Origin of the sequence: Sphingomonas xinjiangensis, from assembly GCF_014199255.1 — a bacterium.
Classification (GTDB): Bacteria; Pseudomonadota; Alphaproteobacteria; order Sphingomonadales; family Sphingomonadaceae; genus Sphingomonas; species Sphingomonas xinjiangensis.
This window is the reverse complement of sequence record NZ_JACIJF010000002.1, coordinates 330,889-388,559: the sequence shown is the minus strand read 5'-3', so window position 1 is coordinate 388,559 and position 57,671 is coordinate 330,889. Positions and strand designations below refer to the sequence as shown.

The window sequence follows — 57,671 nt, the reverse complement described above, 5'->3', positions numbered from 1 at the left end:
GCTTTGCCTGCCATTCGCGCGCACGGCGGAATTGATCGCATCGGCGAGCACTTCGCGTTCGGCGAATTGCGCGGCTTCCAGCCGCTTGAGCGATGCGAGGTAAGCGGGCATCGCCTGCTTGATCCGGTCGGGATGATGTTGCGCCACCGCCACCAACCGGCGCGAGGCAAGTGCCATGTCGTGTGCGGCGCCGCCAGCCGCGACCGCCTGTCGCGCCGAGGCCGCGGGCTTTCGGTCGTCGGCGCTGAGTGCCGGGATCGCATCGATCTGGCGCGACAGCGCAGCCCATTGTGCAGGCGACACCGGCAGCCCCTGTTCGCGGCGGCGGGTGACCGCGCCTACGGCGAGCCGCAGCTTTTGCTGGGCGAGATCGCGGGCGCCCTCGCGCTGCAAGGCGCGGCTTAGCGCCTCGACGCGCGCATTTGCCAGGTGGATGCCGTTGCCGACATTCAGCCCCGCAAGAAGCAACAGGAAAGATACCCCCACCAGCGCCGCGCATGCGAGCGACACTCGGTTGGCAATCGACAGCCGCACCGCCACCTCCAGGCACGCGGCTTACGAGACAACATGTTACTGGGTTGTTACCGGAATGCCCGAGTCAGGCCACGCCGAACGGCACGACCCGGTTCTGCTCAACATGGCCGATCTGGGCGCGGCCGAGATAGGGCACGCGCATCTCCGCGCACCAGCGCAGGATCATCTGTTCGGGCGTTTCGGCGAACGCTGGCGTGTTGGGCACCACGTCGCTGATCGTGCCGAGGCGGACGCCGGCAATCCCTTTCAGCTGCGTCGCATGTGCCATTTGCGAAAGCATGCGGTCGATTCGGTATAGCGGCTCGCCCACTTCCTCGATCATCAGGATATGGTCGGTAAGATCGGGCAGCCAGGGCGTGCCGATCATCGCCGACAGGATCGCGAGATTGAAGGCGACCGCAGGGCGCCCATCGGCAAGGCTGGGTTCCAGCGCGCGGCGATCGCGCTCGATCATCCAGCCAAGCGCCCAGCCGGTCGATTCGCCGGCGTCGTTCATTCCCAGGCTGCTCGCCATCGGGCCATGGCACACATTGCCGATGCGGCGGGCGTAGAGCGCGCCGAGCAGGAAGCCCATGTCGGAAAAGCCCATATAGGTCTTGTGGTTCGCGGCGGGGCCGAGCCGCGGCATCACGCGCGTGAGGATGCGGTTCGAGCCATAGCCGCCGCGCGCGAACCAGATCGCGTCAAAGCCGGGATCGTTGGCGAATTCGAGAAAGGCGTTGGCGCGGACATCGTCCGAACCGGCGAAATGCCCCTCCTCAAGATAGCATTGCGGGTGGAAGACGATGTCGTGCGCGGGATAGGTCAGCGCCAACAGCGCGGCCATGCGGGCCGATCCCTCGTGCCGGATCGATCGTGCCGGTGCCACCACTCCGATGCGCATGCTTGCCCCTTTCCCACAGAGCCGATAGCGCGGAGCCATGCAGCACGGCAAACCATACTTCTTCGTCGGGATCGGCGGTTCGGGCATGATGCCGCTGGCGATGATCCTGGCCGGCCAGGGTGCGCGCGTCGCCGGATCCGACCGCAGCCTGGATTCAGGCCGTCTGCCGGCCAAGTTCGACGACCTGCGTGCCAAGGGCGTCGCGCTGTTCCCGCAGGATGGCAGCGGCATCACGTCGGCCGAGCAAGTGGTGGTGGCGTCGGCGGCGATCGAGGCGAGCGTGCCCGACATGGTGGCGGCGCAGCGGGTGGGGGCGCAGCGGATGACGCGGCCGCAGCTTTTGTCGACGCTGTTCAATGCCGCGCCTTTATCCATCGGGGTGGCGGGGACCAGCGGCAAATCGACCGTGACCGGGATGATCGGCTGGATCCTGCATGCGTGCGGGCGCGACCCCACGGTGATGAACGGTGCGGTGATGAAGAACTTCGCGTCAGCCGACGCGCCGTTCGCGAGCGCGCTGGTGGGCCGAGGCGACGCGTTCGTCAGCGAAGTGGATGAAAGCGACGGATCGATCGCGCTGTATTCGCCGCGGATCGCCGTGCTCAACAACGTCAGCCTGGACCATATGCCGATGGAGCAGCTGATCGCACTGTTCGGCGGGTTCATCGCCAAGGCGGGCACGGCGGTGATCAACCGGGACAATGCCGAGGGCGCGGCGCTGGCGATGACGCTGCCGGCGGGACGCGTGACCAGCTTCGCGATTGAAGGCGAGGCGGATTTGGTAGCGCGCGATCTGGCGCCGACGCCGTTCGGCATCGCCTTTGACTTAGTGGAACGCGGCGGGGCGCCGTTGCGGGTGACGTTGCAGGTGCCCGGGCGGCACAATGTGGCCAATGCGCTGGCGGCGATCGGCGCCGCGCGGGCGGCGGGGGTGTCGCTTGTCGAAGCGGGGCAGGCGATCGAGGGCTTTGCGGGGTTGAAGCGCCGCTTCGAACTGGTGGGCGAAGCCGGCGGCGTCGCCGTGATCGACGATTTCGGGCACAATCCCGATAAGATCGCCGCGACGCTGGACACGCTGCACGCGTTCCCCGGGCGGTTGCTGCTGCTGTTCCAGCCGCATGGCTATGGACCGCTCAAGGTGATGCGGAGCGAATTGGTGGCGATGTTCGCGGACAAATTGGGCGAGGACGACCTGCTGGTGCTGCCTGACCCGGTTTACCAGGGCGGCACGGTGTCGCGGGAGGTGACCAGCGCGGATATCGTCGCCGACGTGGCGGTGACCGGCAAGCGGGCGGTGCATGTGCCGGCGCGCGACGCGGCGGCGGCGCATCTGGTGGCGCAGGCGCGGCCGGGCGACCGCATCGTGGTGATGGGCGCGCGCGACGACACGCTGAGCCAGCTTGCGGCGAAGATGGTGGCGCAGCTGCGCGGGTGACACGAAAAAGGCCCGGGGATCGCGCCCCGGGCCCTGATGGCGCGTCCGGGTCAGTAGGTGCCGGAGAAGCTGCGGTTCAGATTGCCGCCGGTGCGCCAATCCGCCTTGTCGTCGCGCGTCTCGTCCCGGCTTTCGCCGAACAGCGCGCCCGATTGCTCCTCATCCTTCCAGTGCGCCTTTGCTTCGTCCGCGGTCTTGCGCAGCGTCACCTTGTCATCGACGGTCTGGACCCAGCGTGACGGGATCGAATGGTGGTGGCCGCCAGCGGCACTGTCGCTCTTGGTCAGGATGATGCGGTCGCCGCGCACCTTGTCGACGGTGCCGACGTGGGTGCCGTCGGAGCCGAGCACTTCCATATGCTCGGTCACGCGGGCGAGCGAATCGCGCTGGCCCTGGCGTTCGCTGCGCCAGTTCGAGAATTCGTTGTGGAAGCGCTGCGCATTCTCGGTGCGGTACTCGTCATAATCGCGGTCGAGCTCGGCGATGCGCTGGCGGCGCCATTGATGATAATGGTCGTCGCCCTTGCTGCGGTCGGCCCAGCGTTCGTCGCGGGCAATGTGGTCGTCGTAGCGCCCGTCGCGCTCGCGGCGGCGCTCGGCCTCTTCGTCGCCGAACCAGGAGCGGACTTCGTCGCCGGCACGCTCGAAAAAGCCGCGGTCGTCGCGGGCGTCGCGGTGCTGGCGGCGGCCCTGTTCGCGGTCATACTCCCGCGGGTGGCCGCGGGATTCGGCGCGGTCGCGGTGCACGGCGCCGGCGCCATAGCTGTCATTGCCATAGCTGGAATGTTCGCCGCCGCCCCAGTCGCGGGTCTGGCCGCCATAGCCCGAGCGTTCGTTCCAGCGGCCATCGTCGCGATAGCCGTCGCGGTGCTCGTCGCGGCCATAGCCGCCGCGCTCGCGCCCCGCACCGCCGCGCACGCCCGCCGCGGCATAATCGCGCGCGCTGGAATAGGTGTAGTCGCGGCCCGAGCCGTAATCCCGGCCATAGTCAGAGCCGCTGCGGCCATAACGATTGTTGCGATCGTCCATTTCGGTCTCTCCTGCTTTGGGGCAGGGCCCGGCACCGCGCAGAACGCAGCCCGGCGCGCCTTCCAAAAGGTTCAGCGATCAGGACGGAATGGGGTTCCGTCGAGGGGCCGAGTCCGCCGCGCGCCTGCTTCGGTCCGTCGAACCGCCCGGTTGCATTGGGTGGGGAGCAAAGCTAATGAAAGCGCCGCCCGCGCAGGCGGGACGGCGGCGGGGCTGTAGCTCAGATGGGAGAGCGCTGCAATCGCACTGCAGAGGTCAGGGGTTCGATTCCCCTCAGCTCCACCAGCCGCCAGTTTTCGAGTAGAAATAGCAGATGCCCTTCGCCCGGTATAAAATCGGGCTGGGCATTGCCGGATGGCGAGGATTGTCTGCGGACACAATCTTGATTTTTAGCCGCACCTTCGGTTTCGTCTGATGCCCCGCTTCGCTGAGATGTACACGCAGCAACGCTTGCTTCCCCTCTGCACTGACCCGGTTGCGAGCGCCGTCGCATTGAAAGGGTACTTGAATCAGGCAGCGGCCCGGCATTGGGATTTCCCTCTGCGCGATGCACTTCCAACCGGAAATCTGCTGATTCTGCACGCGCGGAAGTGTGCGAGTGTTGTTAGCGTTAGATGAAGGCGCTCGGATGTCGTTCTGAGGAGGGGCGCTTTACAGTCCCCGAGCGTTAGATCGTTCTGGACTTATGAGTTTTGGATCAGAAGTGCCGATCTTGCGCAACGGGGTCACGTACTTCGAAACGAAGCGACCGCCTGTCAGCTTTGTGCGGGGAGTTAGTCGCGCTTTCGCGCACGAACCGAGAGGGAGATCGGCCGAAGTTGGAAGACGCTTCAATGCGCGAGCGTGGCCGAGACTCGGTCATCGGCGATCTTGAAGAGCGCTCTGTGCCCCTTGTCGAACTGATCCAAGACGCTTTCCGGATCGCCCAGGAGCGGTTCAACGACAGCCATTGGGCGCGTTGCCGACCGGCAGGTTACAGCCAAGCAGCCTGACTGCGTGGGCAGTGAGTCCTCTGTCTGCTCTGAAATTGCGGCCGGCAAGAGCGACTATCACTCAAGGCATCCACTAGCTGCTTGGGGTAGCTTGTCTGCAAGCGAACCTCCGGCATAGCTCAGCCGCAATCGGCGCGAGCGAGCTAGAGGCTTTTGAACCGGCGGCGTGATTGACAGGAATGCCACGTGCCCATAGTCGGTAATGATAATCACTCGCAACCGGATTGTACTTACCCTGTCAAGTTCCAGCATCCGCGTCTGGTATATGGTTCATAAATGGACCAGCCTGATTTGCACGGTGTTCCTGCTGATGCTGTGCATCACCGGGCTGCCGCTGGTCTTCCATGACGAGATCGACCGGTTGAGCGGCGAGACCACGCAGCTCGGCCTGCCTGGTGTCGGATCGTCGGGCACTGCGCCGGGGTTGCTGCCGCTTGACGAGATGATGGCCCGGGCCCTGGCCGCGCGGCCGGGCGAAGTGCCGCTGTTCATGGCGTTTGACAACGATCAGCCTTCGATGACGATAACCACCGGCCCCCATCCCGACGCGCCGGGATCGCAGATGACGATCCAGCTGTTCGATCGGTCCACGGGCAAGGCGCTGGGCCAGGAAGCCGAAGGGGAGGGTGTGATGCACTTCCTGCTCCAGCTGCACACTGACATGTTCCTCGGGCTGCCGGGCATGCTGTTCCTCGGCGCGATGGGCGTGCTGTTCACCGTCGCGCTGATCTCGGGCGTGGTGCTCTATGCGCCTTTCATGCGCAAGCTGGGCTTCGGCACGCTGCGGACTTCGAGGAGCACCCGGCTCAAATGGCTCGATTACCATAATCTGCTAGGCATCGTCGCGCTTGCATGGATGACCGTGGTCGGCGTCACCGGCGTTATCAACACGCTTGAGGATCCGATCAACAAGCTGTGGCGCAGCCGCGAACTCGCCGCGATGACCCGCGAATATGCTGGCAAGGGCGCGTTGCCGCCGTCGCGCTACGGATCGCTCGACAAAGCGATGGCGCAGGCGTGTAAGGCGTTGCCCGGTAACAACCCGCAGTTCATCGGTTTCCCGGGCGGAAAGTTTAGCTCGAAGCATCATTATGCGGTGTTCTTCCAGGGCGACACGCCGCTTACCGAACGCCTGCTGACTCCGGCGCTGATCGATGCCGAGACCGGCGCCTTCACCGCCGCGCGCGCGATGCCGTGGTACAATAAGTCGCTCTCGCTTTCGCGGCCGCTGCATTTCGGCGATTATGGCGGGCTGCCACTCAAGATCCTCTGGGCTGTGCTCGATCTGTTCACGATCGTGATACTGGTGACCGGCGTTTACCTCTGGCTCGGCAAGCGCCGCGCCTCTCCCGCCGCGCATGTCCGTGAAGTCGAGAGCGGTGGCGTCGTGGTGCCGGCGGAATGAGCCGGCGCGTGCCGAAGCGGCAGGGCCTAGGCGGGATCTTCGCAATTCCACTGGGCATCGCCTTGCTGAGCAGCGTCGCTTTGATCCTCGCGCTGACCGGCGACGGGTGGCCCGACATCCTTTCATGGACCGGGCTCGCCGTGCCCGTCCTTGCCGTCGGCTGGGCCATGCAGGTCCGCCGCTCCTGAGCTTCCCGTTGCTTACCAAAGGAACACACACCGTGATCAAGACCCGCCTTCGCACCTCGATGCGCCTGTCGATCTGCGCCTCCGCGCTGGCGCTCGCGGTTCCGGCTTACGCGCAGGAAGCGCCTGTCGAGGAGAGTTCGGAGGAGATTCTAGTCACTGCCCAGCGCCAGAACCAGACGGGCGTGACGCATAGCGGGCGGGTCGGCATCCTCGGCAACAAGCCGGCGGAAGACGTGCCCTTCGCGGTCAAGAGCTACAACGCCGCGCTAATCCTCAACCAGCAGCCGCAGACACTTGGCCAGGTCCTCGACAACGATCCCTCGGTGCGGACCAGCTATGGCTTCGGCAACGCCGCCGAACAGTTCGTCATTCGAGGCTTCGCGCTGACCGGGGACGACGTCGGCTTCGATGGACTGTACGGGATCACCCCGCGCCAGCTCATCGCGCCCGAGCTCTACGACTCGGTCCAAGTGCTCAATGGCTCGAGCGCGTTCCTAAACGGCGCCGCCCCGGGCGGATCGGGCATCGGCGGCAGCGTCAATTTGTCACCCAAGCGCGCCGGCGAGCGGCCGCTGACCCGCGTGACCACCAACTATACCTCCAGCGCGCATTTCGGCGGCAGCGTCGACGTTTCGCGCCGCTTCGGCGCAAACGACGAATGGGGCGTCCGCATCAACGGCGCGGCCCGGCGTGGCGATGTCGGGATCGAGGACGAGTTCCGCAGCGCCTATCTGCTCGGTGGCGCGATCGACTATAACGCCGGTCCGCTGCGGCTGTCGCTCGATCTCGCCTATCAGAAGGTCCGCGTGAATCAGATCCGGCCCAAGCTGACGATCCCGGCCGCAATCACCGTCATCCCCGAAGTGCCCCGGGCCGACGTCAATTACGGCCAGCCCTTCAACTTCACCGAGCTGCGAGACATTTATGGCCAGCTCCGCGCCGAATACGATCTGTCGGACAATGCGATGGTCTATGCCGCGTTCGGCGCGCGCGATGGTGCGGAGGACGGTCTCTACGGTACCTTCTCGCTAGTCGACGCCGCGACCGGCGCGATTTCGATCTCGGGCTCGCGTATTCCGCGCACCGACAATAATGAAGCGGCGCAGGCCGGCATCCGCGTCAAGCTCGCGCAGGCCGGTATCAGCCACGAGTTCAACTTCGGCGGGTCGATGAACTGGCTGACCAACCGCAACGCCTTTGAATTCTACGCGGTCTCTCCGGTCCGCAGCAACATCTACAATCCCGTGATCATCCCGCAGCCGACCATCGTTACCGCGCGCGGCGGTAACATGGCCGAACCCTTCCCGATCTCGCGCATCCAGCTGGCGAGCGCGTTCGCCTCGGACACGCTTGGCATGTGGGGCGACCGTGTCCTGTTGACCGGCGGGCTGCGGCTCCAGCAGATCACTGCCAAGACCTATTCGAACGTCACCGGCGCGCAGACTGCCCAGTATCGCAAGGATGCGGTCACCCCAGTGGTCGGGCTGGTGATCAAGCCGTTCGAAGGTGTGTCGATCTATGCCAATCGCAGCGAGGCACTGGTTCAGGGCGCGGCCGCGCCCGCGGTCAGCGGCGGGTTCAACGTCGTCAATGTCGGCGAGATCCTGCCACCCTATCTAGCAACGCAATATGAAGTGGGTGGCAAGCTCACGCTGGACCACGTCACCGCCAGCCTGTCCTTCTTCACCACCGAGCGCGAGACCGCGATTTTGGTGCCGGTGCCCGGCCCGCCTGCCAACGATGCGCGCTTTGCGGCCTCGGGCCGTCAGCGCAACCGTGGCATAGAACTCAGCATCCTTGCCGAGCCGGTCCAGGGGCTGCGCGTCATCACCGGCGCCTCGGTGATCGACGCCAAGCTGCGCCGCCAGACGAATGGCCTCAACGAAGGTAACAAGGTCGCGGGGGTCCCGGACTATCTGGTCAACGGCAATGTCGAGTGGGATCTCCCGTTCATCCCGGCGCTTACGCTGACCGGCCGCATCGTCCACACTGGCGAGCAGTCCGCGAACAACGCCAACACGCTGGCGCTGCCGAACTGGACGCGCTTCGATCTCGGCGCACGCTATGTTGCGCTAGTCAGTGATAGGCCGGTCACGCTACGCGCAAGCTTGGATAATGTAGCCAACGAACGCTACTGGGCCTCGGCGTTCGACACCTCGCGCCCCGATCTGCTCCAGGGTGCTCCACGAACCTTCAAGCTCTCGGCTTCGATCGACCTCTAGCCCGCGACGCGCTTCCGTCGCGGCGCGCCACATGCGCTCGACTCGCGACCGCTCACATGACGAGGACGTCGGTCAAGGGTGATCGTGGTATCTACATTGATGGTCTCCTTGGTGTCGGATCCAGGCGTGGCCCGATGCATGACGCGGCTCGACAGTCCGAACCTTATCCAGCTCACATACGGTCGCCACTCGGGGTGGCCGCACCATTATCCCGCTTGCGGCGGTTACGGGCACAGGAAAGCGGGACCAGTCTTTCGGACGGCGCTGAACGCCAACAGTCGTTTCGGTTCGCTTACCTGGATCCACGGAGCTGATCGGGCTCCGGGAACGCGTAAGGGTTCGGATCAGGCAGCCTTCATCACGGCTCCCTCGATCACCACACCTGAGGTTGCATATTTCCACAGCGCGATAAGAAGTTTGCGGGCGAGCGCCACGATCGTCGGCTTCTTGAGACGGCCGCCGTTGTGCTGCACGCGTTCCTGGAACCAGCGGGCAAGCGCCGAGTCAGGCTGGTAACGGATCCAGAGCCAAGAGAGCTCGACCATGGTCGTTCGCAGGCGGCTATTGCCGGCCTTGGAGACACCCTGCTCCTGTCTGATCGATCCACTTTGCCAGGGTGTGGGGGCAAGGCCGGCATAGGCCGCCAGCTGGCGCCGGTTATCAAAATGGCGGAACAGCCCTTCTGCGTAGAGGATGGTGGCGAACTCTGGGCCGATGCCCTTGAGGTTGAGAAGCATTGCCGCTGGCGTGTTGGCGGCTTGCTCCGCGATGAGCGCGGCGCGCTCATCCTCGACGGCTTTGATCTGTTCAATAATCAGCTCGAGCCGGTCCATCTCTCGATCGATTTGCGATCTGACTTGAGCTGCGAGAACGCGTCCATCGCCGGTTCTGAGATCTTCGAACCGTTCCCGCCGGTCGCGACGTAGCGGCTCATATCCAGTGATGCCCTGTGCAAAGAGCAAACCTTTGATCCGGTTGATATGCTGGGTTCGCTCAATGATCAGCACCTGGCGCTCACGGCAAATGCGACGTCGATCTTCCTCTTCGACGCTGGGCGGCCTGACCATCGCGCAGACGCGTGGCTCGCCTCGCTTGTAGGCAAGCAGCGCACGAACCAGCGCTTCGCCATCGATCTTGTCGGTCTTTGCCCGGCGGCGTCGGCGCGACGTTGCGATCGACGCCGGGTCGACGACATAGCTCTCGATCCCTTCGCGCTCCAACACGCGGTGGATCCAGAACCCATCCAGGCCGGTCTCCTGGATAACGATGAAGCCGAACTCGTGCCCGGTCCGAACCCGTGCTTTCTCGCGAAGTTGCGCAAAACGCTCCATCAATCCGGCAACGTCACCAGCACGCACAACATGCTTCGACATCCGCTCGCCAGCACCGGGCGACAAAGACGTGACCAGCCACGTTGATTTACTCAGTTCCAACGAAACAAAGATCGCGCCAAGATCTATACGGATAGCGGCAGGCGCATGGGGTCGATCAGCTGCAAGCATGGTTGCCTCCACGGAGTTAGGGGTCAGCAACCGCACTCTGACAGAGTGTCAGCCGCTATCCACCTCGCCATGGGATCTTTCGGGTTCAACAGAATAGCCGGTGCATGACCGGAATTGGGCGAGTGGCTGCCATGCAAGCCTTGCTGAACGGACGTCCGAATTCGAGAAGCAAGGGTGGTTCGAACGTCCACTTCTGGGTCCTCTCGGCCTCCCGTAGATGCCGAAAGCTCCGCCTACCGTCCCATTTCCTCGAGATAGAGGCTTTCCAGCTCCGACGCGGTAATGTCGGCAGCGTCGATCATGCGCCGCAGCCGCCCTTCTCGCATCAGCCCTATCCGGGTTCCTACTTCTCGGGCGCGGAACAGGTCGTGGGTGACCATCAGGACGGCAGCGCCGGCGTCGCGTTGCCGGACTACTAAAGAGTGGAACTCCGCCGAGGCCTGTGGATCCAGGCCCGAAGTAGGCTCGTCGAGCAGCAGGGCACGTGCCTGCTTGGCAATGGCCAGTGCGATGCCGACCTTCTGCCGCATCCCCTTTGAATAGCCCGCCGCCCTTCTATCCATCGCCGCATCCGCCAGGCCGGCTTGCGCCAGGCACCGGCGCAGATTAGCGGGCGATCGGTCGCATATGCCCGAGAGCGCGGCGAAATAGATGAGGTTCTCAAGGCCGGTGAGTTCGCCGAACAGCGCGATCTGCTCGGGCACATAGAGCAGCTTGCGCTTGGAGCCGACCGGATCGCTGCGCACGTCGACGCCGTCGACCCGTGCCTCGCCCGCGCTCGGTTCGAGAAAGCCCAGGAACAGGTTGATCGTCGTCGTCTTGCCTGCGCCGTTGGCACCGAGCAGGCAGACGATCTCTCCCGCCTCGACGCGAAGATCGAGCGCGTCGAGCGCGCGATGGGTTCCGAAATCCTTAGTGAGCGCGACGGCTTCCAGCATTGATGGCATATCCTCAGAGCAGCTTCGTCGGGCCGCCGCGTAGGCGGCGTGCGGCGAACAGGAGCAGCAGCGCAGTGAACAACAGCAGCGCAGCCAGGTCGGCGGCGATCGGACCGGCGCGCGAAGGCTCTGCGAAGGCGAAGCGCAGCAGTGGGCGATCATAGTCTGCGAGCGTCATCAGCCGCCCGCGATCCATCCAGTCGAAGGCGAGCTGCCGAGCCCGCCCCGCGAAGCCGCGCGCCTGTTGCCGGAAGGCAAGCGCGCGACTTGCATCGGTGCCTGCGAGCCGGTCGAGCGCGTCCTGCACGACGATCGCCGGCGAGAGGAAGCGCAGCCGCTCGGCAACGCCGCGATGGTGCGCCGCCTGCTCGGCGTGCGTGCGATGCAGCGGAAGCAGGCGGGCGTCACGCGCCTGGATCTCGCCCCGGCTGTGCCACAGCGATGCAGGGTAGTTGTTGCGCGGCTCCGCCTTGGCGGCCGCACGCGCGGCGTTGGCATGCGCTGCCCGCACCTCGAGACCGGCCGCCCGAACGGCATTGGTATAGGACAGTTCCGAGGGCCGGGGCGCCGCCAGATCCGCAGTGGCCGCGATCATGCCGGGCAGCAGCACGACGACAACCAGCCAGGCCGTGCCAGTCGCCAGTGCCGCGGTGGTCGAGGCACGCACGAACAGGTTGATGAGGATCGCAAGCGCGATCCAGAACAGCCCATAGGCAAGAACGATTGCGGCGAAGCCTGTCAGGCCGGCAAGGTCCTGTGCCCCCGCCATCGCGAGCGCGAGGCATGCGATCAACGTCGATGCCGCCAGTAAGCTGCCGCCGCGCATCGCTGCGCGCGTCAGGACGAGCCGAGCGGGCGAAATGGGTTGGGCGAGCTGGAAGCGGGCGCTGCCGTTCTCGACGTCACGCGACCAGAAGTCATAGGTCGCGGTGATCAGCAGCAGCGGCAGTAGCACGACAATGATGAAGGCGAGGTCGAAGCGGCCGGCTGCAAGCACCGATGGGCTTTCGAGCCCCGCCATGTGCGGGTCGAAGATCGACCAGGGATCGAGGAACGGTGCGATGCTGGCAGCGGCCGGATAGCCTTCGGCCTGGCCCGCGGACAACGCGGCGAGCGGTGGGGTGGGCAGTCCCGCACGGAACGGCAGCGCCGTCGCGTAGATCAGGCCGAAATTGGGCTTCTCGCCCTTGGCGACCATCTTGGCGAAAGTCTCGCGGCGCTTTGCCATCGTCTCGTCGGCCTCGGCCACCGTCTGTCGGACCGCTGTTGCGCGCGCGTCCGCCCAACGCGCGCCGCTCAGCGCGGCATAGCCGGCAAGAAGCGCGAACAGGATCAGCATGACCCGCATCACCGGGTCGCGCCATGTTCGGACTGCTTCGAGCCGAACGATCTCCAACGAGCCGGTCATGCGCCCGACCTTCCGAGGCGCCGCGCCGCGCCGAAGGCCAGCAACACCGACGCTCCAGCCCAGAGGACAAGGATCGCCAGATCGACCCAGTGGCGTGCGAGTGCTTCGCCCAGCGGGGGCCGGATGGGAGTAAAGCGCGCGCCACGCGTAATTGCGGCGACGTCCGCAAGATAGGGGCCTTCCTCGCCTTTGGGTCGATGGATGATCGCGCGGTTGAGCGTTTGAACCAACCCGTAGCGAAAGCCATCCGCCTGTTCGAGAAAGCGCCGGTGCGCATGCTGATCGCTCTGCGCGAGCGACGCCGACCAGGGCCGGGCCGCTTGAAGCGGCGAGAGGAGCGCGAAGCCGCGCTGGATCGCCGCCTGGCGGTCATAGCCGTCATAGAGTTCGGCAAAGTGGCGGCGATAGATGGCGGTGGACAGTTGCTCGCCGGCGAAGAGTGCGATGCCGTTGAAGTCGACCGGCAAATCCTCGAGCTTCGACACGCCGTAGCGCTGCAGCGTTGTCTGCCGAAGCCGCTCGAGCCGCGCGTCCTGCGGATCATGGCCGCTCAGACCCTCGCGCACTTCCTTGGACACTGCGGCCTCGAATGCCGGGCCGGACAGGGTAGGAGCCATCATGTCCGCGATCGTCGGGGCGATGCGGGGCACGAACAGCGTCGCCATCGCCCAGAAGGCAAGCAGCACCACCAGCGCCGTCCGCGCCGACGCAAAGGCAGCCGAGGCCGCCAGCGTCAGCGCAGCAAAAGCGAGAAGAAACAAGCCATAGCCAAGCATCATCCAGAATAGTGCCGCGTACTCCGGCGGCCCTCCACCGCTCCATGCCAGCGCCAGGGCGCTCGCCAGGGTAGCGATGGCGAGCAGCAGCCCGACGGTGGCACCCAGGCCGCCCAGGCGCCCGGCCATCAGCGCGGCGGGAGGAACCCCGGCGGCGAGCTCCTGGCGGAGCAGGCCGCGTGCGCGTTCGCCCGAAAAGGCGGAAAAGCCGGAAAGGATCACCAGCAGGGGAGCAAAGAGCTGGAGCATCGTTGCCGGGCTGAGTCCGCCAAAGCGGTCGAGCGCCGTACCGCCGTCGATCGTCCGGTTGCGTGCCGGATTGTTGGCATGTGCCTCGACCTTGAGCGAGTTGCCGAGCTGCGACAGCAGACCCGGATCGATCACGGCGAGGGGCGAGACTGGCTTGAAGAAATAGCGTCCGAAATGCGCCGCACCGTGGGGATTCGCGGGTCCCTGCGATGCCCAGACTCGCGCCTCCTCGGCCTGAGCGGCGCGCCGTTCCCTTTCGCGTGCGCCGTGCAGCGCGGCGCCGGCAAACGCTGCGGCGAGCAGCGCCAGCAGCAGCGAAAGCCCCAGCACCGCGAGTCGCCGGTCCCGCACCAGCAGCCGCCATTGCTGACCGGCGATCACAGGAACGAGCGCCGCCACCTCAGTAGCTTGCCCGGAGCGTCACCAGGACGTTCCGCGGTTCGCCATAGAAGTTGTACGTGTTGATCGAGCCGACGCGCTGGTAATAGACCTTGTCGAACACGTTGTTGACCGAGACGAACGCCCGCAGATCGTCGCTGACGCGCCAGCCGAGCTGGCCACCGACCACCGCGACGGGTGCCTGCTCCCGGATACCGGGCACGCCGCCAGCGACTACACCGCTCTGACCATTGAGGCTGACCGCAGCGAAGGCGCCGCCCAGCGCCGCCGGCGCGTAGCGCGCGTAAAACTTATACTGGTGCCGCGGCGTGTTGAGGTCGAACACGGCACCGGTCTGCGCCGCAGTGCCTAATTCGAACTCGGTCTTCACATTGGTGTAGCTCGCCACGAGGTCCAGCCCGGCAAGCGGGCTTCCGGTGACTTCGAACTCGAATCCCTGGATCTTTACCTCGCCGACCTGAACGTAGAAACCGGGGTTTGCCGTGTCGGCGAGCGCGCGGTTCTTGTCCTTGCTGCGGAAAACCGCCGCGCTGGCGTTGAGAGCTCCATCCAGGAAACGCCCTTTGAGCCCAGCTTCATATTGCTGGCCAACTCGCGGATCAAGCACGGTTCCGTCGGCACGCAGCTGAGTCTGGGGATTGAAGATGTCGGAATAGCTTCCGTACAACGTGACATCGTCGGTCAGGTGCAGCACCGCGCCGACGCTCGGCGTGAATTGGCCGCGCTCGCGGGCGCCCGTGGTGAAGTTAGTCGCCGGTGAGGGCACAATACTCCGCGACTTGTTGGTATAGTCGCTGATCCGGCCGCCCGCGACGATCGTAAGGTCCTTAGTCGGCCGCAGCCGCAATTGGGCATGCACGCCGCTCTGCTGGAGATCGGTCTCGCTGCCCGAGGTGAAGGCGGCACCCGGCAGCGGGATCGAGTCCGCATCATAGATCGAGTATCTGCCGAGCCGGTTTTGACTGCGATTGCGGAATGAGGTCGTTCGCTTGTCCCAGCTATAGCCTACCGCAAGCTCATGCTCCTGGCCGAACAGCCTGAACGGGCCGGTGGCGTATGCGTCCACCGAAGTCTTGCCGTTCACGCCGCGGCTGCGGCGGTTCACATAAGCGGCGGTCAACGTGACGGGGTCGACGCCCGTACCCGGCTCGATAAAGGCATCGGCCCAGGCGCGCGGAATATCGCGGTGGAGCCCGCGCACGACGACCGACCAGTCGCCGACCTGCTGCTTGATCTCGCCGGCATATTCGGTGGTGGTTTCGGCGAACTTGTTCCAGCTCGGCAGGTGCTGGAAGTTGCGGGGGAAGTTCAGGAACTGGTCGGTCAGCGGGTGTCGCTGGCCGTTGCTCAGCAAGCCATAGGCCGGCTGCCCGTTCATCGGCGTGTTCGCTACCGTGTCCTGATAGCTGAGCGACGCGCCGATCGTCGTGGTGGGCGTCAGGTCGAAGTCGAGCGCGGTATAGGCGGTGAGCTTGCGCGTATGCGACTTGTTCTGGAAGAAATTGCGATCGTGGAGCGCGCCCACTGCCCGCAGGCGCAGGCGCCCCGCTGCATCGACCGGCCCACCGATATCGAACTCGCCGCGATAGTTGTTCCAGGAGCCCGCGGACAGCGCGCCGGAGAGTGCGAGTTGGTCCTGACCGCGCTTGCGGATCAGGTTGATCGTCCCGCCCGGCGAACCCGAGCCGCGGAACAGGCCGGTGGGGCCGCGCTGCACTTCGAGCCGCTCGTAGATGACGAGGTCGAACTCGGGCACGCCCGAGGAGAAGGTCGACGGAATGCCGTCATAGGCATAGTCGAGCACGAAGCCGCGCGCACGATAATCGGGATTGGTGCCATCGAACGGCATCACCGTGACGCCCGCCACCGTCTGCACTGCCTCGCCGATCGTGAACAGGTTGCGATCCTCGATCTGCTGGCGCGTCACCACGCTTACCGATTGCGGGATCTCGATCAGCGGCGCCGGGCTCTTGCCGGCGACGGTCGCCTGCTGCGGCGCATAGCTATCGTCCTCCCGCACTCCGGTTACGACGATGTCCGAGCGGCGTGAGTGCTCCTCGTCTTCGGTCTGGGCGAATGCAGGCGTGGCGATAAGAGGCAGGCCAAGCATCAGGCCTGCCGCAATGGACAGTCGGTTCAAAAAATCCCCCTAAGCACGAATCACGATACAGTATATCATGTCCACTATGGCGAGACCCAGTGTCTGGCAAGGTGTTTGCAGATATCGCGTCAGGGAGAGCGCCGTCTCACCGGCACTGCTCGGCCTCTCGCTCGGCGACGGAAGCGTAGAGTTCATCGGTTGAATGAGGGCGGAGCGCGGGCCTCCGTTCGGCTAGCTGCAGAACGGAAGTTCGTTGCCCTTCATGCCGATATGCGGCGGTGCAAACGGCCAATCCAAGTTGAAATCGGTACATTAACAAGCGACCGATTTGCAGAGGCGGCGGAAGCGCCTACACATCGGCTTGCGGTCTTACTAGCCGCTGGCTTCCGCTGCGGCGGATCACCGCGCCCGCCTCTCCAAAGGCCTTGTTGGTTGATGAGAGCCATGTTCGGTGGCTTTGTAGGCAGCGATGCCGATTAGCGAGCAAGCTCCATCCAAGGTGCGAAACGCCGTCCCGACTCTCGACTAAGCGCATCGCGGAGAACGGCATAATGGCTTCGAAAGTGGCTGGCGAGCGCGAAGGTGTTCAGGGCCTGAACCGGGTTCCAGGGATGCGGTGCGTATTCCTTCTGGCCGGCTGCCGCACGTGCATGGTCGAAGGCGATCTTGGAGCGGGCGAACTCGATATGCGTGCGTTCACCGCGCGCGAAGATGGCCAGCCAATCTACCGAATGCGCCAGACTCGCGTCCGAAGGCGCCTTCCAGTCATACCAGTTCTCACCATGCGCGCGTGCGGCGAGCGCCGCGGTCATGAGCGGATCGAGATTGTAGGTGACATAGTGCAGCGCATCCCGCTCCTCGAAGTCGAAAGTGGACCCGTCCGGGCGCAGATTGACCGATATATGGCGACGGTACGCTGCGCGAGCGCGATCGATTAACGCTTTGTCACCAACCCGATATGCGGCCAGCGTCGCCAGCTTGATCCTGTGGCTCTGCCAGTTGGTGTGCGCATTGTGGGGCTTTCCGTCCATGGCATCCAAGTAGCCCGAGGCCATACGCCGCCAGAACGTGTGGAGCTTCGCTGCGAGAGGGGGCGAAAGATCCGGGGCGGTGAGATCGGTAGCCATGACGAGCATGTCGAAGCTCGTCTCGTCGATAGGGTTGAATGACATTTGATAAACGTCTGCCCAGTTCTCTAGGTACAGCTCCGCCTGGTCCAGGTAGCGGCGATCCCTGGTCACTGCCCAAGCGAGCGCCAAGTCCAAGACGATCGGGTGATCGCGCTTGGCCGCAATGCTGATGTCGCGGATGCCCTGGCCGGGCAGCGTCCCTTCGGTATGCAGCTTCGGGATCGCGCCAGGCCGCCGCCCGAGTGCTGCCTGCGCCCGAGCGATTACCTCTCGCGCCGCCGGACTCCCGGCCAGCGCCGACAGATCGCCTTCCGCGAAGATCGCATGCTGCGCGAGTGCAGGCTGGGGGCAGACGACCGCGGCAGCGACGACAAAGGCGGCGCGCATCAGAACCGCGCGTTCAGCGCAACCCGGTAGGTGCGCCCATCATAGTCGATACGGCGCGCCTGCCCCTCGACACCCTGATATTCCTTGCGCGTCGAATTGGTCAGGTTGAATCCGTTGATGGAAAGGCTGACCTTTTCCGTCAGGTTGAGGGAGGCGGAGGCATCGAGCTGGCCCCGGGGCTCGACCTGCCGGGCCGCGCCGGCGAAGGTGCCCGTGGAAGACAGGTCGTATTTGCTGCGGAAGTTGTAGCTCAAGCGTAAGCCGAACAGCTTGCTCTCATAATAGCCAATGACGTTGAAGTTGTGCTTGGAGATGCCGGGGAGGGTGGCCTCCGTGCCATCCGAATTGGTGCCGCTGATCGTCGTGTAGGCGTAGTTGAAGCCGCCTCCCAGATTGCGCAGCAGGCCCGGCAGGAAGTCCAGCTGTTGCTGTACGTTCAGCTCAAGGCCGTTGACCGTGTAGGGCGTGGTGGAATTGATGAAGCCCGCGATCAACACCGTCTGCGGGTTGCCGTTGATATCCGGGCCAGCCGCGGTCAGGCACTGGTCGCCCTCTACCCGCAGTGGGCCGAGCCCAAGGTTCCCGCCGTCGGTTGGGCACAAGGCGCGGGCGCCGCGGACCTGCTGCACAACGCCTTTGAACCGCTTGGAGAACAGGCTGAGCGCGACAAGGCCGTTCTTGCGGTTGTACCATTCGATCGTCCCGTCGAACGACGTGCCGGTGTAAGGCTGGAGGTCCGCGTTGCCGAGCGTGACCGGGATCACGTTGGTCGTGCTCGGTGCGCCGACGAGCGTCACCGGCGTGAACTGGCGCGGGTGAGGGCGGACATAGGTGCGGTAGCCTGCGATGCGCACCACAAGTTTGTCGGTCACGTCGAATACGGCGATCGCCGAGGGCAGCCACTGGTTGTAGTTGTTCTCGAACCGTTGGAAGCCGTAGTCGGACGGAGATCCGAGACCGGCGGATGCCGGGCGGATGCGGTTCAACGCGTCGACGGTGTTCCAGGCCTCCTCATAGCGCAGCCCGACGATGCCGCGCACCGGGATTGAGAATATCTCAGTCCCGTATTTCGCCTCGCCATAGACCGACAGAACGTCGGTATCGTTGGTGAAATTGTAGAGCGCGTAGCCATTGTCGGTATAGTTGATGTTGAAGCCGTTAGGTGCCAGCGCCCCGCCGTTCACCGGAGTCACCGGTTGGAGTGCCGAGACGACCTTGTTCATGTCCAGGACCTGCCAGTTGCGGTTGAAGCCCGGCAGGCCGCCCTGGAAGAAATCGTCGTTGTCCGGGTTCACTGCGAGGAAGTCGCTGCTGATGTTCTGTCCCTGGATGCCGGCCGCGTTGGTGCGGTAGCCCTGCGACTGGTATTGATTTCGCTCGAAACGGGAGCCGAACTGGATGCCGGTCAGGAAGCTGTTCTCGAAGCTTCTCTCGACGTCCTGCTGGATGGCGGTGACCTTGCTGGTGCCATAGCTCTGGGTGCCGGCCAGGTTGAAGCGGTTCCTGCCCGGCGTCCCGGCGGGGGAGTCGTACCAGCTCTGCTGGTCTGCAGGGCCGGCCCAGGTCCAGGCGACCTGCGGCGTGCCGGTCGACAGCGGGTCGGGCCCGATCGTCAGCGCATAATCATCATAATTGCCGCCGCCGCTGGCGAAGCTGCCGCTGGTGCCGTTCGGGCGGTTGGCCTGCTGTCCGGTGATGAACTCGGCGAATATCTCGACGGCGCTATTGCTCGCCTTGGATAGCGTGCCGGTTGTATTCAGGCGCCAGTCGCCACTTTCATACTCCAGATTGGCGTTGACGCCCCAGGCCTTCTGCACCTGCGGGAACAAACGGGAATCGTTGATCACGCCAATATTGGAGAAGTCGAAGTTTTCGATGTAGTGGGCGCCGTTCGCTCCCTCACGCACATCGCTGGTGGGGTTCACCCGGACCCCGGTACCGGTGAAGTTGAGAATCTGAAGGTTCTGGACGGTCTCACTCTGGCGACGATCGGTATAGAGGCCGGTGACGCCGAACTTCACCGCGTCGCTGATCTGCCATTCCGCGCCGCCGGCGCCGGACCATTGGTCGCCTTCATTTTGACGAACATATTGGCGGTTCTGCGACACGTATTGTACACCGGTGACACCCTGCGCGCCCGTGCCGCCTGCCGCCGCGACGCAGCCGACGACATTGGCATAGGTCGTTGCACAGGTGCCGGCTGGTGCATAATAATCGGCATAGCGGCTGATGAAGTTCGGCGTGTTCGTCGCCGACAGCACTCCATAGCTGTTGAACAGGATCGAATCGCGGCGGAACCGTTCGTGCTTGTAGGTGACGATCCCGAAGACGGCGAAGTTCTCGGAGAGGTGGAGATTGTAGCCGAGCGTCGCACTCGGCTCGCCCTGCTTGCCAAGCTCGTTATGGTCATAGGCGATCTTGGCCCGGCCGCCGTCCTTGCGCGAAAGGGCAGGAGCGATCTGTAGGTCGACGTTGCCCGAGAGGCCGCCTGATTGCGCATCGGCCATCGGTGACTTCTGGACGCGCACGGCACTGAAGATGTCAGAGGCGAACGCGCCCAGCGGCGTCGAGCTTTGCAGTATCGGCTCGGCGAAGGCGACGCCGTTCAGCGTGGTGCGGGCATATTCGCCTGGCAGGCCGCGCAGGTTGATCGTAGCTTCGCGTCCTTCGGCTTCGCGATTGAGCTGGATGCCGGGCACCCGCTGCAGAGCTTCGCCAATGTTCAGGTCGGGAATGCGTCCCAGATCGTCTGAAGAGATGCCGTCGGTGATCTCGATCGTGTTGCGCTTGGTGCGGACTTCGTCGGCATAGCTCTGACGGAAGCCGGTGACGACGACATCCTGCGCATCCGCTTCGGCAGCTTCTTCGGCGGGTGGTCCGTCCTGCGTCTGGGCGAGCGCGGAGCCCGGAGCCAGCGCGGCTAGGGCCAGAGTGAAGATGCTGGTTGAGACGCGCAGGCCCACGGCCTGCGAAACGCGATCGCAGCGCATGTAATCCTCCCCTATGTTGCGGCTTTGTTGCCGCTTTTCAGATGATCTTCATTGCACCTGCTGCAACCGGTGTCAACGAGTTGTATTACATCTTAGAGGGATGCGGGGTTTGATCGGAACAGCTTCCGCGCTGCCTCCGCGCGGTGGAGAAGGCCCATTCCGTTCGCCAATGCAGAGGTCGGAAAGGTGAGACGGCGGTGCTTGGAAAGTGGGGAAACCACGGGCTGTCTGGGAGCCCCATTGCCTCAACGGCGACGCCGGCGTGGCGCATGATCGGGCGCCCACGGCCATCCAGAATGCTGCCGTCGAACCCGTTTCCCGTGAATACCTGGACGCCAGGTTGATTGGTCGTCATCCTGAGCGTGCGACCGCTTCGCCGGTCGTGAAGGTGAACTGCGCCGCCTGGCTCAAGCACAATCATGTCATCCAACCCGCCAGTCCTCAGAAGGGGGGCAAGCAGCCGCGGCATGGTGAAGTCAAAGCGCGTATCCCGAACGGGTTGGAGTGCTCCAGTCGGAAGTTTGCGATGGTCGATCTGCACGTAGCGACTGGCATCGGCCTCAAGCACGTGGCAGGCGACGGTGCCTACTCCCGCTAGATTGAAGAATACGTGATTGGTCAGGCTCGCGATCGTGGGGCGATCCGCAGATCCCCTGATGTCGAGGGTCAGCGTATCAGAGTTCCGGGCGAGGAAGTATTGGGCTTCCAGGCTGAGAATGCCTGGAAAGCCCTGCTTACCAGAAGGGCTCACGAGCTTGAACGTCACACCGCTTCCCTTGGCGTTGAAGAAAGGGGTTCCGCGCCAAAGCTCTCGGTCGAGGCCAGGGTCTCCGCCGTGGACCGTCACGCCCGCTGCATTGGTGGCGAGTGGGTATCGAAAGCCTTCGATCAGCACCTCGCCGCGTAGACGGCCCGCGTAGCGACCGACGATCTGCCCAAAGCGGCGCTTCGTGAAGGCCGTGAGATCATTGGGGCCGACGACAACCTCGATCGAGCGGCCGCGATCCTTCAGACGGATGCTGGTGATCGAGGCACCATATTCGATCAATGCTGCGGAGGTTCCCCGGGCGTTGGTGAGCCGGAAGCGCTCCACCGCACGACCATCTGGCAGCGTTCCGAACACGTCACGGGATACCGCCTGAGCCGTGGCTTCGCGCCCGTGGGACAGCAGGATCGCTGTCACAAGTGCAACGGCGATACGGCTCGCGAGGGCGCATCTTCGACGATCCCGCGCTTCCGTGTCAGATACCCCGTTCTGGAAGGTGCCTAGATGCGCGGGGGTGTTGCCGATCGTACTGGGACGCTGGAGGGTCAAGGGCATGCGGCTGCCGTCGACCGGACCAGCGCCACTGAGGCGAAGGTAAGACGCATCGCGTTGCTGCTGCTGATGGCAAAGGGTGCGGTTACCTTCGACAGGTCAGCGCTTGCGAGGCAGGCGACGGGGATCTGCGTCTGCTGCCACCCCTTGCCGGCGAGGCGGTTGAGCATAGGCGCGATGTCGATCCTGCCCGTGCACCCCTGTCCGCAGCGCACCTCAAGCTGAACCGGACCTTTGGGGGCGAAGTCGACCTTTAGATTCATCAGCAGCGCCAGTTGACCCGCGCGGGTGAGATCCACGGGTCTCGGGTGCGCGATGACCAGTCCTCCCCGGGAGCGGCCGGTCCAGGACACTTCGAGCGCGTCCTCCTGGGCTTCGCGGTCGACAGCGCGGACTTGGACCGAACCGTTGTCGGCGGGCCCCGCGATCGTCTGCGGACTGTCGTTGGCACCACCGATCTGCAGGAGGCGGTTGCCGGTTGCGCGGCCTCGCTCGAAGAGAGGTCCCGTCGGGCTGAAGCCGAGGGCTATGCCCGGGTTTTCAGGAAGTGGCCGCGCAGGCTGGCGATCGCTCAGCTTGAGTCCGTAGCCGAATGGGAAGAGCGGGCGGTAGTCGCGATCACCCACATTCAATGGGGTTCCCTTGGCGTCCCGCGGCCAGGAGAAGGGCAGCTTGCCCCGAAAGTCGGATCTTCCGAACAGGACGTCGGAGACGCCGGCTCCTTCGGAGCCAGGCAGCCACGCGGCCACGAAAGCGTCAGCCGCATTAATGTGGCGGTTCACCCAGAGCGGACGTCCGGAAAGGAACACCGCAACCACGGGAATGCCTTCAACCTTGAGCCGCCGCATGATCTCGAGCGCATTCGCCTTGTCGTCGAAGAGCAGATCAGCGCGATCGCCTTGGAACTCGGCATATGGATCTTCTCCGAAGACGACGACCGCTGCGTCCGGCTTACGGGTGTAGCGGCCTTGGACCGACAGCTCGGCGCTTCCGCCTCCCGCGGCTACGGCATCGCGAAGTCCCGCCCATATGGACGTCGCCCCCGGAAAGTGTCTCGGCGCGGTTCCGGTGCCCTGCCAGGTGATCGTCCAGCCGCCGGACTGCTTCGCAAGATCATCCGCCCCGTCACCCGCGACCAGGATGCGGGCGGAGGGCTTCAGAGGGAGGAGGCCGGAGTTCTTGAGAAGCACCAGGGATTGCTGGACGGCTTGGCGCGCTACCGCCCGATGTTCAGGCGCTCCGAGAAGTTCGTATCGCCCGGCATATGGTCGGGTGGAAGGCTTGCCTACGTCGAAGAGCCCGGCACGCATCTTGACGCGCAGCACTCGGCGAACGGCATCATCGAGCTGCGGCAGGGGGATCGTCCCGGCACGCACTCCCGTAAGAGTGGACTGGTAGATGCTCTTCCCGCTGCTCGGAGCCATGTACATGTCGAGGCCCGCGAGGAGCGCGGCAGGGCAATTCGTTGCCGTGCAGCCGGTCACCTTGGCATGACCGTCCCAGTCGCCGACGACGAAGCCATCGAAGCCCCAGTGGCGCTTGAGCACGCCCGTGAGGAGCCTCTCGTTGCCATGCATCTTCACGCTGTTCCAGCTGGAGAAGCTAGCCATCACCGTCTGGGCTCCCGCTTCAAGCGCGGCGGCGTAGGCGGGAGCATGGAGTCTGATGAGCTCTGTTTCAGGCAGGCGGGCGTCGCCGCGATCCCGCCCGCCCTCGGTTCCGCCGTCGGCGATGAAGTGCTTGGCCGTGGCGATGACGTGCGGTCCTCGCAGCCAGTCAGGGGCGCCTCGGCGGCCCTGCAGCCCTTCTACGAAACTGCGCGCGTATGCGGTGACGAGGGCTGGATCTTCGGCGAAGCTCTCATAGGTTCGCCCCCAGCGATCATCGCGCGCAACTGCGATGGTGGGCGCGAACGTCCAGTCGAGTCCGGTGACGCGAAGCTCCTTGGCGGTGATCTCGCCTATCTGGCGCATCAGCTCTGGGTTCCGCGCGGCACCCAGACCGACGTTGTGCGGAAAGAGCGTGGCTCCGATGATGTTGTTGTGGCCGTGCACCGCGTCCGAGCCCCACATGACCGGAACCCTGGTGAGCTTGCCGTCGGGACGCATGGAGGCTTCCCAATATGCGTCGGCAGCCCCGAGCCAATTGGAGGCCGGGCCGAAGTCGTCGCCCTTTGGCGCCGAGCTGCCGCCGTTGAGGACCGATCCGAGATGGTATCGCGCCACATCGTCGGGCGTGACGCTCGCGATGTCGCCTTGCACGATCTGCCCCACCTTTTGCTCGAGCGACATGGAGGCGATCAAAGCATCGATGCGACGTTCCGCTTCCTGATCCTTCTTCGGAAGGGAGACTACAGGCCATTGCTGTGGCGTGGCGATCCCTGCCTGCTGGGCATTGGCGTGCAGCGACAGGCCGAGGGCGGCAACGGACGCAGTGACGTAGACTGGCTTCACGATCTCTCTCCTGCCGGCCACTGGGATTGTGGCTCTTGACACCGGTGGTAGTGCTCTTTCCTTCTCCCCCGGAGCCTGTCAATGAAGTTGTCATACAACGCGTGAACAGTTCTTCTGAGTCCATCAAGCGTTATCTGGATTTGGCGGCAGCACGCGGCGGACCGGAGGCGCATGGATCGGCTGCGACATCGCAGATTATGAAAGTTGTATGACATATTCTTGACTGCATCCTCAGACTCTGTGTAGCTGGGCCAAGCGAGACAGATACGTAGGAGTGATGCGTGCGGGATGTCGTGGGTGGAGCCTTGGTGCTCAGCGGCGGCCAGTGCGCCGGTCGGACGTTTTATTCTGTTAAGGTTTTGGAGAGTGTCGCCCACCGATTGGGCGGCGGCCTCCTTCTAGTCCTGGCTGCGGCATTCTTGCCGCAGTCTGCGGCCCAAGCCCGACCCATCACCTCCTCGGGGCCGGTGCTGCAGACGGCCTGCCGGGCGAGCGACGGCTTTGCCGCCGCTTTCGGTGGGCGCAGGACATTTTTATTGGAGCCGGGAGCGCTGGCGCGGCTGAAGGCGGCTGCCGCCAGCGGCCCCGCAGTGTGGTCGGCAAACCAGGCGTTGCTTCGCGCGGCTGAGGCCGCTCTAAAGAGGCCGACCTACACCGTCGTCGACAAGACGGCGGTCCCCCCATCGGGAGATCGCCACGACTATCTGAGCCTGGCACCCTACTGGTGGCCCGATCCGTCGAAGGCGGACGGACTGCCGTATGTGCGCCGGGATGGCGAGATCAATCCGGCGCGCTCGACCGATCGTTACGATGTCACCGACCTGGACCGGATGAGCAGGGACGTCGAGATCCTGAGCCTCGCCTACTACTTCTCCGACGACGTGCGCTTCGCCAGGCGGGCGGCGACCTTGTTGCGGGTATGGTTTCTGAACCCGGGAACCCGGATGAACCCCAACATGAACTTCGCGCAGGGCGTGCCCGGACGCGAAGAGGGCCGCAAGGAAGGGGTAATCGACACCACCAGGCTGCAGCGCGTGGTGGAAGGCATCGGCCTGATCGCGCCATCAGGCGCGCTAGTACCTCGGGAGCAGGCGGGCTTGGAGCGCTGGTTCGGCGACTATGTCGAATGGCTGATGACCAGCAGGAACGGCAAGGCCGAGGATGCTGCGCGCAACAACCATGCCCTGTGGTATGACGCGCAACTGGTGCACTTCTCGTTGTTCGCGCGCCGGCCCGAGATCGCCCGAAATGTCATCGCCGCATTTCCCAAGCGCCGCATCGCGCCGCAATTCACCCCTGAGGGCAGACTCCCCGAAGAACTGGCCCGCACCCGCAGCTTTCACTACTCGCTCTATGCGCTGCTCGCGGCGTATGATGTGGCTGACCTCGGGCGATGCGTCGGCGTCGACCTATGGAACTATCAGGATCGGGGTACGGGGCTTCGAAGCGCGACCGATTTCATCGCCAGCTACCGTGGACGCTTAGAGGAGTGGCCCTACAAGGAGCTTAGACCCGACGAGGGCGAATTCGAAGAGCTGCTCCGTCGTGCGGGGGCTGCGTGGCCTGAGGCGAACTATCCCGAAGTTCCAGACGCCGAGCTTCGGCGCTTCTTTGGTCAAGGTTTGGCTTTGGGTGAGGGTAGGGAGAAGAGCTCTTCCTGAGCAGCACATGCCAGCTGGCGGACTTGGAGCGGCCGCTGCCGGCCGCCCCGTGCCGTCAGATCCGAGTCTCGGTCCATTCCGCCGAGGAGTCGCCGCCGCGGTTCGTCTGATTGCTGCTCGTGTGGTAGGCACCCATCTTCGCGTAGAAGTGCCGGCCGCTCTTCAGGCTGCCATCGAAGACGGTCCCTGCCTTGTCGCCGTCTGGATTGGGCTTTTTGCAGGTTGCGCCATTGATCGTGTATTCGGGCGTCTGGCCCGAGCTCGCGCTCACACTGATGGTATAGTAGCTGCCGATCGTGACTTCCGGCGTGCCGCTGCATACTTGGCCGCCCTGAACGACGTAGAACTCGTATCGGTTCGTTCCGGATTTCGGGCGAACGGCCAGCTGCGTCACCGGTTCGGAAGGGCCCGAGGTCTGGCCAGAGGCTACGACGTTGAGGACCTGCATGACGCTGAGCCAGCGCCCTCCGCTCACCAGACGGAAGCGACCGCTAGCGGAGACACCCGAGGTGCTTGAGCTGCCGCGGAGTTCCGCCCGGCCAGGAACGGTGTCGGTGCGCTGCTTGACGATGAAGCGCATGCCGCCGCTGATGTTCTCGATGCGTCCGCCAGCACCCACGTCGGTAGTGTAGGCATAGGCTGCGCCAGCTAGGGCGATCGTTGCCCAACCGGTCAGTGCCAGCTTTGTCTTAGTCAGATGAGTTTTGTTGTTCCTGCCCATCATCTCTCTCCATTCCGGCATTTATTTCGATGTTTGTTGTAGAAGACGCATGAACGAGTCGAATGACGGTGAAGTGGATGCTGATAGTGATGGACAGGATGGGCAAGAACATAAATACAAACATAAGCACAATAAGCATCTATGCTTATATCAGATCTTAACTATTTAATGACCACTTTACGCCGCGATGTGCGATCGCGGAGGAAGTCATTCGGTAACAGTGTTTGGCCATGGGATGACTCTACATGCGCACGCGAACTCCGAAGAAGTATTGGGTGCCACTGTTCGACACCTCCGCGATGCTGTCGTAGCCACCCTTATACATCACGTCCTGCGTGCCGGTGATGTTAAGAGCCTGAGCCTTCAGCTGGACGTTCGGGCTGATGTTGTACTGCGCGGAGAGGTTGACGTAGTCGGCACCGCGCACCTCGCGATTCGTGCCGCCGTTCGGCTTGTAATAGGAGGAGCGGTAACGATAGTTCGCACGGAGCGAGAGGCCCCACTTCTCGAAATACACCGAGCCGCTGGCCGTCCACTTAGATAGGCCGATCAGGTTGGCCGGATCGAGGTAGTTCGAAATCGCGTTGTTCGAAGTGTCCGGATACTCAAAGTTTGCAAACGCGCGGTTGACCGACGCCTGCACGCCGAAGCCGTCCATTGGATCGGGCAACCATGTGAAGGCATGGCTTCCGGTGAACTCGAGGCCATAAAGGTTGCGCGTCTCGGTGTCGTTCGCCGGCGCGACCGGATTGATGATCAGATCCGCAGTCTGGCGTGGTCCCGGACCCGTCGGCCCCAGCGTGACGGTCGTAACGGTGATCGGCGTGGGGATGCTGACGTCGCGGCCGATGACCGTCCCCACCACCCACTTGTAGTAGCCGGCCAGCGAGATCAGGGTGTCCTTCGACGCGTAGAGTTCAAGGCTCGCATCGGCATTCCACGAGCGGAGCGGCTTCAGGTTGGGATTGCCGGTGGTGGCATTGAAGATGATGTTCCCCAGACCGCCGGTGCCGGTCGAGGGATTGAGGTTGATGCCGGCGCCAAAGCTCTCGATCCCGGACCGGGCGATGGCGCGGTATCCGGCCAAGCGAAGCTTGAGTTGTTCGGAAAGGTCGAAGGCGACGTTCGCGCTCGGCAGCAGATAGCGATATCGTCCGCGTCCCGTGTTGCTGGTAAGCTGCCCAGTGGGATCAACCGCAACGGTGTAGGTGTCACTGCCGGGGTCGATGGTGATCAGATAGGATTGGCGGAAGCCGACCGACGTGATCTTCGTGTCCACCCAGCGCAGGCCCACGTTGCCAGAGAAGGGCAGCTGGCCCAGGTCCGAGCGGAAGCTCGCCATCGCATAGGCGGCATAGATCTGCTCCTTCACGTCGAGGTCGCTTGGATCGCGGCCATCGGTGGGGAGGGGCAGCGCGTCGTCGCTGCCGGTGAAGGTGCGGAAGAGGCAGTCGTTGTCGAAGGTTGCCCAGCGGTTCAGGTTGGAGCCGAGCCCTTCCATGTAGGACGAGGTGGTGAACGGCGCCCTGCAGTTCTGGTTGGCCGCCGTGATCAGCTGGGCGGGAGTCTGGCCGTTGACGGGGACCAGCGTGTTCAGATCGGTGTTGCGCGCGTTGTCGTTCGTTCGGTGGTGCTCGGAGTACCGAGCGCCGAACTTGAAAGCCGTGAGGAAGCTGTTGTCGAACAGCCGCTCGACATCGAAGCGACCGGCGAGGATTTCGTCGTTGCGGTCGGTCGCGAAGCGATTGCGGGCGTAGACCGACGTGGCGGCAGTTGCGAGAAAGCTGGCGGGATTGGTAACGTCGAAGCCGTTGCCAAAGATGATGTTGGGGACGATGTTGTCGTCTTCGTAGGTGAGTTCATATGGCACGCGCGTCGTTGACCGCATGCGCGTTGCCTTCTGCGTCTCGGTGCGGTGGGACTTGGAGTAGCTCGCGTCGGCCGTGAAGTTCCAGTTGTCGGGCCGCCATGCGAGCGTCAGGCCGCCACCAAGATACTCCTCGGCGCGCTGACGCCGTTCCAGCTGGTTCTCGATGTTCGAATTGCCGCGGTAGCTGATCAGCGCGCCCTTGCTGTAGCCATTGTCTCCGGTCCCGATGATGAGCGGCTGCACGCCACGTAGACCTTCCGCGATGGCCAGCACGTTGCGCTTTTCGAGGCTGTCGCGGTTGGAATATTGCCCGTCCACAGCGATCTCGAAGTCCGGGCTCGGGCGCCACTGCAGCGTTCCCATCACTGCATCGCGGACCTCCGCCGTCTGCTGGGTGCGGAAGCTGCGTGAGGAGTTGGCGAAGTAGTAGTCGCCGCGTGTCTCGCCCACGGCGACCGGCGTCGCGCCCGTCGCCGGTGCAACCGCCCGGGGGCCGCTCGCGAAGGTGCAGTTGGCGCCGGCACCCGATGCCACCAGCGCCGCTGCCGTGCCGGTCACCTGGAAGGGATTGTTCGCCACCGTGTTGCACAGCTGGAAGGTGGCGTTGGTGTTGTAGTAGTCCTCCGGCGCGGAGGTGTCCTGGCGCTGATAGCCGATGGAGATTCCGATGTCGCCGATGCCGGTCGAATAGCTGTCGGTATACGAGATGTTGGCACGATAACCGAGCCCATCCTCCTGATAGACGTCGTGCGCCTTCGGCTGGTAATCGGCTCGGAACTCGGCCTGTAGGCGCCGCTTGCCATAGTCTAGCGGCTTGAGTGACCGAAGCTCGATGATGCCACCGACGCCGCCTTCGAGGAAGTCGGCCTGTTGGGTCTTGTAGACGAGGACACCATTCACGAGTTCCGAGGGGAACTGCTGGAAACCGACGGAGCGGTCCCCGCCCGCCGTGGACACTTCGCGCCCGTTGAAGGTCGAGAAGCTGAGCGTCGGCCCGAGCCCGCGCACCGAAAGTTCGTTGGCATTGCCCTTGAAGCGGTCGGCAGTCACGCCGGTGATACGCTCGAGCGTGTCGCCTACCGAGTTGTCGGGCGTGGCGCCGATCTCGTCCGAGACCAGGCCGTCTACGATCACGCTCGCGTTGCGCTTGAGTTCGATGGATGTGCGCTGCGTGGCGCGTGCGCCGGTCACGACGATTTCGCCCTGCGCCTCGGGATCGGCTTCAGCCGCAGCCTGCGCGATTGGGTCTGTGCCGGAAGCTCGTACATCGCTCGTGCCCGTCTGCGTCGGATCGGTAGGCGCGCCTGCCGGCTCTATCGGGTTTGGCTGAACCGAAGGCGACGTCATGCTGTTCGCCTGGGCTTGACCAGTGCTCGGCTGCTCCTGTGCGAACGCAGCGGGGGTGAAAAGGAACGAGGCGCTGACGAGTAGCGCAGCCCGATGTCGGCCAATCATGCTTGCTCTCCTGAGTGCCGCTTCTCTGAACGGCTATCCTTCGACAGCTACCGGTGTCATCCACTAAAATCAAGAGTTGTAAGACAACTTCCAAGTGAGCTTCATGGGTTTGTTGAATCCGACAGCTCGACCGCATGCAACGACGCTGCTCATCTTGCCCGTGGTGGCGGAGTAGACCTCTGCGGGTGCGTGCGAGCTGCAGGCTCCGTATCCGCTCGTTGAGAAGTGCTTGACCGCTCCCTTTGCGAACGCGGTCGCGCCGTCGCCCGCCGGTGTCGCTTCGCTGGAGAAGCTTCCGAATTCCAGGTCGAGCTTGGCCTCGCCGAGGTCGCCATTCGGCAAGATGCGATCTTCGCGCACGATTTCTCCGGGAGTGAAGGTGTAGCGGGTTTCCACCGCGAGCCTCGTGTCCGGGATGGCGTCCTTGTCGCCCATTCGGTCCCATTCATCCTGTCGCCAGCTGACAACGGTCTTGCTGCCTTGACGCTCGATCCGGACATCCTTGAAGAAGGCGAGGGGCATCAGGACAGTGCCGTCCTTCAGCGTCACGCGCGGCAGCAGCTGCGGCCAGCTGGCGTCCGGTGAGCCCTGAAGCATGCCTGGCGCGAAGGGCACTGGGAAGTAGGGGTTGTGCATGTGCTGCCCCTCGGCCCCGTTGATGATCGGCAGCGAGAGGACTTGCCCACGGTCGCGCAGCGTCAGCACGCCGCGGTCGTATCGACCACGCGCGAACCAGGTGAAGCGATGGGTAGGCAGGGTAGACAGCCAGTTGGTGTAACCCTTGTCCGGAGTGCGGCCGCGATAGCCCAGATCGCTCCAGATCTCGTCGGTGTAGATGTATTGGCGCGCCAGGCTCAGGTTTTCGCCGAAGATCCTGTGCTTGCCACGGTATGCATCGGTGCGGCGGCCCTTGTTCCAAAGGTCGACCGAGCCGGTCGCGGGAACGACCCAGAAGTCCATGTAGCGGGCGGCGATGCGCGACGAGAAGGCGTATGCCATCCGCTCTTCCTCGGGGCTCAGCACCTTGAGCTTGGCGGCGGCGCTCAGCGTCTCCAGGAATGCGGTCTCGCCATAAGCCCCGATCGAGCGGCCATATTCCCACCCTTCTCCGCGCAAGTTGAACCGGGGTAGCATCAGGCCGACGGACTTGCGGAGCCATTCCCGTACTTGCGTCGGCGGCGTCATTCCCGTCTCGATCATGCGCTGCGCGATCTCGCCAACGAGAAGGACGCTGTAGCGGTCGAAGCGCCCCTTGCCCTCGGTTTCGTCGGCAAAACCGTACTCGCCCGAATATTTGCGGTAGTGGTCGAGCGTTCGCGCGAGCAGCCGTTCCGACGCGGACGCATCCTCCCACCCAAGCAGATGACGCAGCCGCGCGACGGGGAAGGCGACGCCGTAATAGTTGTTGGGCAGGTCGATGAGGGTGAGGTCTGGCCGGACGAAGCGCCGCCAGTCCAGCTTGGTTCGTAGGGACGCAAGCGTCGAAGGTCGCACTGCGCGGTCGAGCAGTCCCGCCTTACGAAGGGAATGAAGCGCGGAGATATAGTAGTAGATGCCCCAGCTGTCGTTGGTGTCCTGCAGCGTCACCTCGGCCATGTCGGCGAAGTCCTTCAGCCGCTGGTCGAGGCGAGCGTCTCCCGGGGGCAGAGCCAGAACGCGATATGCCATGATGGCTGCGATCTTGCCGGGCAGGAACTTGTCGCCGCTTTCGAAGACCCGCACGCCGTCGATCGTCATCGCCCGTTTCTCCCGCAGAAGCTGCAGGACGAGTGTCTCCACCTGCGGCATCAGCCGTGTCGACACGGTCCCGTGCATCGGTGGCGGCGACACATAGACCTGGCCGCGCGGATCTGCTGCTTGGGAGCTTACGGCCATCAGTATCGGCGCGAGTGCAAGCAACGTGGTCATCGGCGGCGCTCCTGCTCGGCGCGAGCCAAATCGTAGATGGCGGTTCCGGCGAGCACATAGGCGCCGGCTCCGTAGAACTGAGTGTCGGCGGCAGCCACGGAGTCGGGCCGATCGCTCACCTGCTGGACCCAGCCCAGCATGCCGGAGGGCTGCACCGCGCGCTCCATCGCGCGCCAGCCCCGGAGAGCCGGTTCGCGGTAGCGGACCGGGTTGAGGATGCCGGCACGGATGCCCCAGGCGAAGGCGTAGGTGAAGAATCCCGTTCCGCTTGATTCCTGCGGCGTGTCCGTGCCGTTATCCAGAAGCGAGGGTGCCCAGTATCCATCGGGCTTCTGGAGAGTGACGATGCGCTCCGACATGTCGCGGAACAGCCCGACATACCAGGCGCGATGCGGATCATCCTTGGGCAGAACCTGGATCACGCGTGCCAGTCCAGCGAGCACCCAACCATTGCCGCGGCTCCAGAACAGCTTGCGACCATTGTCGTCGCGACGATCGAAGAAGCGGCTGTCGCGGAAGAACAGCTTCTCGCCGGGATCGTAGAGGTAGCCGGTCGTGGCCCTGAACTCGCCGTGGACGAACCTCGCATAGCGCGGATCGCGCAGCGCCTGACCAAGTCGCAAAAGGGTGGGCGGAGCCATGAACAAGGCGTCGCACCAGCACCAGCGGTCGGTGCACGCGCTGTCGCCGCTTCCCGGGTTACGAGGAACGAACTCGAGGCTCCCGCTACGTGGGCTCGCGAACACCTTGCCGAAATAGCTGTGTGCCGGGGCGAGAGCTGCGGGTCCTGCGCCGTTGCGGGCCGCCCACTCCCATGCCTGGGCGATCAGCTGATCGTCCGCGTGGTAGGGGTTGCGGCCCAGCTGCCATTGTTCCCGCGCGCCAAGTTCCAGGATTGGCTTGCGATACGTCGGGTCACGGTCGGCGAGGTCGGTGAGCGCCACCCAGAAGGTGGCCTGTTGCCAGTCGCGCGGATTTCGCACGCTGGCGCGGGCGGCCGGAATGTAGTCGAAGCGGTTGGCGTTGGCGAGTTGCCAGTCGGCCACTCGACGTGCCGACTGCAGCACGGCCGCGGCGTTCGGCATTTCCGCAGCCGCCGGCGCGGCTGCGAGGACCATCAACGGGAGCGCGCTCAGCATGCAAATGATCCGGCATTTTGATGATCGAAGCTGATGGGCCAGCGGCTGGGCGAGCCGTAGTCGTTTAGGCGTTCTTGCACGCAAACCTCTCCAAAACCCGGCGTTGTCACCGGTGTCGCGAAACACTGTTCCCTTTTCCCAATTCACCTGTCAACAGTTGTCATACAACAGGAGGGCTAGATGTCGGGCAGGCTTAAACCGTTCTCATCGCGAAACAGGGAGATGGCCGCTCCTGCGTTGCTGCTGATCAGCCTTGTGGCGGCGGCGCCAAGCCAGGATACCGGTAAGTTCCAGACGGCATCACCAGAAGAGCGACAGGCGCGCGCGGCAGTGACGCTTGCCGATTATCGCTACGACGATCTGTTGTGGGAGAATGACCGCACCGCTCACCGCATCTACGGTCGCCGCCTTGAGGCGGTGGAGCCGCCTTCGGGCTCGGGAATAGATGCCTGGGGAAAGTCGGTGCCCTGGCCCTTTATGGATCGACAGCTGCGCACCGGTGACCAGCACGCGGAACACGGGGAAGGCGTCGACTTTTACAACGTTGGAACTGGTCGAGGAACGGGCGGGCTCGGGATCTGGCAGGACAACAAGTTGTGGACCTCGCGCAACTTCATCCGTCACCGGATCCTGAAAGCCGGGCCGGACGTCGCCGATTTTGCCGTGGACTATGCGCCTTGGGCCGTTGGAGTGGATCGCCAAGTTTCAGAAACACGCCGCTTCACCCTGCCTGCGGGAACACATTTCACGCGCATGGTGTCGACACTGGCGTCTGACCATCCCGAGCCGCTGACCGTCGGGATCGGAATCTCTCGCCGACCGATCGATCCGGCCAAGGCAGGAACATTCACGGTTGATCGCGCTGCGGGGCGGTTTGCCTGGTGGGGACCTGCAGACGAGCGTCACGGCACGATGGCTGCAGCGCTGCTAATCGACCCTCGGACGATCATCGATGTGAAGAATGACAGCGAGAACCACTTGGTTCTCGTCCGCGTCACTCCCGGCAAACCTTTCGTTTACTATGCGGGCGCAGCGTGGGATCGTGGTGCGGACATGCATACCCAGGAAGCTTGGATTGCCTATGTTCGTGCAGCGAGCCCCGACTTCACGGTGCATCACCACTAACCTCGACGATCGATAGAGCTGGATATTATGACGTCTACCAAGGCCGCGTCGCTCGCAGACGATCTCGTTGCGCGCTTCAGAAGCGATATCGAATCAGGTGTTCTCGCCCCGGGTGACCGCTTCCCAACTGAAAAGGTGATCACCGAAGACTTCGGGGTGAGCCGGACGGTGGTGCGGGAGGCATTCGCCAGGCTTGCGGCACAAGGGCTCCTCGAGTCCCGACGCGGCTCAGGGGCCTACGTGGCCGGGAACGCGCGATATCGGGCCTTTCAGGTAATGCCTGAGGATCTTGCAGCGATCGAAGACGTGTTGAAGCTGCTCGAGATGCGGACAGCGTTGGAGACCGAAATGGCGGCGCTGGCCGCCGAACGTCGCACGGCGGCCGACTTGAAGGCTCTGGAGCTCCTCCTTGCCGCGATGGAAGTGAGCGAAGATGGTTCGCAGTCCATGGTGATTGACCGCGCCTTCCATGCTGCCATCGCCGGAGCAACCCGCAACGACTACTACGTCCGTTTTGCGGATTTCCTCGGCCTTCGGCTGATCCCGTCGCGAGCCTTGTACCTCGTTGGAGAAGGCGCGATGAAGCCGCAGGAGTACGCACGCGTCATCAACGCAGACCATCGGGCGATCTACCACGCCATAGCGGCAGGCAATCCTGATGGAGCACGCGAGGCTGCGCGGCTGCACATGCGCTCCAGTTATGAGCGTTATGCGGCACTTCAGCTCAAGGGACGGAGCGAACAGATCACGTAGGCTTACAGCCTGCGCCCGGTGCTGCCGAAGTGACGGGTGCAGCAGAGCTGGATTCCACATACGACATCGCCCTGGCGCGGACAGGGGGCTATGGCTGGTTTCTCTCAATGCGCCGGCGGCATCCTGTCTGGTTCGCATGGAGCTATGCTGGACAAATGCTCTACCTGATCCCGGATCTGAAGCTCGCCTTTGTCATGACGTGCGGTCTTGCAAAGCAGCCTGGAGGATGATGACAAGCGTCCTGTGCAGGCGCATTTCGACGAGATGGCTCAGCGAAAGCTGGCGCTGATTTCGTGAGTTAACTGAAGCTGCCGCGAGGCTATCGCGCTGAAGTCTGAGCTGAGGGCCGGGCAATACTCGTATGATCGCGGTGGCGCCAAACGGCTATGTTTATGTCAGCCGCCGCTCCGAGGCTGACACTATTCGCTTTGCCGATCACAATGGGAACGGTCGTGCAGATGGACGCCCACTGAGATTTGGGGAGAGCCGGTCGCAACCGCGCGAACCAAGATGAATGGATTGGTGGCCCGGGGGAACGGCGAGTGGCTCTAAATAGCTGATCATTGGTCAGTCGATCAGCAGCCTATGTAGACGAAGGGGACCTTGCCGCCTGATGGCCCTGCAAGCTGCCGGGCAGTTGACCGTGACGGCGAAGGTAGAGCGCAATGCAGGTAGATGACTGCCCAACATGCCTTTCCCGCGTCGCCGGAGCAGAAGCGGATCAACGGATGCTTGTGGATGCCATTACTGAGGCTTCAGGCAGGCGGCTTCGCGATATGCGCCTCCGCGAGGTGCGCTGCGAAAGCGTCAAGAAACAGACGCGTTCTGCCGGGAAGGAAGCGCCGGGTGGGCAGCACGGCCCAAATTCCCTGATCGGGAATGGCTGCATCAACGAGGGTGATCGGAACAAGCCGGCCAGCCTCGACATCCTCGCGCACGTTCCATTCGGACAGCAAGACGATCCCCAATCCGCCGATGCTCGCCTGGTGCAGTGCTTCGACGCTGTCGGCGAAGAAGCGTCCGCTGACCGTCTGGCGCACCGCGCGGCCGCCGCGTTCGAATGTCCAGTGCGTTGCGCCCTGGCCGGCAAGGCAGGAATGGCCCCGCAAATCTTCTAGCACCGTCGGTGTGCCATGCTCCGCCAGATAGTGCGGCGCTGCATAAAGCCCACGCGGATTGTTGGCGAGCCGGCGTGCGACCAGGCCGTTGTCGCGCAGTTCGCCAAAGCGGAGCGCGACGTCCAGCCCCTGTGCGGTGATGTCGACCAGCGCATCGTTCAACCGCAATTCCATGTGAAGGCGCGGATGGGTCTGCAGGAACCCCACGAGCATCGGTGTCACCACCTTCCGGCCGAACGGCACCGAAGCGGCGATCCGCAGCACCCCCGAAATGCCGGCGGGGCCGGGCGCGGCGGCGGCGCGACCCTCCTCGGCATGGTCGAGCATCGCCTCGGCATGGGGGAGAAATGCCTCACCCTCGGGCGTGAGCGACAGCGACCGCGTCGTGCGATGCACCAGCCGCACGCCCAGTTCGGCCTCGAGCGCGGCAAGCCCGCGCGACGCCGCAACCGGGGTCAGCCCCAACCGGCGGCCGGCCGCCGACAGGCTGCCCTGTCGCACCGCCTCGACGAGCACGGCGAGGTCATCGAGTCGGATCATATCTTCAGATGATAAGCCGGCTTTGCAGAAGACGCTACTTATGCCGCTTGGCGGTCAGGTCCAGATGGCGCTGACGCGCCGTTGAAGCAGGAGGTTCGCGTGACGACGATCACCCAGGATGCACCCGCAACGCCCGATACCCGCCTGGGGAGGGGCCTTACCTTCGCGCTTGCCGCGGTGGCGGGGTTGGCGGTAGCCAACATCTATTACAACCAGCCGATGCTCGGGATCATGGAGCGCGATCTTCCGGGCTCGATGACCGCCTTCGTGCCCACCGCCACGCAGCTGGGATATGCCGCAGGGTTGTTCCTGCTGGTTCCGCTTGGCGATCTGGTCGAGCGCAAGCGCCTGATCGTGATTCAGTTCATCGGTTTGGCGATCGCACTGGCGGTGGCTGCGGTCGCGCTCGGCGCGGCGATGGTCGTCGCCGCATCGCTGCTCGTCGGCATGCTGGCAACCGTTGCGCAGCAGATCGTGCCGCTCGCGGCGCATCTCGCCACGCCAGAGCGGCGCGGCGCCACGGTCGGAACCGTCATGGCGGGTCTGCTTTGCGGCATCCTGCTCAGCCGGACGCTGGCAGGGTTCGTCGCGATCCATGCAGGATGGCGGGCGATGTTCTGGCTCGGCGTGCCGCTGGCGCTAGGTGCCGGCGCAGTGATGGCGGTGCAGCTTCCGCGAAGCCGGCCCGACACCAATCTGCGCTATAGGCGGCTCATCCGATCGCTGGGCGGCCTGTGGATTGAGTTCGGCGCGCTGCGCACGGCTGCCATAACCCAGGCGTTGCTGTTCGGCGCGTTCAGCGCGTTTTGGACAGTGCTGGCGCTTCGGCTTCAGGAGCCGCGCTTTGGTCTGGGCGCCGATGTCGCCGGGCTGTTCGGCGTGGTCGGCGCGGTCGGTGTGTTGGCGGCTCCGGTCGCCGGCCGCATCGCGGATCGCCGCGGCCCGCGTCTGGTAATCTTGCTCGGCGCGGCGCTGACGCTCGCGGCTTGGGCCGTGTTCGGGCTGTGGGGATCTATCGCCGGCTTGGTGGTCGGCGTGATCCTGCTCGATTTCGGCGTGCAGAGCGCCTTGGTGTCCAACCAGCATCTCGTCTACGCGCTGCGACCCGAAGCCCGAGCACGCCTTAACACGATCTTCATGGGCGCGATGTTCCTCGGCGGCGCGGCCGGCTCGGCCGCCGCGACCTGGGCGTGGAGCGCGCGCGGCTGGACCGCAGTAACCATGCTCGGTGCCGCGCTGTCCGCGATGGGCGTGCTGATCCAGCTCGCCGCTGCCAAGCGGAAGCGTCGATTGATGCGCGTCCCTGTCGCCTGAGGCTCATGGCGGGGCGCTTCTCCGCTGCTTTGCTGCAGCAGGCCGGACATGAAGTGGCGCTCTTCGCACGCTTGCCCCGTTGGGCTGGAGAGGCGGGGGCGGGGCTCGTCGCCCAGGAAGACGTGCACGTGCTGCTCCGGTCGCTCGGCTTGGACGAAGTGGCGCAGCGCGACGCGCGCGCGCAGATGCAGGTATCCTGGGACCACCTCTATGTTGCCGTGCGCATGCTGATCGAGTGTGGGATATCATCTTGGTCAGCCAGTGGTGGCTGCCGGCCAGGATGCCACCACCGCGTGGTTGGAACTCGGGGATGGCACCCGCGCAACGGCCGACCTGACATTGGGCGCGGACGGCATCGGTTCGGCGGTGCGTGCGGCGCTGCTGCCGCAAAACGTCGGCCCGGACTATGCCGGTTATATCGCGTGGCGCGCGCTGGTGCCCGAACGGCTGCTGTCGCTCCGGCGGCCGGCATCCTGTCCGATCGCTTCGCCTTTTTCACATGCCCGGCGGGCAGGGGCTCGGCTACACCGCGGATGGCCCAAAGGGCGAACTCGACCCGGGTAGCCGGCGCTACAATGCGGTCTGGTATCGAAAGACGCCCGACATCGCCTCGGCGGTTAACGATGGGAACGGCCCGCATTGCTTCTCGCTGCCGCCGGGCGGCGTTCCCGAACCTGCCAGGGAGAGGCTCGTCGCGGGCGCACGCGCGCTGCTGCCGCCTCCCTTCGCCGATATCTTTGCCGTCGAGCCGCACCGTTCGTGCAAGCGATCTTCGACATGGAAACCCCGCGCATGGTCGACGGGCGCCTCGCGCTGATCTGCGACGCGGCGTTTGTCGCCCGCCCACATACCGCGATGGGCGTCGCCAAGGCGGCAGGCGACGCGATGGCGCTGGCCGCGCCGTGGAACTGGAATGGACACCCCAAGCATGCGCCGCATTCGAGGTGGAGCGCCTGCAGGTGGGGCAGGCAACCGTGGCCTATGGCCGCAGGCTGGGCGCGTCGCTGGTGTGACCCGCGACGCGCGGCTTCAGTCCGTCGCCTCTCTCCGCTCGACATCCGCCCAAGCCGCGGCGCGCATCGATCCGATTAGCCGATCGCCTGTTCGATCGCGGCGAGCAACGCGTCTGGATCGACCGGCTTGGTCAGGAAGGCGCGGGCGCCGCTCGCCAGCATCTGCGCGCGGGCGGCGGGGGTTGGAAACGCCGTCATCACGATGATTGGGTGGCAGCAGCCGCGGCGCGCTAGTTCCAGTTGCAGCGCCCGCCCGTCCATCCTCGGCATGTGTAGGTCGGTCACGATGCAGGCGATCTGCGCAAGATCCGCGCTGGCGAGCAGCTCCATCCCGTCGCAGAATTGCTCGCCCACCAGCCCTGCCGACCGCAACAGACTGGCGATGCTGCCGCGAACGCCGGGATCGTCATCGACGATGGCCACTAGAGGGAGATGGGGCAAAGAAAACTCCGAGCCCAGGCAGGCTGCCCGGAAGATGCTGATGTGAGAGCGTTCTTTCCCGAATGCCATCATACGCTGGTACTATAACGGTGTATACTGGTGTCGCGCACGCCAAGCTGCTCGGCCATGCGGACAAGGTCGGCGAGCGAGTCCGCCTCCATCTTTCGCATCACGTTGCCGCGGTGGATCTTGACGGTAATCTCGCTGAGCTGGAGTCGGGCGGCGACCTGCTTGTTCATGAGCCCGGTGACCACCAGTCCCATCACTTCCTTTTCGCGCGGCGTGAGCCTGGCGAAGCGCGCCACGAGCACAGCCGCACCGGCGGCTTGGGTGCGGCGCACCCGGTCGGCGTTCAGCGCGGTGGCGACTGCGGCAAGCAGTTGCTCGTCGCCGAACGGCTTAGGCAGGAAATCCACGGCGCCCGCGCGCATCCCACGTACCGTCATCGGGATGTCGCCATGCCCGGTGATCAGTACCACCGGCAACCCGATGCCATGCTCGGCCAGCCGCTCCTGGAAATCCAGCCCGCTTTCACCCGACAGGCGAATGTCGAGTATCAAGCAGGATGGTACCTCCGGAGCTCCTTCGGCCAAAAAGGCGGTGGTGCCGTCGAACAAGCGTACGTCGTACCCGCTCGACCGCAACAGGCTGCCGATCGCGCCGCGCACACCGGCATCGTCGTCGATGACGCAGACGCAGTCCGGTGCCGCCGTCATGCCGCGATCCTTTCCTTTTGCAGTATGGGCAGCCGAAGGCTGAAGGTTGCGCCGTCTTCGGCATTGCTGGCTGCCGTCAGTGTGCCGCCATGCTGCTCGGCGATAGACCGGCAGATCGATAGGCCCATGCCCATGCCCTCCTGCTTGGTGGTGAAGAATGGGCGGAAGAGATTCTCGGGATGGGTGCCCCCCAGTCCCATTCCGCAATCGCTTACTTCGATCAGCGCGTGCGTTCCGTCGCTACTGCCATCGACGCACAGCATCCGGCGGGCCGCGGGCGTGTCGGCCATCGCTTCCTTGGCATTGAGCAGCAGGTTCATCAGCACCTGTTGAAGCTGTACCCGGTCCCCGCGTACGTCCGGCAACTCGGCCGGCAGCGTGACGCGCATCGTCACTTCCCCCCCGCTCAGGTCCCGATCGAGGATCGCCAGCGTGTCGGCGATCAACGGCGCGATCTGCACCACTTCCTGCTGCGCCTCGGCCTTGCGCGCGAGATCGCGGATCCGTGCGATCACATCGGCCGCACGCGTGCCGTTGGCGGCGATGTGGGTAAGGCAGTCTGCGACTTCGCGTGCCTCGGGCGCTTCGCGGGCCAGCCAGCGCGTTCCGGACTTGGCATAGGTGATGATCGCCGACAGCGGCTGATTGACCTCGTGGGCGATCGAGGCAGCGAGCTGCCCCAGCGTGGTTATGCGCGCCATGTGCGTCAATTCGGCCTGCGATTCGGCCAGCTTCGCTTGGGCGCGGTTGCGCTGTGTGACGTCCAGCGCGGTGATCAGGACACGCTTCCAACCCTCGTGATCGGGCGGGAGCGTCACGCGTAGCACCACGTCTATCGACTCTCCCGTAGTGGTCACGAACTGAACCTCTTCCTCGATCGGCGCTTCGTCGCGAAAGAGCTTGTCGAAGATCCGAACTTGCGCGGTCTGAGAGGTGGCAGTTTGGTGACGCAGGATGCCGGTGCCGACCAGCTCGGCGCGATCCGCATAGCCGAACAGGGTGGCGACGGCTTGGTTTGCGTCGCGAATGAACGACGCGGCGGCCGCACGCTGTACTAAATTCAGGCTGGAAACCTCGCCGGCCCGCAGCATCGCATAGCCCGCCGACCAGTCCGATTCCCAAATTGGAAAGCCGGTGGCGTTGAAGATCGTGCCATAGCGGGCATCGGCGCGACGGCGCTCGGCCGCGGCGGTGATTTGCCGCGCGCACAGCAAGGCGGTGGTGGCGATTGCAACCAGGCTGACTGCAAGCCGCATTGCCGGTGAGCCGAGTGCATCATGGCCATGGCTGATCCAATAGCCCAGGATTGCCAGCGCGGCGCAGGCGACGCCCGCAGCATGCACCACATCGCGTCGCTGCTCGCGGGCCACCGCCAGCACCACGACCGTGTAGAGAACCGCCACTGCGCCCTGCAGCGGGCTCAATATGTCGAGCGCGAACACGCCGAGCGCGAGCAGCGAGGCGAGCCCCAGCTTCGCCAGCGCCACCCACCGCGTCGCAAATCCGTCCCTGTGCATCGCCGCCTCCAGCCACGACCGAAGCGGCTGCCTCGTCCGTGCCACGCTGGGCGACAAATCGAACATCTGCAACCCTGCGCAGGTCGAGTTGGTGCGCGTCAAAAACGAACGTCCATGCAGAAGCGGGTACCGGGGTGCGCGTCCTCCCATGTCGCCACCGCACCCAGCTTCGCGACGATCGCGTCGATCAAGCGGGTGCCGAGCCCGTCGCCGGGTTCGTCGCGGCGCGATCCCGCGCCGTGATCTGCTACCGTGAAGCGGCTGCCACCGCCTGGAAGCCGGCAAAGACGCACCGCTATTCCACCTGGTTCGCCGGCCCGATAGGCGTGCTTGCAGGCATTGGTCACCAATTCGGTCGCCAGGATGCCGATCGACGACGCGATTGCGCCACTAACCGGGACCGTCTCGGCATCGACCATGATGGGCCGGTGCGGGCCACAGCTACGGGACAGCTGCGCACTCAGTTCCTCCAGATACGCGCCCAGATCAACGTCGCCGTTGTCGCTTTGATACAGGTGCCGGTGCACGCTGCCGATCGCGGCGATGCGCTGTTGGATGCGCTCCAGCACCGTGCGGCTCTTCGGATCGCGAACGTCCCGCGCCTCCACGGTGATAAGGGCAGCGAGAAGTTGCAGATGGTTGGCGACGCGGTGGTTCACTTCCTCCGCCATGCTCGGGATTGCCGCTCTGGGCAGCACCGTTGCGGGCGCAGTGAACTTGTGGCGTGCTGTGATCCTATGCATCCTGCCGAACCCCGATGTGACGATGCCGCATCTGAGATGAAGCGCCGGCGTCGCGCCACTATACGCAGGTTTGGATGTAGGCGGGGGCGGGCTACACCTGTGTATGGTGGCGATCGCGGCGCGAAACGCGGAAGAACCCGTCCCCGCGACCACAAGGGAACTGCTTCGATGCAATGCACGCATGTTGAAACGATTCGCGACGTTACGCCCAGCGCCAGGGGGTGCGAGGAATGCCTGAGGATCGGCAGCGAATGGGTGCATCTGCGCCTGTGCCGCACCTGCGGACATGTCGGCTGCTGCGATCAGTCGCCGCATCGCCATGCGCGTGCGCATTTTCATGCCACCGCGCACCCGATCATCGAAGGCTATGATCCGCCCGAGGGCTGGGGATGGTGCTATGTGGACGACGTAGAAGTCGACCTACCCGATCAGACGCCGCAACGCGGCCCGATCCCGCGTTTCTTCTGATCGGGCGCGCGATGCGGCGGAGCTTAGGCGCTGCGGGGCAGAGCAGCGTTGGGATGGCGCGCGCAGACAAGCGTCCCGACCAGCACCATCGCCCCGGCGAGCGCCAGCGGCGCGGTCAATCCGGTGCGCGTGACCAGCACCGCGCCGGCCGCGGCACCGGCGAAGATCGAAGCGATGGCGCCGATGCGCCGGCCCAAATTGGCGCCCGCGCCGCCTGCCAGCTTGGAGTCGGCGGCAATGCCGGTCACGGTGAGCGTCAGCACCGTGGTGGTCAGATCGGGCACCTTCAGCTGGCGTACCGTGGCGTTGCGGAAGCCCATGGCGATCGCGGTCAGTGCGATGATCGCGAACACCGCCCATTGCGGATCCTGGTTGGGCACATGGAGGAGCAGTGCGATCGCCGCTGCGATCCACAGCAGCGTGGTTTCGACGATCGCCGCGCGGATCAGCCACTGGCGCAACGGGCCGGCGACATGCGCTGCGCCCATCCGTCCCGCGATCACCGCGCCCAGCATGAAGGTGAAGATCGCCACCACAAAGGGGGCGACCTTGAAACCGGGCGTGCCGACTGCCGCGAAGCCCAGGAAGACGATGTTGCCGGTCATGTTGGCGGTGAACACCTTGCCCAGGCCCAGGACGCTGGCGGCGTCGACCAATCCGGTGGTGGCCGACAGCAGCAGCAGCAAGGCGGGCAGAGACGCAGACGAAGAGGAAGACGAAGGCGAGAGCGAAGCGGGGGAGGTGGCCATGATCGGGCTCCTTTCAGAAGCGGAAATTGCTTTCGAGGCCGAGCATGGCGATCGTTTTCGCCGGCCCGGTCTCGCGGATGAAGCCGCCCGGTTTGAAAGCGGACAGCGATGTGGAGAGTTCGAGTTCGGGGGTCGCCTGCCAAGCGAGCGATGCCTCGACTTGCTTGCCGATGAAGCGGCTAGTGGCGCTTCCCGGCGCGCGCAGCAGATTGCCCGGAATGTCGTAGATGCCGTCGCCTCGCGAATATCGCCAATACGCCATGCCGGCGAGGCTGGCAGAAACGGTGTCGCTCAGCGCCATCGCCACGCTGGCGTTCAGGTTGATGATGTTGGTCGGGCCGACCGGCGACAGTTCGCCAAAATACTTGCCCTTGGGGAACAGCGCGTTGAACGTGCCCAGCCGACCGTCGCCCGGACGGCCGTCGCCGCTCACCATGTTGAAGCGCAGCGTCGCGTCGGGCTTCAGCGGCACGTTCGCGAAGCTGTGGCCGATTTCGGTGCCCAGCGTCCACGCGCCGACGCGCTGATCCGCGAAGCGCCCGAACTGGGCGACCCCTTCGACATTCCAGTGCGACCCCTGTGCGCTGCCATACCAGCGGGCCCCTAGGCTGTGGCGCAGTTCGTAGCCGCTGCGATCGGCGAAGCGAGCCTCCCGGTTGCGATAGGCAAGGTAATAGAGATCCAGCCCGGGCACGCTGCCATAGGCGCCCCACAGCGCCTTTGTGGAGGAGCTGCGATCGTCAAAATCGCCGAGCCTCGGCGTCACCGGCCGCACCGCCAGCAGGCTGAGGCTTGCCTGGCCGTGATGGATGATGCCGCGAAACCCGTCGAACGCCAGCGGCACGTTTGGGCCATAGCGGGTGCCCACCAGCCGCTCGCTGCCTAGCGACAGCATCTGCCGCCCACCGCGCAGCGTGACCGGCCCGAGGGTCACGTCGGCAAAGCCCTGCAACAGGTCGACACGGGTTTGGTCGACTGGCCCGGCTTCCGGCCGCACCCCCGCGGTGAACGCGGCGACCGGCTGAACGAAGGCACGTACCTTGCCGACATGCAGGTCGGCATAAGGTAGCGCACGCGCCCAGAGGTACGCGTCATCGGGCGCCGGGCCGTCGCCCCAAAGATTTTCGCGATAGGCTTCCTCGCGCAGGCGCAGCTCGATGCCGGTGGTCAGATAGGCGCCATCTTCGCTGAGGGGGATATATTTGAGCGGACCGGTCCAGTGATGCGCGCGCTTCTCTGCATCGGCGAGGTCGGACCAATCTTCGTCATAGCGGGTGATCGACAGCACCGGTGGCTGCCAGGCTTCCCGGTTCTGCGCCGCCGCGGGGCTGGCGACCAGGAGGCCCAGCAGCAGCGTCTTACGCACGCCGCTGCTCCAGCTCGGCGACCAGCGCGGCCAGCACGAAACCGCCAACCAGGCCGACATGCTCGAAGAAGCTGTTCGTCGCCATGAAGCGCTCCTGTCCCGCGGGCATCACCCAGAAGGCGTTGGCGACGTAGGCGGCGAGCAGCGTGAACACGCCGAGCATGCCGGCGCCCAGCCAGACGAAGCGGCCCCACAGGATCAGCACCGGCCCGATCAGCTCCACTGCAGTGGTGAGCCCGGCCCATAGTGTGGGCGGATGCATGCCGAAATTCGCCTGTTCGGCCACTGCGGCGGGCCAGTCGCTGAGCTTGACCAGCCCGCCGATCAAATATGCGCCGACCAGTGCCAGCCTGGCGAGGAACCAGGTGGGGCGCCAGGCGAGCACGGCGTCGACGAAGCGGGGATCGCCGGTGGCCCGCATCGCTCAGGCCCCCGTCTTGGCGTGGATCTCGGCGACATAGCCGCCGGGGAAGCGCACGATTGCGGCGGTGCGGCCCTGCTCGGCGTGGGCCGGCACCAGCGTCTCGACGCCTGCGGTGGCGGCCTTGGCGAGCGTGGCGGCCAGATCTGGGACTTCGTACCCGGTCATGTCGCGGCCATAGGGCCAGGGCAGCTGCCCGTCCGACACCAGCACGGCCATGCTGCCATAGCCCGAGGTGAGGCGGATGCGGCGATAGGTCTTGCTTGGTTGCCCGATCTCGACGCCCGGCGCGGCCTTGTCGTCCGAGACGATCCTGGCATGCGCATAGGCGGCCCAGCGGCGCACGAAATTGTCGGCGGCGTCCGGCGTCAGATAGATGCGGTTTTCCGGAACGCTGGCCAGCGCCGGGTAGCTCGGCTTGGCGGTGTGCCAGTAGAGCTGCATGTTCACGCCGCCCGGCCATTGCACCACCGCGTCGCGGCCGATCGGATCGGGAAAGGTGGTGATCAGACGCGTGGCGCCGTGCTTCACCGCCGCATCGACCGCCTTGTCCATATCGGCGACCAGATAGCCGGTGCGCTCGCCCCCGAACGGATAAGGAATCGGCGTGACGAAGCCGAACACCGACAGCGATCCGGCCGGGGTCAGAACCAGCTGCGACATGGTCTTGCTGCTGGTCGGCGTGACCTGGAACTCGCCCTTTTTGGTGGCGGTGCCGCCAAAGGTGACGAGCAGGCTCGTGACGAACCGGTCGAAATCGCCCTGCGCGACGTAGACATGCGTGGTGTCATATTGTGGGGCGACCGAGAAGTCGGCTGTGGCCGGCGCGGTTTGGGCGGAGGCGGGGGCCAGCGGCGCGGCGCTCACCAGCGCGGTGGCGATCAGAAAGGCAAAGCGCTTCATCTCGAGAACTCCTGGAAGAGAGGAAAGGATCAGACGGCCCAGCAGCCGCAGCCGAGCGAGCCCCAGAAGCTCTGGACGTCGGCGGCGGGAACGCTTGCGCCCAGCGCTGCGGCATGGTTGTGGCCATGCACGCCGCAGGCCGAGGCGCAGCCGCACGCGCTGGCCAGCTTGGCGTCGTTGGCGGGGTCGCGGTGATAGCCGCCAAAGGTGGCGACCGGCGACCAGTCGGGCATGGGCCGCGGCATGGCGGGCGACAGCGGCGCGAAATCGCCTTCGCCGTAAACCACCTTGCCGCCGAGCAGCGTCAGCGCCGAGCGCAGATGCGGGATCTCGCTTTCGGCGACACTGAAGTAGTCGCCCGTCAGCACTGCCAGATCAGCAAGCTGCCCGGCCTTGATCTGACCCTTCTTGCCCACTTCGTTCGAGAACCAGGTGTTCTCGTGCGTCCACATGCGCAGCGCCTTTTCGCGGCTCATGCGGTTGGCGCTGGGGTAGAGGCCAAGGCCGCCGACCGTCTTGCCGGTGACGAGCCAGTTCAGCGACACCCAGGGATTGTAGCTGGCGACGCGCGTCGCGTCGGTGCCGGCGCCGACCGGAATGTCGGCGGCGATCATCTTGGCGATCGGGGGCGTGCGCTCGGCCGCCTTGGCGCCGTAGCGCTCGACGAAATACTCGCCCTGATAGGCCATGCGATGCTGCACGGCGATGCCGCCGCCCAGCGCGGCGATACGGTCTATGTTGCGGTCGCTGATCGTCTCGGCATGGTCGAAGAACCAGTTGATGCCAGTCAGCGGAATGTCGCGATTGACCCTTTCGTACACGTCGAGTGCGCGGCCGATCGTCTGGTCATAGGTGGCATGCAGGCGCCAGGGCCAGCGATGCTCGGCGAGCAGGCGGATCACCGGCTCCAGATCGCCTTCCATGCTCGGCGGCATGTCGGGACGCTCGACGCGGAAATCCTCGAAGTCGGCGGCGGAATAGACCAGCATCTCGCCCGCGCCATTGTGGCGATAGGTATCGTCGCCCTGGCCAGGGCTCACCTGCTTCACCCAGCCCGAGAAGTCGGCCAACTCTTCCTTGGGCTTCTGCGTGAACAGATTGTAGCTGATGCGCAGCGTCAGCAGTCCCTCGTCGTGCAGCTTGCCGATGATGTCGTAATCTTGCGGATAGTTCTGGAAACCGCCGCCTGCATCGATCACGCCGGTCACGCCGAGGCTGTTCATCTCGCGCATGAAGTGGCGGGTGGAGTTCATCTGATATTCGGGCGAGAGCTTCGGGCCCTTGGCCAGCGTCGAATAGAGGATCGTCGCGTTGGGCTGGGCGAGCAGCAGGCCGGTTGGGTTGCCCGCCGCGTCGCGCACGATCTCGCCGCCCGGCGGGTTCGGCGTGTCCTTGGTATAGCCCACCACCCGCAGCGCGGCGGCGTTGAGCAGCGCGCGATCGTAGAGGTGGAGGATGAACACCGGCGTGTCGGGGGCGACGGCGTTCAGCTCGGCGATCGTCGGCAGGCGCTTCTCGGCGAACTGATGCTCGGTGAAGCCGCCGACCACGCGCACCCATTGCGGCGCGGGCGTGTTGTCGACCTGACGCTTGAGCATCGCCATCGCGTCGGCGAGCGTCGGCACGCCGTCCCAGCGCAGCTCCATGTTGTAGTTCAGCCCGCCGCGGATGATGTGCATGTGGCTGTCGATCAGCCCGGGGATCACGCGGCGGCGGCCCGCGTCGATCACGGTCGGGTTCGGCCCGGCGGCGGCACGCACCTCTGTCTCGCTGCCCACCGCCAGGAACTTGCCGGCGCGGATCGCAACTGCTTCGGCCTGCGGGTTCTCGCGATCCAGCGTCGTCACCTTGGCGTTGAGGAGGATCAGGTCGGTGGCGGCCATGCGGGGAGTCCTTGCGTAGATCGGGGCGGTGAGGGCGGTGGCGGCGACGCCGGCAAGCGTCTGGCGGCGCGTCAGGCTCATGCCTGGTCGCCCGGCAGGCGGCCGAGCACGTGCTCGCTGCATTCGGTGCGGAAATAGGCGGCGGTTTCGTGCCGCGAGCCGATTCGCTTGGCGAGCGGCAGTGCCTGCTCGCCAAGCAGGATGCCAAGCAGGCCGACCAGGGCAATGGCCGGCGGTGCCGGCGAACGGACGCCGAGGAGGCTGTAGACGACGCCGACCAGCAGCCCGGCGGCAAGCGAGATGAGGTAGGGCTTCATCTTAGGTCTCCTCGGCGTTCGGTTCAGGCGCGGATGAAGGCGAGCAGATCGGCGTTGATCACCGCAGCGTCGACGGTCAGCATGCCGTGCGAGAAGCCGGGATAGATCTTCAGCGTCGGGTTCTGCAGCAGCTCGGCCTGGCGGACGGAGGCATTCTTGAACGGCACCACCTGATCGTCGTCGCCCTGGAGGACCAGCGTCGGGACGCTGATCGCCTTCAGATCCTCGGTCTGGTCCGTCTCGGAGAACGCCTTGATGCCTTCGTAATGGGCGAGCGCGCTGCCCATCATGCCCTGGCGCCACCAACTGTCGATCACCGCCTGGCTGACCTTGGCGCCCGGACGGTTGAAGCCGTAGAAGGGGCCGGAGGCGAAGTCGCGGAACAGCTCGGCGCGATTGGCGGCGAGCCCGGCGCGGATGCCGTCGAACACCTCCATGGGCAGGCCGTCGGGGTTGGTGTCGGTCTTCGCCATCAGCGGCGGCACGGAGCTGACCAGCACCGCCTTGGCGACGCGGCCCTGGGGCTGGCCGTACTTCGCGACGTAGCGGGCGACTTCGCCGCCGCCGGTGGAGTGGCCGATATGCACCGCGTTCTTCAGGTCGAGATGCTCGACCACCGCTGCGGCGTCGGCAGCATAATGATCCATGTCGTGGCCGGTATCGACCTGGGCGGAGCGGCCATGGCCGCGGCGGTCATGCGCCACCACGCGGAAGCCATTGGCGAGGAAGAACAGCATCTGCGTGTCCCAATCGTCCGAAGACAACGGCCAGCCATGGTGGAACATGATCGGCTGGGCGTCCTTGGGGCCCAAGTCCTTGAAGAAGATCTCGGTGCCGTCCTGCGTGGTGATGGTGCTCATGGTTAAAACCTTCCGAAAAGCGAGGTGGAGGATGGTTGGGGAGGCCGGGGGCGTGGCCTCCCCGTGCAGATCAGTGGCTGCCTTCGGAGGCGCCGAACATCATCTTTGCGTATGAGATGCCCAGGCCGTAGCCGCCGCCCCACTTCTTCGCGACGCCGGTGGTCGAGTCATAGGTCTCGGTGCGCGCCCAGTCGCGCTGCAGCTCGAGCAGGTACTGGAGCGAGGTCATCGGCTTGGCGCCAAGCTGGATCATCCGCTGCACCGCGCGGTCATGCGCCTCGGGCGAGATGTCGCCGCACGCGTCGGCGATGAAGTAGGTGTCGAAGCCTTGGTCGATCGCCGATGCGACGGGACCGACGATGCAAACGCTGGTCCACAGGCCGGCGAACACGATCCGCTCCTTCCCGATGCGGTTCACTTCCTCGATCACCGTGGCGTCTTCCCAGGTGTTCATCGACGTGCGGTCCAGCATCGCCTGACCCGGGAACGCGTCGGTGATCTCGTCGAACATCGGGCCGGAAAAGCTCTTCTCGGCAACCGTGGTCAGGATCGTCGGCACGTTGAACGAAGCCGCGGCGTGCGACACCAAGGCGGCGTTGTTGCGCAGCAGCTCCGGCGCGATCGACTTGGTGGCAAACGCCATCTGCGACTGGAAATCGATCAGGACCAGAGTGTGGTCGGTCGGCGAGATCAGCGACTTGCCGGGCGTCGGGGTGGCGGTGATGGTCATGGTTGTTCCCTTCTTTTGTGGTGCAGTGTTTCGGCGATGGAATGACGATAGGCAGCGCCGGTTCTCCCGAATATCCCGATAAAATCGGTCCGTTCGTTCGAGATTGTTGAACGGTCAGGAGGCGTCGTCCGGGGCGCATATCGCGCGCAGCACGACGGCCAAGCCGCTCAGATGAAGGAAGATTAGCGCTGCCAGCATGGCCTGGTGGCCCAGGGCGACGCAGACCAGCACCACCAGCGCGATGCCTGCAAAGCCGATCAGGACGCGGGTAGGCAGATCGTCCCGCCGTCGTGAAGTTGTCAGCATGTCGGGCTCTCTTCCTGGAGTATGTGGAGGCGATGGCGCAGCGCGCCGGCCATCAGCCGCACCGCGTCGAGCGACCCGGCCGCGTCGCGCAGCGGTGGCAGCCAGGTGAAGTCGTGGATGGTGCCGATCGTGCGGACCGCCGAGACCTCCGAACCCTGGATCATCAGCCGCCGGGCAAGGGCCTCGGCGGCATCGCGGAACGGGTCCGCTTCCGCTGTCAGGATCAGGATGGGCGGCAGGCTGTTCGCACCTGGCGCGACGGGGTGGGCACAGGCGGCCAGCATCGCGGCGCGCTCTTCCGGCAGCCAGGCGGTGCCCGGCACGTCCGTCGGCGCTCCAAGGATCGGAGTCGCCAGGATCAGCAGGCAGAACGGCGAGTGCGGGGGCGCGGAATCGGCCGCCAACGCCAGCGCTACCGCCGCGCCCAATCCGTCGCCGCCCATAGCGATCCGCTCGGCGTTTAGCTGCTCCGTGTCGGCCGCGATCCGCTGCACGGTGTCGTGAAGCGCGGCACGGGTGGTGCGCAGATCCGTACCAATTGGCACCGTGTGTCGCAGCACGGCCACGCCGGCGCGGTCGGCCAATGCTTGGAGCGCAGGGGTGCGATCCTCGACGCGGCCGCAGGGCACTTCGAGGTACAGGTAGAGCGGAAGGGCGGGTTCTGCCGAGGCCGGGTGGATCAGGGCGATCTCGGGTATCGGAGCGCCGCTTGCCAGCGTCTCGGCGCCTTCTTCCCACCGGTCCAGGAACGATTGCACTGCCGGATCAAGCTGGGGATGCGCCGAAGCCGGCGCGATCCGCGGCTGCGCGCGCTCAGGCGTGGTGCGGGGAACAGGTGGAGACACGGGCTTCTTCCTTGACCTTCGCGTCGGCGGGGGGACCGACTTGGCAAGGAGGGATATGCCGGTGCCCGGACGGGCCTGCGAGTTAAGCGTCGTGAAGAGTCGTTAAGCGTCGTTGGGTCGCCACGGCACCGGTGCCTGCGGGTTCAGCGCCACTGCGAACATTTCGGCCTGCATCCCGCTGATCCAACCGGGCAGAGGAGCCTCCTTGCCCAGCGCGCGCGAATAGCCCGGCACGAAGGCGCCCCAGTGATCCAGTCCGTGGCGTTCGGTACGCTCGGCCAGTGCGTCGATCCAGGTGGCGGCGAGCATGGGCTCGCCCGCGGCGATCGCGACTGGGATGCAGCCTACCGCCAGCCCGTAACAGACCGACAGCGCGTGATCGATGCGAGCCGCATCCTCCGCGCAGGCGTTCGCGATGGCGAGTGCGCCTTCCAGGTCGCCGCGCATCCAGTGGAGCCGCATCAACAGGCTCATCACCGCGATCTTGCCGTCGACCTGAGCGTGGTTAGCGTGGTTCGCCCGCTCCGGCGCGGCATCGCCGGCCATGACGATCTCCAGCATCGCCATGGCCTGGTCGTGATCGCCCGAGAAATGATGCGACAGCGCCAGCATGTGCGCCGCGGTCTGCCGGTCCCCCAATGCGCCGTCGGCACCGACGGTGGCGCCGAATCGCGCCGCGAGCGTCAGGCTTTCGGCATAGTGCCCGTCCAGGATGCGCTGCGCCCAGACACCCCATAGCGCGCGCAGCGCCAGCGGCGGGGACTCCATCACCTCGGCAAGCGCCAGTGCGCGCGAAAACGCCTCGGCCATGGCCGGCACGGGGCCTTGGGTGTGCCACAACCCATGGCCATAGGCGGACAGCAGCTCGACCTGGCGCGAGAGTTCGACACCGCCCGCCTCCATCAGGGCGATGGCGGCCTCGGCGTGCTGCAGGAACTCGCCCGGCAGCGACAGGTGGAACCACAAGGGTGCGGCCGCGATCACCAGCTCGGCCGTGAGCAGGGCGCCGCCATCCGCGCCGCTGGCCCAGCTGATCGCGCTGCGGACGTCGTCGATCTGCGCGCTATATTCCGCCAGCCACTCCCGCGGCGCCTTGCCTTCCCATGCCGCGGCGCTGTCACCCAGCCCGCCAAAAATAATGTGCGCGTGATCGCGCCGCGCCGCCTGGATCGTCCCCGCTGCGGCCAGACGCTCCAGCCCGTAATGCCGCGTCGTGTCCAGCAGCCGGTAGCGCACGCCGGCCGACGTCACCGTCGCCACGATCATCGATTTGGCCACCAGCTCGGCCAGTATGTCCTCCGCGGCGGCAGGGGCGATGCCAGCTCCCTCCGCCATCGCTCGCGCGCGCTCCGCATCGAAGTCGCCACGGTAGAGCGACAGCCGGTCGAGCAATACACGCATCGCCGTGTCGAGCAGGTCGTAGCTCCAGTCCAGCGCGCCGCGCAGGGTGCGGTGGCGCGGAAGCGCGGTGCGCCGCCCACGCGTGAGCAGGGCGAACCGGTCGTCCAGGCCGGCGGCGATCGCTTGCGGGGTCATGGTGTCGCTGCGCGCGGCGGCGAGTTCGATGGCGAGCGGGATGCCTTCCAGCTGCCGGCAAATGTCGATGATGGCCGGGGCGTTGTCCGCGTCCAGGGCGAACCCCTTGTTCACCGCAGATGCCCGCTCGGCGAACAAAGCCGTCGCTGGGCACCGCGCCACCGCTTCGACGCTCGCGCGATCGGCATCGCCGGGGAATTCCAGCGCGGCAAGACGATGGACCCACTCGCCTTCGGCGCGCAGCGGTTCGCGGCTGGTGGTGAGCAGCAGCAGCCCTGGCGCGCCCTGCAACAGCGCCTCCGCAACCACTGCCGCGGCCTCGACCACATGCTCGCAATTGTCGAGCAGGATCATCGCCGCCCGTTCGGCGAGATGCGCGGCGATGCGGGCAAGCAGGTCCGCGCCCGAAGCCGGGATGCCCAGCTTCGTGGCGATGGTTGAGGGAAGTAAGGCGCCGTCGCCGACCGGCGCCAAGTCGACGAACCACGCATCCAGTTGCCCGCGTTCCGCCACGCGTTGCGCGATCGCCAGACTTGCGGTCGTCTTGCCGATGCCGCCGGGCCCTACGAGCGAGATGAACCGGTGCTCTACCAGTTCATCGGCCAGCGCCGCAATCACCGCGTCGCGCCCGAACACCTTGCCCACGCGCCCAGGCAAGCGAGCGCGCGTCGCGGTTGCAGCCGCGGGGGCCGGGTCATCGGCTTCGACAGTAACGGCGATCCCCAGGCGGTAGCCGCGCCCGGGTTCGGCAACGATGATCGGGCTGCCGCCAACCTGCCCCATCGCCTTGCGCGCCCCGGAAAGATGCACCCGCAGCGCGGTCTCGTCGATCGCCTGGTTTGGCCACACTCGCGCGATCAGCGTCTCGCGCGGGACCAGCGCGCCTTGCGCCTCGGCAAGCACGGCCAGGAGGTTTAACGCACGCGCGCCCAGCTTCACCGGCTTTCCCTCGCGGGTCAGGCGCAGCTGGGGCGTCTCAAGTATGAAGGGGCCAAAGGCATAGCACGTGCTGGGCATGTCGGTGGCTCTCGGCCTCGGGTCGGAAAGTGCGCCTCGTACGCGCTTTTGTTTCGCCTGCAACATTCTGCACACGGATGCTGCACGTTCCGGGTTGAGCCGCCGTCCATTCGCCGCCCACTGAGCCTTTCGATGTACGGCACAGGAGCGATTTCATGCGGCCAGGACGGCTAGAGGCATTCACCAATGCGTCGTCGCGATCATCATCACGATCATGGTGAGCTCAAGGTGCCGACCGGCGGCGCCCTTGTCGATCTGAGCGGCAGCATTCCGTTGCTGCTCGCCTATGTGCTCGCCTTTATCAACGTCGGACTCTACTGGAACAACCACCACCATCTTCTGCACATCACCCAACGGATCGATGGCCGGTGCTCTGGACGAACCTGTTCCTGCTCTTCTGGCTCAGCCTGGTACCCTTTGTGATCCGCTGGCTCGACGAGAGCGCGTTCTCCTCCGGCGCCACTGCTTGCTACGGCATCGTGCTCGGCCTGTCGGCGATCGGCTATACCTTCGAAGAGCGCGAAGCGAAGTGGAGGAGAACCGCTTGACCCGCGTGACACAGCCTGTCCTTCGAACGAATCTCGGGCATATAACTGGGCATAAGATGGGTGCGCGCAACAGCAGTCTGGTGAGTCCGTCCGCATGCGTCCGAAATCTGCTACGTCATTGAAAGACGCGATTATACACAGACGATAGCGGACATCAGCGGGACAGTGATTAGATTCCCCTCAGCTCCACCAGCCGTCTTGTTTCACTCCGATCGCTTGCTGAAGCGGCTGCGCGCGGCGGTGCGACGGCGCCAGTGGATGAGACCCGTCACGAACAGGAAGGTGGGGACCAGCCCCAGCACGATCGCGAGGATGCGGGTGGCGGTGCCGCCCACCGAGCCGTCGTGCAGGACGCGGATCCATTTGGCGGCGGTTGTGCCGGCATTGCTGCGGCGCGTGTCGTGAACGGCGAGGACGGTTCCGGAATGGGAGTCCACGAACACGAAGCTGCTGGGGAAGCGGGCGTGCGGGTCGCCTGGCACCTGCATCCGCACCCTGATAGGATCGGGCCCGCGCGCGGGTACGTCGACAAAGGCGAGCCGCCCGGCGGGCAGCGCGCGATGTGCTGCCGCGATCGCTTGGGAAACGGAGACCTGCGCGCGCCCGCTGGGAAGCGAGGTGGGGCTGGGGAGCGGGTCGGGCGCCGCGACCGTCCAGGCGAGAAGCTGGGTCTTCACCTGCGGCAGGGCGAGCAGGACGCCGGTCGCGACCAGCACGAATAGCAGCGCGGCGCTCCACAGCCCGAACAGCTTGTGGAGGTCGCGGACGCGCCGCAGCGGCGCCGCGCCGCGTTTAAAGGCGAGCGCCTTGCGCCAGCTGCCGCGCGGCCACCACACTGCAATGCCACTGACCAGGAGCAGCAACATCGCCACGCCCGACCAGCCGACCACTGCCCGCCCGGTTTCGCCGGCGAGCAGGTGCATGTGGAGCTCATAAAGCCAAGTCATCAGATAACCGCCCCACGGTTCGGCACGCAGTACCCGGGCGCCATCGGCGGAGAACCACACCATCATGCGCCGGGCATGATGGCCGTGCTCCGCGGAAGGATAATAGCGCGCCGGAATGGTGCCGTGCGCGCCATGGACCTCGAACGACCATTTGCCCGCGGGATCGTGCCAGCGCCCCCGTCCCGTCTGCAAGGCGCGGTCCAATGCCCTGGGGTTCGGCGCCGGCGCGTGCGGGCTTGCCGGCACCTGCACCTGCGGGTGCAGCGCCGCGTCGATCTCGACATAGAAGACCAGCGCCGAACCGGTGAGGCTGATCAGCGCGAACAGCCCGCCCAAGGTCAACCCCAGCCACAAGTGGAACTGCCGCACCACGCTGCGCAGGGGCAGAGCGTCGCCGGCCCCGGTGCGGCTGTTCGCCGGGTCGTCGGCCGCTTCGCCTAGCGGAGCGTGAGGCAGGCGGAGATCGGAGGTCATCGCGACGCGCACCTTCAAAAGTGCGTCGACAGCGCGATTTCGGCCGATCGCGGCGCGCCGATATACACGTTGGTCGATGGGTAGCCGGAATATTCGCCGTAGAAGGCGTCGGTCAGGTTCCGGCCACGGAGCGTCAGCGACGCCTGCGGCGTGAATCGCCATGCGATGCTGGCGTCGAGCACGGTGTGTCCCGCGACTTCGATGGTGTTGGCGGTGTCGGTGTAGAAGGCGCTCGCGTGGCGCAGGAAGCCGCCGAGTGTGACATCACCGTCGAGCGTGTACAGCGCGGAAGCGTTGAGCGTGGTGGACGGTACGTTGATCGGGCGGTTTCCGGCCCGGTCGACGCGGACCCCGGCCACGCCTTCGCCCAGTTCGTCATAGTTGGCGTCGGTGTAGGAGACGCCACCCGACAGCCGTAGCGCCTTGACGGGCACGATGGCTGCCGTCAGCTCGACCCCCTGCGACGATTGGCGCCCGCCCTGGACCGCTAGTGTGGGGTTCGCTGGATCGCGGGTCAGGATATCCTTTTGCTCGATGCGATAGGCGGCGCCGGTGACGCTCAGCCGCCCGCTGGTGTCGCTCACCTTGAACCCGACCTCATAGGCGCGCCCGCTGGTCAGTTCAAAGCGGGTGTTGGCGATCGAGGCGAGCAGGATCGAGGATACCGGAGACACCGCCGTGGTGTATTGCGCATAGAGCGCGACGCCCGGCGCCACGTCATAGGTGGTGCCGATCCGCCAGGAGACCGGATCGTATGTAGGGCGGTTGCGGTCCGCCACGCCGGTGGCGTTGGTTACCGTCTCTCGGTCGAGTTCGATATGGTCCCAGCGCATGCCGCCGACCAGCAGCCAGGTGTCCGTGAGGTTCACCCCGTCCTCGGCAAAGACCGAGGTCTGGTTGAGCCGGGAATTAAACATCACGTCGAGCGCGCCGAATATGCCGGGTCCGGCGGGGACGGGGAAAGGGCGCGGATCGAAGGCGTCGATCGGCGGCAGCGCGGCGGCCGTGGTCTGCTGACGCAGCGTCTTGAAATCGGTGTAATTGTATTCGACGCCAAGGCTGAAACGGTTGCGCAACCCGCCCACATGGCTGTCGTTGCCCACCACCCCGCGCGCGTTCCAGAACTGGTGGTCGTGGCGGAAATCCTGAAAGCTCTGGCGGAAGCTGCCGTTCAGGAAGGCGGCATTCGGCGCCGCGAAACTTTGCGAGTCCGTCAGCACGAACGCGCGGTCGGCGGTATAGCCGGTCAGGTCGAGCGCGAAGGTCCATCCGCCGCCGAGCCGCCAATCCAGCCGCGATCGCAGGGTGGTCTCATCGGCGTTGGAGAAGCCGCCCTGCGGATTGTAGTTCCTGCGGCGCAGCGCCTTGTCGGCGACCAGCCCGGCCGCGCCGGTGACGGCGTCGCTGGGGTCGCGGGCATATTGGCCCGGGATCAGCGGCAGCCCCTGATAGGTGGCGTCGTAGCGGTCCTCGAAATGATCGACCGCGATCAGCAGCGACAGGGCATCGCTCGGGCGGAAGATAACGCTGCCGGTCAGCCCTGCCGAGAAGCTTTGGTTGTTGTCGACATCGTAGAGGCTGTCCGAGCGCTGGTAACTGGCATCGGCGCGCACGGCGAGCGTGGAGGAAACCGGCAGGTTTATCCCGCCTGCCGCGAAGACGGTGTCGAAGCTGCCGACGGAAACCAGACCGTCTAAGTGCCGCTCGCCTAATACTGGCTTGCGCGTCACCTTGTTGATGACACCGGCCAGGGCGCCTTCCCCGAACATCACCGATGCCGGGCCCTTCAGCACCTCGACCCGATCATAATGCCAGCTGTTGGTATCGCGCTGGACCACGGTGGAGGCACTGACGCGCACGCCGTCCTGCAGGATCGACACGGTGTTTCCGGAAAAGCCGCGCAGGGACACCACCGCCGGGTTGCCCGGC

At 65.2% G+C, this 57,671-nt stretch carries 47 protein-coding genes, 1 tRNA gene and 1 pseudogene (2 of these 49 only partly in view); 14 read left to right on the top strand and 35 right to left on the bottom strand.

What is annotated here, in order from left to right; genetic code table 11:
• Positions 1-486 carry the start of an EAL domain-containing protein gene (locus FHT02_RS05300; protein ID WP_184085187.1) on the bottom strand. The gene continues 1,545 nt to the left of window position 1, outside the view, so only the first 486 of its 2,031 coding nucleotides appear in the window; the start codon lies at positions 484-486; the stop codon falls past the left edge of the window.
• Between the two features lie 112 nt (positions 487-598).
• On the bottom strand, positions 599-1,417 hold the full coding sequence (locus FHT02_RS05295) for an LD-carboxypeptidase (RefSeq protein WP_184085183.1): 819 nt from the start codon (positions 1,415-1,417) through the stop codon (positions 599-601).
• A gap of 37 nt (positions 1,418-1,454) precedes the next feature.
• On the opposite strand from FHT02_RS05295, the gene FHT02_RS05290 reads away from it, so the two are divergent.
• Positions 1,455-2,852 (top strand): glutamate ligase domain-containing protein, encoded by a 1,398-nt coding sequence (locus FHT02_RS05290; RefSeq protein WP_184085180.1) that lies wholly within the window; start codon positions 1,455-1,457, stop codon positions 2,850-2,852.
• Positions 2,853-2,902: 50 nt separating this feature from the next.
• Here the strand turns inward: FHT02_RS05290 and FHT02_RS05285 are convergent, their stop codons facing one another.
• Entirely contained in the window at positions 2,903-3,880 is a 978-nt protein-coding gene (locus tag FHT02_RS05285; RefSeq protein ID WP_184085179.1) for a DUF2171 domain-containing protein, read from the bottom strand.
• 209 nt (positions 3,881-4,089) lie between these two features.
• Between FHT02_RS05285 and FHT02_RS05280 the strand changes: the two genes are divergently transcribed.
• A tRNA-Ala gene (locus FHT02_RS05280) sits at positions 4,090-4,165 on the top strand.
• Here the strand turns inward: FHT02_RS05280 and FHT02_RS05275 are convergent.
• The gene (locus FHT02_RS05275) at positions 4,154-4,462 is read right to left on the bottom strand and encodes a hypothetical protein (protein ID WP_184085176.1); all 309 of its coding nucleotides are present in this window, start codon (positions 4,460-4,462) and stop codon (positions 4,154-4,156) included. The genes FHT02_RS05280 and FHT02_RS05275 overlap by 12 nt on opposite strands.
• A gap of 612 nt (positions 4,463-5,074) precedes the next feature.
• On the opposite strand from FHT02_RS05275, the gene FHT02_RS05270 reads away from it, so the two are divergent.
• Genes FHT02_RS05270 through FHT02_RS05260 form a run of 3 tightly spaced genes read left to right on the top strand, consistent with a single transcriptional unit; the run spans position 5,075 to position 8,687 of the window.
• On the top strand, positions 5,075-6,277 hold the full coding sequence (locus FHT02_RS05270) for a PepSY-associated TM helix domain-containing protein (RefSeq protein ID WP_246352195.1): 1,203 nt from the start codon (positions 5,075-5,077) through the stop codon (positions 6,275-6,277).
• A gap of 8 nt (positions 6,278-6,285) precedes the next feature.
• Complete coding sequence (locus FHT02_RS05265; RefSeq protein ID WP_246352222.1) at positions 6,286-6,465, top strand: hypothetical protein; 180 nt, start codon at positions 6,286-6,288, stop codon at positions 6,463-6,465.
• A gap of 32 nt (positions 6,466-6,497) precedes the next feature.
• Positions 6,498-8,687 carry a TonB-dependent receptor gene (locus FHT02_RS05260; RefSeq protein WP_343056836.1) on the top strand — a complete coding sequence of 730 codons (2,190 nt, stop codon included), beginning with the start codon at positions 6,498-6,500 and terminating at the stop codon, positions 8,685-8,687.
• Between the two features lie 344 nt (positions 8,688-9,031).
• Here FHT02_RS05260 and FHT02_RS05255 read toward each other — a convergent pair whose 3' ends face one another.
• The 9 genes from FHT02_RS05255 to FHT02_RS05215 form a co-directional block, all read right to left on the bottom strand.
• A complete protein-coding gene (locus FHT02_RS05255) occupies positions 9,032-10,189 on the bottom strand; it encodes an IS110 family RNA-guided transposase (protein ID WP_184085170.1) in 1,158 nt (385 codons plus the stop codon).
• A 233-nt stretch (positions 10,190-10,422) separates the two neighbouring features.
• Positions 10,423-11,127, bottom strand: coding sequence for an ABC transporter ATP-binding protein (locus tag FHT02_RS05250; protein WP_184085167.1), 705 nt, complete (start codon positions 11,125-11,127; stop codon positions 10,423-10,425).
• 13 nt (positions 11,128-11,140) lie between these two features.
• Positions 11,141-12,535, bottom strand: coding sequence for an ABC transporter permease subunit (locus FHT02_RS05245; protein WP_184085164.1), 1,395 nt, complete (start codon positions 12,533-12,535; stop codon positions 11,141-11,143).
• Positions 12,532-13,959, bottom strand: coding sequence for a DUF3526 domain-containing protein (locus FHT02_RS22015; RefSeq protein ID WP_184085161.1), 1,428 nt, complete (start codon positions 13,957-13,959; stop codon positions 12,532-12,534). Before FHT02_RS22015 ends, FHT02_RS05245 begins: the two co-directional genes overlap by 4 nt.
• 1 nt (position 13,960) lies before the next feature.
• The gene (locus tag FHT02_RS05235; protein ID WP_184085159.1) at positions 13,961-16,069 is read right to left on the bottom strand and encodes a TonB-dependent siderophore receptor; all 2,109 of its coding nucleotides are present in this window, start codon (positions 16,067-16,069) and stop codon (positions 13,961-13,963) included.
• Positions 16,070-16,536: 467 nt separating this feature from the next.
• Positions 16,537-17,577, bottom strand: a complete 1,041-nt coding sequence (locus tag FHT02_RS05230; RefSeq protein ID WP_184085155.1) for an alginate lyase family protein — start codon at positions 17,575-17,577, stop codon at positions 16,537-16,539.
• Positions 17,577-20,567 (bottom strand): TonB-dependent receptor, encoded by a 2,991-nt coding sequence (locus FHT02_RS05225; protein WP_184085152.1) that lies wholly within the window; start codon positions 20,565-20,567, stop codon positions 17,577-17,579. Before FHT02_RS05225 ends, FHT02_RS05230 begins: the two co-directional genes overlap by 1 nt.
• Positions 20,568-20,652: 85 nt before the next feature.
• Positions 20,653-21,750 carry an aldose epimerase family protein gene (locus FHT02_RS05220; RefSeq protein ID WP_184085149.1) on the bottom strand — a complete coding sequence of 366 codons (1,098 nt, stop codon included), beginning with the start codon at positions 21,748-21,750 and terminating at the stop codon, positions 20,653-20,655.
• Between the two features lie 128 nt (positions 21,751-21,878).
• Complete coding sequence (locus FHT02_RS05215; RefSeq protein WP_343056835.1) at positions 21,879-24,338, bottom strand: glycoside hydrolase family 3 N-terminal domain-containing protein; 2,460 nt, start codon at positions 24,336-24,338, stop codon at positions 21,879-21,881.
• 308 nt (positions 24,339-24,646) lie between these two features.
• Between FHT02_RS05215 and FHT02_RS05210 the strand changes: the two genes are divergently transcribed.
• Positions 24,647-25,999 carry an alginate lyase family protein gene (locus FHT02_RS05210; protein WP_343056834.1) on the top strand — a complete coding sequence of 451 codons (1,353 nt, stop codon included), beginning with the start codon at positions 24,647-24,649 and terminating at the stop codon, positions 25,997-25,999.
• Positions 26,000-26,054: 55 nt separating this feature from the next.
• Here FHT02_RS05210 and FHT02_RS05205 read toward each other — a convergent pair whose 3' ends face one another.
• From FHT02_RS05205 to FHT02_RS05190, 4 genes are all read right to left on the bottom strand, one after another.
• Complete coding sequence (locus FHT02_RS05205) at positions 26,055-26,720, bottom strand: hypothetical protein (RefSeq protein ID WP_184085147.1); 666 nt, start codon at positions 26,718-26,720, stop codon at positions 26,055-26,057.
• A gap of 241 nt (positions 26,721-26,961) precedes the next feature.
• Complete coding sequence (locus FHT02_RS05200) at positions 26,962-30,045, bottom strand: TonB-dependent receptor (protein ID WP_184085145.1); 3,084 nt, start codon at positions 30,043-30,045, stop codon at positions 26,962-26,964.
• A gap of 69 nt (positions 30,046-30,114) precedes the next feature.
• On the bottom strand, positions 30,115-31,953 hold the full coding sequence (locus FHT02_RS05195; protein ID WP_184085143.1) for a hypothetical protein: 1,839 nt from the start codon (positions 31,951-31,953) through the stop codon (positions 30,115-30,117).
• Positions 31,950-33,092: a glycoside hydrolase family 88/105 protein gene (locus tag FHT02_RS05190; RefSeq protein WP_184085141.1), complete on the bottom strand. Its 1,143-nt coding sequence runs from the start codon at positions 33,090-33,092 to the stop codon at positions 31,950-31,952. Before FHT02_RS05190 ends, FHT02_RS05195 begins: the two co-directional genes overlap by 4 nt.
• A gap of 222 nt (positions 33,093-33,314) precedes the next feature.
• Between FHT02_RS05190 and FHT02_RS05185 the strand changes: the two genes are divergently transcribed.
• The 3 genes and pseudogenes from FHT02_RS05185 to FHT02_RS21465 all read left to right on the top strand — a co-directional run bounded on the left by FHT02_RS05185 (position 33,315) and on the right by FHT02_RS21465 (position 34,970).
• Positions 33,315-34,217, top strand: coding sequence for a DUF4861 family protein (locus FHT02_RS05185; protein ID WP_184085139.1), 903 nt, complete (start codon positions 33,315-33,317; stop codon positions 34,215-34,217).
• A gap of 27 nt (positions 34,218-34,244) precedes the next feature.
• A pseudogene (locus tag FHT02_RS21470) lies at positions 34,245-34,448 on the top strand (winged helix-turn-helix domain-containing protein); the annotation flags it as partial.
• 78 nt (positions 34,449-34,526) lie between these two features.
• Positions 34,527-34,970 carry a FadR/GntR family transcriptional regulator gene (locus FHT02_RS21465; RefSeq protein ID WP_246352213.1) on the top strand — a complete coding sequence of 148 codons (444 nt, stop codon included), beginning with the start codon at positions 34,527-34,529 and terminating at the stop codon, positions 34,968-34,970.
• Positions 34,971-35,725: 755 nt separating this feature from the next.
• On the opposite strand, the gene FHT02_RS05175 is transcribed toward FHT02_RS21465, so the two are convergent.
• The gene (locus FHT02_RS05175; protein WP_221239306.1) at positions 35,726-36,628 is read right to left on the bottom strand and encodes a LysR family transcriptional regulator; all 903 of its coding nucleotides are present in this window, start codon (positions 36,626-36,628) and stop codon (positions 35,726-35,728) included.
• A gap of 108 nt (positions 36,629-36,736) precedes the next feature.
• Between FHT02_RS05175 and FHT02_RS05170 the strand changes: the two genes are divergently transcribed.
• Positions 36,737-37,942 carry an MFS transporter gene (locus FHT02_RS05170; RefSeq protein ID WP_184085449.1) on the top strand — a complete coding sequence of 402 codons (1,206 nt, stop codon included), beginning with the start codon at positions 36,737-36,739 and terminating at the stop codon, positions 37,940-37,942.
• A 499-nt stretch (positions 37,943-38,441) separates the two neighbouring features.
• Positions 38,442-38,759, top strand: a complete 318-nt coding sequence (locus FHT02_RS05165; RefSeq protein WP_184085135.1) for an FAD binding domain-containing protein — start codon at positions 38,442-38,444, stop codon at positions 38,757-38,759.
• A gap of 271 nt (positions 38,760-39,030) precedes the next feature.
• Here the strand turns inward: FHT02_RS05165 and FHT02_RS05160 are convergent, their stop codons facing one another.
• The 4 genes from FHT02_RS05160 to FHT02_RS05145 all read right to left on the bottom strand — a co-directional run bounded on the left by FHT02_RS05160 (position 39,031) and on the right by FHT02_RS05145 (position 42,372).
• The gene (locus FHT02_RS05160; protein WP_221239305.1) at positions 39,031-39,378 is read right to left on the bottom strand and encodes a response regulator; all 348 of its coding nucleotides are present in this window, start codon (positions 39,376-39,378) and stop codon (positions 39,031-39,033) included.
• 86 nt (positions 39,379-39,464) lie between these two features.
• A complete protein-coding gene (locus tag FHT02_RS05155; protein ID WP_184085129.1) occupies positions 39,465-40,112 on the bottom strand; it encodes a response regulator transcription factor in 648 nt (215 codons plus the stop codon).
• Positions 40,109-41,695 carry a sensor histidine kinase gene (locus FHT02_RS05150; RefSeq protein WP_184085126.1) on the bottom strand — a complete coding sequence of 529 codons (1,587 nt, stop codon included), beginning with the start codon at positions 41,693-41,695 and terminating at the stop codon, positions 40,109-40,111. Before FHT02_RS05150 ends, FHT02_RS05155 begins: the two co-directional genes overlap by 4 nt.
• A gap of 32 nt (positions 41,696-41,727) precedes the next feature.
• Positions 41,728-42,372: a sensor histidine kinase gene (locus FHT02_RS05145; protein ID WP_184085123.1), complete on the bottom strand. Its 645-nt coding sequence runs from the start codon at positions 42,370-42,372 to the stop codon at positions 41,728-41,730.
• A gap of 168 nt (positions 42,373-42,540) precedes the next feature.
• Here FHT02_RS05145 and FHT02_RS05140 point away from each other — a divergent pair, with 168 nt between their 5' ends.
• Positions 42,541-42,840, top strand: coding sequence for a UBP-type zinc finger domain-containing protein (locus FHT02_RS05140; RefSeq protein ID WP_184085121.1), 300 nt, complete (start codon positions 42,541-42,543; stop codon positions 42,838-42,840).
• Positions 42,841-42,863: 23 nt separating this feature from the next.
• Here the strand turns inward: FHT02_RS05140 and FHT02_RS05135 are convergent, their stop codons facing one another.
• The 11 genes from FHT02_RS05135 to FHT02_RS05085 form a co-directional block, all read right to left on the bottom strand.
• A complete protein-coding gene (locus tag FHT02_RS05135; protein WP_184085118.1) occupies positions 42,864-43,589 on the bottom strand; it encodes a YoaK family protein in 726 nt (241 codons plus the stop codon).
• A gap of 13 nt (positions 43,590-43,602) precedes the next feature.
• On the bottom strand, positions 43,603-44,955 hold the full coding sequence (locus FHT02_RS05130) for an alginate export family protein (RefSeq protein WP_343056833.1): 1,353 nt from the start codon (positions 44,953-44,955) through the stop codon (positions 43,603-43,605).
• Positions 44,948-45,376 carry a DoxX family protein gene (locus tag FHT02_RS05125; RefSeq protein WP_184085112.1) on the bottom strand — a complete coding sequence of 143 codons (429 nt, stop codon included), beginning with the start codon at positions 45,374-45,376 and terminating at the stop codon, positions 44,948-44,950. Before FHT02_RS05125 ends, FHT02_RS05130 begins: the two co-directional genes overlap by 8 nt.
• Positions 45,377-45,379: 3 nt before the next feature.
• The gene (locus tag FHT02_RS05120) at positions 45,380-46,279 is read right to left on the bottom strand and encodes a glyoxalase (RefSeq protein ID WP_184085110.1); all 900 of its coding nucleotides are present in this window, start codon (positions 46,277-46,279) and stop codon (positions 45,380-45,382) included.
• Positions 46,280-46,308: 29 nt separating this feature from the next.
• Positions 46,309-48,162 (bottom strand): amidohydrolase, encoded by a 1,854-nt coding sequence (locus tag FHT02_RS05115; RefSeq protein WP_246352211.1) that lies wholly within the window; start codon positions 48,160-48,162, stop codon positions 46,309-46,311.
• Between the two features lie 77 nt (positions 48,163-48,239).
• Entirely contained in the window at positions 48,240-48,479 is a 240-nt protein-coding gene (locus tag FHT02_RS05110) for a DUF1427 family protein (RefSeq protein WP_184085105.1), read from the bottom strand.
• 23 nt (positions 48,480-48,502) lie between these two features.
• Positions 48,503-49,339, bottom strand: a complete 837-nt coding sequence (locus FHT02_RS05105; protein WP_184085102.1) for an alpha/beta fold hydrolase — start codon at positions 49,337-49,339, stop codon at positions 48,503-48,505.
• 70 nt (positions 49,340-49,409) lie between these two features.
• Entirely contained in the window at positions 49,410-50,069 is a 660-nt protein-coding gene (locus tag FHT02_RS05100) for a hydrolase (protein ID WP_184085099.1), read from the bottom strand.
• 114 nt (positions 50,070-50,183) lie between these two features.
• Positions 50,184-50,375, bottom strand: coding sequence for a hypothetical protein (locus FHT02_RS05095; protein ID WP_184085096.1), 192 nt, complete (start codon positions 50,373-50,375; stop codon positions 50,184-50,186).
• Positions 50,369-51,220, bottom strand: a complete 852-nt coding sequence (locus FHT02_RS05090) for an alpha/beta hydrolase fold domain-containing protein (RefSeq protein WP_184085093.1) — start codon at positions 51,218-51,220, stop codon at positions 50,369-50,371. Before FHT02_RS05090 ends, FHT02_RS05095 begins: the two co-directional genes overlap by 7 nt.
• A gap of 102 nt (positions 51,221-51,322) precedes the next feature.
• Positions 51,323-53,773: an ATP-binding protein gene (locus tag FHT02_RS05085; protein WP_184085090.1), complete on the bottom strand. Its 2,451-nt coding sequence runs from the start codon at positions 53,771-53,773 to the stop codon at positions 51,323-51,325.
• Between the two features lie 273 nt (positions 53,774-54,046).
• Between FHT02_RS05085 and FHT02_RS22010 the strand changes: the two genes are divergently transcribed.
• Both FHT02_RS22010 and FHT02_RS21455 read left to right on the top strand, forming a co-directional pair.
• Entirely contained in the window at positions 54,047-54,196 is a 150-nt protein-coding gene (locus tag FHT02_RS22010) for a TMEM175 family protein (protein WP_343056842.1), read from the top strand.
• Positions 54,142-54,321, top strand: a complete 180-nt coding sequence (locus tag FHT02_RS21455; RefSeq protein WP_246352221.1) for a TMEM175 family protein — start codon at positions 54,142-54,144, stop codon at positions 54,319-54,321. Before FHT02_RS22010 ends, FHT02_RS21455 begins: the two co-directional genes overlap by 55 nt.
• A 203-nt stretch (positions 54,322-54,524) precedes the next feature.
• On the opposite strand, the gene FHT02_RS05075 is transcribed toward FHT02_RS21455, so the two are convergent.
• Together FHT02_RS05075 and FHT02_RS05070 are read right to left on the bottom strand one after the other, a co-directional pair.
• Positions 54,525-55,742 carry a PepSY-associated TM helix domain-containing protein gene (locus FHT02_RS05075; RefSeq protein WP_184085088.1) on the bottom strand — a complete coding sequence of 406 codons (1,218 nt, stop codon included), beginning with the start codon at positions 55,740-55,742 and terminating at the stop codon, positions 54,525-54,527.
• Between the two features lie 14 nt (positions 55,743-55,756).
• On the bottom strand, positions 55,757-57,671 hold the 3' portion of the coding sequence (locus FHT02_RS05070; RefSeq protein ID WP_184085085.1) for a TonB-dependent receptor. Its footprint extends 284 nt past the window's final position; 1,915 of the gene's 2,199 nt are visible here — the last part of the coding sequence; its start codon lies beyond the right edge, outside the window; it ends in the stop codon at positions 55,757-55,759.

Excerpts from the sequence above, each read along its gene's own strand:
- FHT02_RS05245 (WP_184085164.1), bottom strand. The coding sequence starts at position 12,535 with ATGACCGGCTCGTTGGAGATCGTTCGGCTCGAAGCAGTCCGAACATGG.
- FHT02_RS05085 (WP_184085090.1), bottom strand. The coding sequence starts at position 53,773 with ATGCCCAGCACGTGCTATGCCTTTGGCCCCTTCATACTTGAGACGCCC.
- FHT02_RS05230 (WP_184085155.1), bottom strand. The coding sequence starts at position 17,577 with ATGCGCGCCGCCTTTGTCGTCGCTGCCGCGGTCGTCTGCCCCCAGCCT.
- FHT02_RS05200 (WP_184085145.1), bottom strand. The coding sequence starts at position 30,045 with ATGATTGGCCGACATCGGGCTGCGCTACTCGTCAGCGCCTCGTTCCTT.
- FHT02_RS05135 (WP_184085118.1), bottom strand. The coding sequence starts at position 43,589 with ATGGCCACCTCCCCCGCTTCGCTCTCGCCTTCGTCTTCCTCTTCGTCT.
- FHT02_RS05225 (WP_184085152.1), bottom strand. The coding sequence starts at position 20,567 with ATGCGCTGCGATCGCGTTTCGCAGGCCGTGGGCCTGCGCGTCTCAACC.
- FHT02_RS05190 (WP_184085141.1), bottom strand. The coding sequence starts at position 33,092 with ATGCTGAGCGCGCTCCCGTTGATGGTCCTCGCAGCCGCGCCGGCGGCT.
- FHT02_RS05075 (WP_184085088.1), bottom strand. The coding sequence starts at position 55,742 with ATGACCTCCGATCTCCGCCTGCCTCACGCTCCGCTAGGCGAAGCGGCC.
- FHT02_RS05165 (WP_184085135.1), top strand. The coding sequence starts at position 38,442 with ATGCCCGGCGGGCAGGGGCTCGGCTACACCGCGGATGGCCCAAAGGGC.
- FHT02_RS05120 (WP_184085110.1), bottom strand. The coding sequence starts at position 46,279 with ATGAAGCGCTTTGCCTTTCTGATCGCCACCGCGCTGGTGAGCGCCGCG.
- FHT02_RS05175 (WP_221239306.1), bottom strand. The coding sequence starts at position 36,628 with ATGATCCGACTCGATGACCTCGCCGTGCTCGTCGAGGCGGTGCGACAG.
- FHT02_RS05110 (WP_184085105.1), bottom strand. The coding sequence starts at position 48,479 with ATGAAGCCCTACCTCATCTCGCTTGCCGCCGGGCTGCTGGTCGGCGTC.
- FHT02_RS05125 (WP_184085112.1), bottom strand. The coding sequence starts at position 45,376 with ATGCGGGCCACCGGCGATCCCCGCTTCGTCGACGCCGTGCTCGCCTGG.
- FHT02_RS05140 (WP_184085121.1), top strand. The coding sequence starts at position 42,541 with ATGCAATGCACGCATGTTGAAACGATTCGCGACGTTACGCCCAGCGCC.
- FHT02_RS05195 (WP_184085143.1), bottom strand. The coding sequence starts at position 31,953 with ATGACCACGTTGCTTGCACTCGCGCCGATACTGATGGCCGTAAGCTCC.
- FHT02_RS05100 (WP_184085099.1), bottom strand. The coding sequence starts at position 50,069 with ATGACCATCACCGCCACCCCGACGCCCGGCAAGTCGCTGATCTCGCCG.
- FHT02_RS05205 (WP_184085147.1), bottom strand. The coding sequence starts at position 26,720 with ATGGGCAGGAACAACAAAACTCATCTGACTAAGACAAAGCTGGCACTG.
- FHT02_RS05250 (WP_184085167.1), bottom strand. The coding sequence starts at position 11,127 with ATGCTGGAAGCCGTCGCGCTCACTAAGGATTTCGGAACCCATCGCGCG.
- FHT02_RS05155 (WP_184085129.1), bottom strand. The coding sequence starts at position 40,112 with ATGACGGCGGCACCGGACTGCGTCTGCGTCATCGACGACGATGCCGGT.
- FHT02_RS05235 (WP_184085159.1), bottom strand. The coding sequence starts at position 16,069 with ATGCTTGGCCTGCCTCTTATCGCCACGCCTGCATTCGCCCAGACCGAA.
- FHT02_RS05295 (WP_184085183.1), bottom strand. The coding sequence starts at position 1,417 with ATGCGCATCGGAGTGGTGGCACCGGCACGATCGATCCGGCACGAGGGA.
- FHT02_RS05105 (WP_184085102.1), bottom strand. The coding sequence starts at position 49,339 with ATGAGCACCATCACCACGCAGGACGGCACCGAGATCTTCTTCAAGGAC.
- FHT02_RS05255 (WP_184085170.1), bottom strand. The coding sequence starts at position 10,189 with ATGCTTGCAGCTGATCGACCCCATGCGCCTGCCGCTATCCGTATAGAT.
- FHT02_RS05285 (WP_184085179.1), bottom strand. The coding sequence starts at position 3,880 with ATGGACGATCGCAACAATCGTTATGGCCGCAGCGGCTCTGACTATGGC.
- FHT02_RS05185 (WP_184085139.1), top strand. The coding sequence starts at position 33,315 with ATGGCCGCTCCTGCGTTGCTGCTGATCAGCCTTGTGGCGGCGGCGCCA.
- FHT02_RS05095 (WP_184085096.1), bottom strand. The coding sequence starts at position 50,375 with ATGCTGACAACTTCACGACGGCGGGACGATCTGCCTACCCGCGTCCTG.
- FHT02_RS05290 (WP_184085180.1), top strand. The coding sequence starts at position 1,455 with ATGCAGCACGGCAAACCATACTTCTTCGTCGGGATCGGCGGTTCGGGC.
- FHT02_RS05115 (WP_246352211.1), bottom strand. The coding sequence starts at position 48,162 with ATGGCCGCCACCGACCTGATCCTCCTCAACGCCAAGGTGACGACGCTG.
- FHT02_RS05150 (WP_184085126.1), bottom strand. The coding sequence starts at position 41,695 with ATGTTCGATTTGTCGCCCAGCGTGGCACGGACGAGGCAGCCGCTTCGG.
- FHT02_RS05270 (WP_246352195.1), top strand. The coding sequence starts at position 5,075 with ATGATAATCACTCGCAACCGGATTGTACTTACCCTGTCAAGTTCCAGC.
- FHT02_RS05145 (WP_184085123.1), bottom strand. The coding sequence starts at position 42,372 with ATGCATAGGATCACAGCACGCCACAAGTTCACTGCGCCCGCAACGGTG.